We start from the raw sequence: 57,671 nt of genomic DNA, 5'->3' as shown, positions 1-57,671 counted from the left end.
GGAAGAATGCCGTGCGGATGATGTCGGCATTCTGGAACGAGTCGGCCAGCGGGGCGTTGCCCGAGGCGGCACCGGTCGCGTCGCGCCTGAAACGCCAGCGGTTTCCGCTGACGTCGATTTGCGACGCCAGATTTTTCTGGAAGAAGCTGTCCATCAAGCCGCCTGGCGCGAACAGTTTCGAAAAATCGTCGAGCGCGACTTCGCGGGTGGCGTTGCGCGCGAACGGATAGCGCCCGGCGATCATGTGCCGGCACAGCCGGCCTATGCCGCCTTGGGCGTCTTGTGCGAGATTGGCGCGCAGCGCGCCGCCGATCTGCGCCGAACCGTTTTGCGACAGGTCGCCGAACATCTTGCGCAACGGCATCGGCATGCGCCCGGCGTCGGCCTGCAGTTTGTCGAAGACGTCGGTTGGCGGCGGCGCATTGCCGCTGTTGAGCGCCGCGCTCGCCGACGTCAGATAGCCGTACAACTCATCGACTACGTGCAGGTTGCCGTCGAACGGTACTGTGCCGGCTGCGTCTCCGGCGGACGCGGTGACGAGGCGGCGCAGTGGTTCGAAATGCGCATCGACCACGGCTTCGGGGCGGTCGTTGCTGGCCGCTTGCGACGCCTCGGGCGCAGCGTTGCCGAACATCGCCGCGAGCGATTGCCGGGCGTCGCCGAGGTGTTGTTGCAGGCGATCCGCCGCGGGCCGCTGCTCGGTCGAGGAGGCGTTTCGCGACAGATTCGTCTCACGCGCGGCGGCTTGCAGGAATTGTCTGAGCGGCGAATCCGGCGCCGACAGCGTGCGTGCGATTCGCGTGCTTTGTGCTATCGACTTGCTATCCACCAGCGTCAAGTCGTTGAGATAGGCATCCCAGACTTCGATGTAGTCGTTGAAGTACGCGCGCCGGACTTCGAGCGCGAGGCGCGGGTTGTCGACGGTGGGCGCGGCGTCGATACCGAGCACCCAGGGCTCTTCGCTGCGCAGTTGCGCGGTGGCGCCAGCGACGCGTTTGTCGAAGACGTCCCAATAGCCTCGATACGTATACAGACTGTCGATGCCGTCGCTGAGCGGTTTGCCGCTGATGCGCCGGAACACGAGCGCGGCTTGCGGGCCACCCGCGCTGACGACCGTGACCGGTGCGGCGCGCGGCGTGTGCAACAGCTCGCGGCGCAACTGATGGTAAGCGCGCTGAGCGAACGAATCGTGCGCGAGCCGTTCGCGCACGCGGCTCACCAGGGCCGCGTCGAGCGCAAACGGCGACGCGACCGCGCGCGCTTCGAAGAGCCGCTTGAGGTGCGCTTCCAGGCGTGCGCGTTCATCGAGTGTGGTGCCGGCAGGCAAAGACGTTTGCGTGTCGAGGATCAACCATGCGGCGACAAAGCCGCCGTCGTAGTGAGCGGCGTCGTGAAGCATCAGATAGGCCTTGAGCGCGTCGTACGCATATTCCGCATCGTCGGGCGGGGCGTTGGACAGCAGCGCTTCGAGACGCGCTGCCGCTTGCGGCAGCAGCTTGTCGTCGAGCGCGCGGCGATAGATCGTCTCGCTGGCTTCGCCGATTTTTGCGCCGGAGTAAAGACCGAGTCCGTAGCGCAAGGCCGGCGGTGCATCGATGTCGAAGCGCTCACTGCGGGGCAGGTTTCGAACCGTGTCGAGCATCGGCGCGAGCGGCACCCACGCACCGGCCGGCAACGTGATCGGCTGGCGGGCCTGCTGATTGAACGCGGCGACGTGCGCGCCGACTTCGTCGAGATAGGCACGGTTGTTCGAATAGCTGATCGTCCAGCCAACTAGCAGTGCCAGCAGCAGGACCACGCTCGTCACCGCAAGCGCCGTATGGGCGATCAGACGTTGCCGCAGCGTTGCGCGGCTCGCGTCGGCGAAACCGGCATCGGCAAAGACGGCTTCGTGCAGCAGTTGCTTCAGGAAGTAGCTCTGACTGCTGCGACGGGTGGCGGACGCGGGTGACGTCATTGCCGTGCCCAAGTGTTGTCCGACCGGCGCCAGAATCCGGTCGATCGCCGGCCCGCTCTGCAAGGCGCTGGTGAAGTAGATGCCGCGCGCGACCAGGTTGGCTTCCAGGTGCGAAGTCTGGAACAGCGTCGAGCAGAAACCGCCGAGCACGTCGCGCAGACTCGCGAACTGCTGCGGGAATAGATAGGCAAGCGCCCGGCTATCGAGATCGGGGTCGGCGCTCACGACGTCGCGCAAGCCTTCGGTCAGACGCTGTGCGAGTTTGTCGAATGCGTCGGTGAATCGAGTGATGACGCTGTTGGACGCTGTGGCGGTTTCATCGAGTGGGAAGGTCGCGCCCCAGACCTGCTCGCGGCCCTCGCGATTCAGCGCGGAAAAGTACTCGATGAAACCGCTCAGGCGATCCATTCGGGTGAAACACAAGTAGATCGGGACCTGCATGTCGAGCAACGCCCGCATGGATTGCAGCGGCTTGCGCAGACGCGTCGCGTAGGCCATGCGTTCGGCCTCGCTCAGCGCGAGCAGCGTGTCTATTGCGACGGTCAGTAGCACGCCGTTGAGCGGTTGGCGCGGCCGATGTTTGCGAAGCAACGCGAGCAGGGTGCGCCACTCGGCGTCGCGCCGCTGGGTATCGTCGGCGGTTTCCAGATAGTGGCCCGGTGTATCGACGAGCACCGCGTGGTTGCTGAACCACCAGTCGCATTGCTGGGTCGGTTCGACGCGGCCGGCGGCGGCGCGCCCCGCTTGCTCGGCGGTCGACAGATCGAGTCCGCCGTGGACCAGTACAGCGGTCTTGCCCGAGTCGTGGCTGCCGACCGCGAGATACCATGGCAATCGATACGCGTACTGACCGGTGACGGTATCGAGCCATGACGTGAGCTTGCCAGTCGTTGGGTTTGCGTGGCGCAGCAGGTACAGCGCTTCGAGAAAACGGGCGCGCAATTCGACAACCGGGGCACCGTCCTGTGTGCCGATACTTGCACCCGCACCCGCACCCGCACCCGCACCCGCACCCGCACCCGCACCCGCATCGTTCACGTTTGCGCGCATCCGCCAAACCAGCCGTGCACACCCGGCCAACAGCACGAATGCAATCAGCCACACCCTTGCGGCCGCACTCTCCAGCGGACGCGTCGCGCCGATCGCCAGCAGCGGCCCCACGCTCCAGATCAGCGCGACAACCAGCGCAATTTCGACGCATAGCCACACACACAGCCACCACGCCCGCGACACCATCAGCTTCACAACCCGTGTTACGAACATCATTTGTCGGTCGCCTGCGAAATACCTTGTCGATCTGCGGAAAGTGGAAACAGCACGATCTCCACGCGGCGGTTTTGCGCGCGACCATCGGCCGTCTGGTTGGTGGCCACCGGCTCTTCGTCGCCGCGCCCGGTCACGGCGACGTTGCGGCCAGCTTCGAGGCCGGCCGTCAGCAGCCATTGCCTGACCGCGTCGGCGCGGGCTTGCGACAACGCGAGGTTCGACTCGAAGCGCCGATCGCGGATCGGCTGGTTGTCCGTATGGCCGGTAATCACGATGTCGCCGTCGACCCGGTTCAGCACACCGGCGAGATGCGCGAGCACAGGCAGATACGCCGGATTTGCGGAGGCCGAACCAGAGTTGAACAGGCCGTCGCCGCGCATCGCGATCACACTGCGGTCCGCCTCTTCGCGCAGCGCGAGCAGGCCGCTTTGCAGATCCGCGTTGAGCGCTTGCCGCAGCCTGTTCGACGGCGGCGCGTCGCTTGCGTGAGTATTTAGCTCGGGCAGATGAAGTGTGTCGATCGCCGAATAGACTCGATCGGCATGCGCGGTGGTGGCCAACAAAAAAGCGGCGAAACTCGCGCTGCCGCTCACGCTGACGAACAGCAACCACGCCCACAACGGCAGCCCGCGGCGCACTCGCCGCACCGACGTACGGTCGGCGGCGCGCCACTCGGGCGACAACGGCAATGCGTATCCGCCGCCGGTTTCATGCAGCAATTTGTGCAGTCGGCGCATCAGCGTCTCGCGTTGCGCGCCGCCGTTGTCGACCACGCGGTAGCGGCCCTGGAAACCGAGCATCAGGCAGAAGTACTGCAACTCGATCATGTCGCGATGCTCGTGCGCGTTCACCGATAAGCGCGCCAGCAACTGGAAGAACTTCTCGCCGCCCCATGTCTCGTTGTGAAAAGCCACCAGCAGACTGTGCGTCGACCACGCGCCGCCGCCGCCCCACGGCGCGAGCGCGGCCGCTTCGTCGAGCGCGGTGCACAGGCAATAGCGCGCGGCGACGATCGTCTCGACGGGAATCGCCGAACGTTGCGCGCGCGTCTGGAACTGTCATGATCTGATCGAGCAGATATTCGCGCAGCTGCTGCGGCGCGAGGTCCGTGCTGGTGCGGATCGGCGCGAGCAGGTCGAGCAGCGGGTCGGCCGCAACGACGAGCGCATTTCGGACGCTGGATCGATGCGGCATCACCCGCGAATCGCCCAACATGCCATCGTCAGACCCGGCAGATCGCCCGCGACGTGCAGCGCGAGCCCACTCGACTTTTCCAGCTGTTTCCAAAGCGCGGCACCGGTATCCAGTTCGAAGTAATGATGGCTCGCGTGATACGGAATCTGCCGGGGCGCGACCGGCAGCATGCGTAACGCGATGCCGGGCAGATGCAGATTCACCAGATCGGCGAGCCGCTCGGCCGGCCCGATCTTGACCTGTGCGGGAAAGCGCGCGCGCACGGTCTCGGCGGGCAGATCGGCGTGCACGGCGAGCACGAAGCCGGCGCTATGCAGTAACTCGGGGCTGGGAATCCGCGCCACCCACACGCGGTGCGCGCGCTCCTGCAACTCGATCGCGACCGCGTTCTGTTCGAGTACCGTCGACAAGGCGCGCCGCAGCTCGACCATCAACGGCGAGAAGCTGCCTTGCAGATCGTCGTGCCGATACGCGGGACGAACCGTCGGTCGGCGTTCCTGGCTCGTGTAGGTAGCGAGGTCGAACGCGAGCCGCAACCACTGCTGAAACAGCGGCTCGGGATGCACTTCCCCGAGTTCGTGTTCGTGCGCCGTGTCCGCCTGCGCGCGATTGATCAGCGCGAGCAGCAGAAAATCCGCGACTTCCGCGACGCCGCCGCGTCCCGGCCGCGACAGCCGGTTCGCCAATGCGTCGCCGCGTTGTTCGAGCAGACCGTGCAGCTCGCGGATATGGCCGGCGAGCAGCGGATGCTGGCCGGCGATCAGCATCGGCGGAATGTAGTGTTTGTCCAACACTAGATGATTGTCGCTGCGCCGCTCCGCCACGCGCAGTAGGCCGATGGCCTGCCATTCGCTGCCCAGATCGGACGCCGTCACCAGACGCAGTCGCGCGTGGGCGAGCTGCACGCTGGCTGGTCCCAGGGCGACCGCGTTGCCATCGGCGATTTCGCGGACGTAGGCGCTGTAGCGCGCGAGCGAATCGGCGCGTTCCTCGAAAATCGTGTCTTCGCCGCCGGGCCGCTTAAGCGGCAACGCGAGCAGCACGAGCTGATCTTTTGCGTCGGCGGGAATGTCGAGCGGGGCGGGCAGGTCGTCGGGACCGGTCAGCAGAAAGGGGGTGCCGTCCGGAAACACGCCTTGCGCCATGGTCAGCGACACTTTCCCCAACGCGAGCGCGTCATGATCGATCTCGACGCTCGAGAAACCCCAGAAGGCGCGCTGCAAGCCGCGACAACGTAATTGAACGTAGCTCTCGATATAACGTTCGAACTGCTGGAAATGCTGCGGTCGCAGATACATGCCTTCGGACCAGACGACCTTGCTGCGGGACGCGCCCGAGTCTTTCAACGGTAAATTCAACGGCTCGGTGGACGGCTTCATCACGGGTTCCGATTCAGGGTTCGGACGACGATGCCGCTGTCATCCAGTTTCACTTGTACTCGCACGACGCGGCGCTGAGCTTCGAATGGCCAGAACGACAGGACGCTGGATTCGTCAGTGACGGGTAACGCGATTGCGACGCGCCAGACGTGCCGATTCAATTCCCTGTAACCGGCGACGATGCCCAGCGAGCGGGTCCGCGCATCGCCGGACCGTTCGATCGACCGTTCGATGGTTCGCTGTTCACCCGGCCGCAGGATGAGCTGGTCGAACGCGACAAGGTCGTCACCCAGGCTCGCCTTCGCGTGGTCCTGCAACGGTGCGAAGCCGCTCGCGGTGAAAGCAGCGGTCGATTTCAGGTCGTAGATGCCGACGAGAATCGGCGCGGGTCGCCCGAGGCCGTCTGGGTTGACGGTTGGGCTGACGTCGAGAGAGAGCGTAAAAGGCGTGTCAGTGGGTGGGTGCGTTGTCGTGCAGCCCGTCAGGAGGAGCGGGGTCAACCGGGTCAGCAGAGCCAGTCGCATCAGCAGCGTTAGAGGCGACGCCGTTGCCGGAAATTGCGCGCGCCATTGCATCGGAATCATGGGCGGCTCAACCCGCCAGATTAAGAATGTGCGTCTGACTGGGCGAGGTGCCCGTGCCCACTGCATTGGTCGCGTTTTGCTGCGTGGGGTCGGTCATTCGGGTAGTCGGCAGGCCGTGCAGCAGCACCGTGTTGGCGCCGTTGATATGGCGTGAGCTTGCGCAGACGGTGCCGGAACTGACGCCGCCCATCGAGCCCGGCGCGTCGCCAGTGGTGACCGGAATGAGGGTCGCAAGGTTGTGAGCGGGTGCGCAGGCGACCAGAATATTGCTGACGTTCGGAATCGCCTGCACCCGTTGCGCGTTGTTGTCGTAAGCGACCGGCACGCCCAGCGGTGGCGTCTTGTTGACGCTGATGGCGTCGTTGGCGCCGGCCGCGCTTGAATTGACCATGACCATGAGGTGCTCCTAGCCGAGATGGATTTGTTGAGCGTCGAGCTTCGCCAGACGCTCGGCGGTCAGCACCGTGTGCTTGCCGTGCAGGCGCGCGGCTTCCGATGCGGCATAGTCGAGATGGGCGCAACGCAGATGATCGACCGTCTCGACCGTACGAAAACTGGCCTTCGCGATCTGTACGACACGCTCGAAGACGCTCTCCAGGCTTTTGCCGATCAACCGTAGCGCACCGGCTCGACCTTCGAGCTCGACGCAGTCGATTGATGCTTTCCGCGCGATGAACGTCGCTTCGTCCGAATCGAGTGCGAGGCGCTTTCCGCGCAACCCGAGATCGTCGCTTGTGTGCAGTTGAAGGCCTTGTTCGGCGCGAATATGGATATGACCCGAGGATTCGAGCAGTAGATCGCCGTCGACGCGAATGCATGCGTTGCGGCCATGAGGCCGGTTGAGAATCGCCAGTACATGAGGGCGCTGCGGCTCGACGTGGCTTACCACGACGCGGTCGCCGATCTCCGGCGCGATCAGGCAACTGAATGCGCGTCGGCAAGTTAGCCGGGTGCTGGAGCAGGCCACGAGCAGCATGTCGTCGTTCAGCAATGCGAGCACGGTGCCGGCGGTTTCACGGGTTTCATCCGCCATGGCCAGCGGCGGTTTTCTTAATTCGGCGACGGTTGATGTCATGGAGATTCCGAGGTGGAGGGCGATGCTGCGCGATCGTTCCGACGTGCCGACCAGGCACGCGCGGCTTCCAGTGCGGTGTCGTTGGCGGCTACGCCGGGTTGGTTTTGCCAGGGGAGGGGTGGGCGCTCGCGGTCGGGGTGGACGGAGGTGCGGTCGGCATGGGGGCATGCGCTGTTAGCGTGGACGTGTGCGCCTTCAGCGTGATCGTGCTCAGCATGGACGCGAGCACCATCAAAGCGGGTTCGCGCAAACGACGCCTCGTGAAAATCCGCGCCCCGCAGCAGCGCCGACGAAAAATCCGCCCTTTCCAGTCGCGTCTGCACGAAGCGCGCGCCGCTCGCCTCAGCGCGATGAAACACCGCGCCGGACAAATCCGCACCGCTGAAGTCGGCGCTTGCCGCGTGAGCATCGACCCAGATACTGTTCGGAAATCGCGCTCCGCGGCACTGCGCGTGGTTTACGCGCGCCTCGAAGAAATTGGCGTAGGACGCGTCCACATCGTTCAGCACCGCGTGGCCAAGTTCGGCGCCCTGAAAATTGCAGTACGGCAGCCGCGCCGAGGTGAAGTCCACGCCACCCAGTTCGGCACGAATGAACTGGCACCGGTCGAATGTCTGCCCGCGAAACGTTTGTCCCGTCAGATTCGATTCGCTAAAAACAACGCGGTCGAAGCGACTCTGCGCGAAACGCACGTCGCGCAAATCCAGTCGATAGAAAAGGCTCCGGCAAATCACGGCGGCCGACCAGTCCGCACGATCCATGGGTGTTTCGTCGAAACAGGCGAAGTCGAGTTGCACCGAGTCGAACAGGCAGCCGCTCAGGTCGCATTTGAGAAATGCCAGGCGCGCGGCACGCGCTCGCGTGAAGCGTATGCCGCTTGCGCGCGTGCCGGTGAAGCGGCAGTCGTCGAGCGTGCTGTTCGAGAGGTCGGAGCGCACTAACTTGCCTGTCAGGAAGACGCTCTTCGACAGGTCGGCGCACGTCAGATCGACATCCGTCAAGCCACACTCGTTGAACACGCATTCGCTGAGCCGCGCGTGGGCGAGTTGCGTGCCGTTGAACATGACGTTTGTGAAGATGCCGCCCGACAGATCGCATTGCGTCAGGTCGAGTGGACCCAATGACTGCCGTTCGATGATTTCGCCTCGGTGGATCATCTGTTGAAGCTGTTCGCGCGTGAGGCTCATGCCGGATTCGCCAACGGGTGGAACACGGCCTGTTCCAGATAGGCGCCGTTGAATTGCGTGCTTTCGCCGCGCCGTGAGACGTCGTCCAGCAAGACTTCAGTGAGATTGGCGCGAAACAGATTCGCTTCGTGCAGGTCTGCGCCGCGCAGATCGGCACCTCGCAGATAGCCGCCGATCAGGTCGGCGCCTGTCAGCCTGGCGCCGCGCAAATCGGTGCGCACCAGGTAGCCGTTCTCGATTCGCGCGCCTTGCAGGTTGGCGTCGTGCAGGCAGGCGTCGGAGACATCGCACTGATCGATTTGCGCATCGCTGAAATTAGCGCCCCTGGCGCTGGCCTGACGCAAGTTCACTTCGCTGAGTGTGGCCTGTGAGAAGTCGGCGCGATCCAGCACGCTGTCTTTCACGAAGCAGGCCTGGCGCAACGTGGCGCGATCGAAGCGAATGCCGACCGCCGACGTATCGATGCATGCGAAGCCTCGAATGTCGGCCTCGGAAAAACCGACGTGGTCGGCCGTGCACTGGATCAACGCGAGTTTTCGGATTCGCGCGCGGGTGAAGTCGACGTGCTGAAAAGCCTGTTCGATGAACGCCAGATCGCTCAGCGTCGCGTCGCTGAAATCGACGGAATCGAAACGACACTGGCTGAAGCGGGCCCGCTCGATCGATGCGCGGTGCAGCTTGCATCGGTGAAATTGAGTGCGTTCGAACAGCGCGCCGTGGATCGTTGATTGGCTGAAGTCGGTGTTGTCGCAGTGCGCCAGTGAGAGGTTGGCGCGACTCAGATCTGCGCCGCGTAACGTGGCGCGGCTGAGCGTGGTACGGACCAGCACGGCGTCGCTCAAGGTGGCGTCGGTGAGATCGGTGCCGGTCAGGTCGGCGTTTTCGAGCAACGCACCGGACAGCAGCGCGCCGCGCAAACACAGGCCGCTTAGATCGGCACCGGTCAAGTCGAGACAGGTTAGCGACTCGCCGTTGGCATGCAGGGCCATGACGCGTTCACGTATCGCATTTGCCGCTACCGTATTCGCGTTCAGGCGCGGGGCGGCCTCCTGATAGTGCGCGGTATGGCGGTAGGCTTCACGTAGTTTGAGGGTCGCCTCGTGTTCCATGTCGGCCATTCCGGCTGCCTCGGGATGGGTGGGCGGCGCGTTGTCGTGAGGCAGCGTGGGTGGCCCGCGTCTTGGCGCTGCGGGTGGAAAGTGAGTGGCGTGGTCGTGCTCGATACGCTGCCGCGTCTGGTCGAGTGCGGCGCGCTGTTCGCTCGCCAGTTGTTCCTGACGCTGCACGAACTCGGCCAGATCGTCGAGCTGATGTGTGTGCGTCGGGTTAGACGAGGTTGCGAAAGCCTCGGTGGGGAATGGGATGCCTGCGTGCCGCGCGGATAACGCAGCTTCGTCGGCGAGTGATTGCGCGCGGTTCAGCAGGGCGCGCTGCCATGCGCTTTGCGATGGATCGTCAGGCGGGGGGACGTTGGTGCCAGTGCCAATATCGCCGCGCGCCGGGTCGGAGGGGCGCGACGTGGCTGCCAATCCGGGCATAAGGTCGCTATCGCGCAACGCATGCAGCGCACCGTGCTGACCGTCCATGCGCAATTCGAAAACACGCTGATAGTGCTCGGCCGATCGGGCTTGGCTGCTTACCTCCGCCGCGATCAGTAGACAGGCGATGTCATGGGCGTCGAACGCTTCGATTTCCACGACGCCGTGAAAAATCATCACCACGCGCTCGCGATGGGGAATGAACCATGCGGTCGTCAGACGCATCGCGATCTCGACCAGCGCGTTTGCCTGACGACGCTGGATAAAGCTGCGAGCCCGCAACGCGGGTAGGACGCCCGCGAGCACTTCGCGCTCGGGATGCAGGCGCGTGATTTCATAGGCCGCGCCGTCCGGCAACGCCGTGTGTGTCGGCAATTGCTGATCCAGCGGCGCGACGTTGAAATAGCGGCGGTCCATCGTGCGGGGAAAGCCGGGGCGATCCTGGTCATGCCAGACCTCGTCTAGCTGACCAAAGAGCGCACTGCGTTGCGGCCAACTCGGCGCGATTGGCGTAAAGGCGGCGGGTGCGGCGTGTTGCCCACGCTGCATGAGCGTGTTTGCCGCGTATTCGATATTGGGCAGTGGAGCCGGTGTGTCGTGGTCGTCGCCGATCGCGCTGCTGAAGCCCTTGCCGACGGGATTGTCCGCATAGCCGGCACCGCCGTACGCATGCGGCCAGTCGATTCGTAGCGACTCGAATGGTTTGGCCGGCGTGGCCGTGTCGCCGGTCCAGTTGCGCTCGCCCGACACACGCAACCGCTTCTCCGCGCCCGCGAAGCGGATGCTGACCTGGCAAGCATTCGCGCGATCGCCGCGATGACCTCGATCACAATACTTGCCGTAGGCATTCGCGGACACCAGAAATTCGGCATGCGATTTGGGCAGTGCCGCGTCGAGCGTATAGCCTCCCAGTTCATCACCGACCGTATTCCACAACTCAGATTCGCTGACGATATGGGGTGTCGCGCCAAGCGTCGCCATGACCGGGATCGCGATGCCGAGGTGTTCGCGCCCGTGCGCGCGGTAGGGACGCGTCAGAATGCCGAGCGGCGTGGGCTTGATGATTTTCATGGCGGATGGAGTTAGATGGCCGCTGTCAGAACGTGACCGACAGGCCCACGGTGCTGTACGACACGCCGGTCGCACTGACGCTCGAACCGGTGCTGCTGACCGACGAGCCGGTCGCGGAAACGGACGAGCCGGTGGAGGAAACCGACGTCCCGGTCGTGGTGACGCTCGAGCCGTTCGCGCCGACCCACGAACCGTTTGCGGACATGGCCGAGCCGGTCACGCCCGCGCTCGCGCCCGTCATGCTGAGGCCGGTGCCGAGCACGCTGATCTGATGCGCTGTAAACGAGCGTGATGTGCCAAGCGTGATCGAGGTCGAATCGCCTTTGACCGAGACGGATGAACTACCGCCGACGGTGGTCGACGTGTTGTTCGCGACCGATTCGGTTTTGTCGCCGCCGACGTCGTGCGTCGCGTCGTTTTCCACCGATAGCGCGTAGTCGCGCTCCGCATGCAGGCTGATCTTTTCCACACCGCGCTTGTCTTCGAAACTCAGCAAATTGGCGTTCGCGCGCGTGCCGCCGGGTGTGCGCGTGACGAAACCGCTTTGGGTCGCGGCTTCCGGCAGGCTGAAGGGCGGCATCTGGTCGGCGTTGTAGACGCGGCCCGTGACGAGCGGCCGGTCGAGTTCGCCGTTCAGAAAATCGACCACGACCTCCTGGCCGATTCGCGGCACATGAATGCCACCGAACTGGGCGCCGGCCCATGCGCTCGACACGCGTACCCAGCACGAACTGTTTTCGTCGCGCGCGCCGTAGCGGTCCCAACGAAACTGCAATTTCACGCGGCCGTATTGATCGGTCCAGAGCTCGTGGCCGGCGGGTCCGACAACCACGGCGGTTTGCGGACCGGTCGCCCTCGGCACGGCGGTCACGCTCGGCGCGCGATAGGGCAGCGATGCGGGTTGCGCGATGAAATCGAATTCGTAGCGGGCTTTGCCGCTGCCGGTTGCGTAGCCGCCTTCCTGCAGTCGATAGCTCACGCCGACTATCAGGCAGGCGCGGTTTTCCACTTGTCGCGGACAGTTTTGCAGTGTGAACAGGTAACCCGGCGCGATCGCGCGCAAACGCGTATGCGCCTGAACGCGCGCGTGCGCGGCCTGTTCCGCTTCGAGGCGCACGCGTGCATAGTGTTCGCCCTGCTCGGCTTCGATATAGCCGCCTCGCCATTGGTATTTCGTGTATCCGCCGTGCTCGGCGCTCAACGGCCTGGCGCGCACTTGCGACAGATCGGCTTGCGGTTTGCGGAAGTCGTAGTCGTCGACGCTATATGCGCCGGGGCGTAGTTCGACCGCCGGATGCCAGACGTCGACGCCTTCTTCGGTGGGCAGCGCGAGGCGGTCGGCGGCGAGCCAGGACAGCGTCGCATGGCCTGGCAGCGGGTCGTGCGCGCTGAGGTCGTCGGCCAGCACCAGCACCTGCTGGTCCGCTTCATGACGGAAAAAGTAGTAGATGCCTTCCTGCTCCATCAACCGGCTGACGAACGCGAAATCGCTTTCCTCGTACTGCACGCAGTAGTCCCAATTGCGATACGCGGTCAGCAGACGCTCGTCGACCTGGAAACTGTATTTGCCGAACACCTGACGCAGAATCTCCACGACCGACAGGTTCTGGAAGATCCGGCAATCGGTGCTCTGCGTGAGATACCAAAGCCACGGACGCAGCGTGATCGTGTAGACGTAGCTGCGCACCGTGCTGGTTTCGCGGCCGCTGAAGGCGCAGCGCGCGATCTGGCCGCCGAGATGGCGCAGCGCGCCGGAGCTCGTGACGATGTCGAGCGAGAGCAGCTTGCCGAGCAGCGTATTCATATCGAGCGACGCGGAAGGGCTGACCAGTTCCACCTGAAACTCATACAGCGACGACAGCATTTCCGCGCCGGTCAGCGAACGGAACGCGAGCATGGCGGGTTCGAGCGGCGTGCGGGCGGTGACGATGTGGTTCATGACGAGTTTCTTGAGCGACGGGTGTGGGATGGGAGTGCGGTTTCGAGGCCGGCCTAGGCAGTGGCGGTTTCCTGTTCGTAGAGTTCGGGTTGGTAGACGAAATCGTCGGTGGTGGTGTTGGTGTTGGCGCTGGTGCTGGTGTTGGTGCTTGCGTGGGCGCCGAGCCAGCTGCCCCAGCCCAATGGCGAACTGTTCGGGCTATCACCGCCTAATGTGACGCCGCGGACCTGGTCGGCGGCCAGAACCAGCCGCAGGTCCCACGCCCATTCGACGCCGCCGTACAGACGCACCCACTGCACCACCTGACGCGCGCGCGGCGTGCGTGGCAAGAGTGCTAAAAACCGTGCGCGCGATAACGGGCCCAGCCTGAGCTCGAACTTCGACTGCACGTCGCGCACGGCGACGCCGAGCAACGCACCGCTGCCGAGACCGCGGTTCGCCGCGCTGCCGTGGAGTCGGGTGCGTTGCGACGCGTCGACCGGTATCCAGTGCGGTACAAATTCGACGATCGCCACCGGCACGCCGAGATACGCTTGCAGGATCTGCTGAAGTCCCGCCGGGTTGCGGGTCTGCCGCACCAGATGCCCAGCCATGAAGTGACAGGCGTGAGCGGGCAGGCCGCCGCGCGGCGTCTGCGACGGCAACCCCAGATGGATCAGGCTCGCGATATAGGTATCGAAGCGCGCGCCCGCGCCACGGTCGAGGCTCACGGTAGCTTGTGCGTCGGCCCATGCGCGGTAAAACAGCAGCACCAACCGGTGATGAAACAGATCGGCGAATGCCGTCAACGCGGCGTCGCCATGATTGCGTGCTCGGTCGCGTGCGTATTCGGTCAAATGAAGCGGCAACGGACCGTTCGGCCCGAACAGGCCGAAGCCATAGATCGACATGCGCGGCGGCGCGCCTTCACTCGCCGGCGTTGCGGTCGCCAGCGCGGCGGGCGCGAACACGAGCGTCGGCTGCTGGCCGATGCGCAGCGGCTCATCGGCCGGATGCGCAGCGTATCCGAGCCGCGCCGGCTTGCCGGCGCGGGCGTCGAGCCAGCGCAACAGCGCGTACAGGTCGTACGCGTGCGGCGCGTTTGCGACCTGCTGCCAGAAGCGCGGCAGCGACGGATGAGCGGCGCCGGTCATGCGATCGGGCGGCAGCCGACACGCGGCGCCCATCGGTTGATTTCACCGCGCTGCAGCGTTGCCACGGCGAGTTCGCTGAAGCTGTTTAGCGACACATGACGAGCGAAAAATTGCTCCAGCACCGCACCGAACAAATAGGGACTGGCGCCGGCAAACGCCAACTCGTCGAGCATCAGCGAAACGGCCACGCCGCGGCCGAATATCAGCGGACCCGGTTGCGGCAACTGGCGGTACACGGGTTGAACCTGAACGCCACGCAGCCCCCGGATCTGCTGCATCGCGTCGGCTTGCGCGGCGCCCGCATAGAGTTCGAGCAACTCGCGCAGCACTTGTGCGCCTTCCCGGTTGTCGAGATCGGTTAGCGTCAGATAGTTGAGACCGAGATGGCTGATCAGGCGCCAGGTGATATCGCTATCGGCGAGCGCCGGACGCGGCGGTGTGGGTCCGCGCAGCACTTTGACGGCGCTGACGGGGGCGGAAATCCGCAAGCTGAAATCGCTGGTGCCGGCGAGCGGAATCAGCGGTGCGAGGTCGCGGTTGGTGCAGAGCGCTTCGACCGACAACTGGCGCAGATCGTCGGAAAACGGCGCGTCGTGCTGGTCGACCAGTGACAGGAACACTTCGCTGCCGCTGTAAGCGGCCGGCGCGTTGCTGTGGCCTTGTCCGCGCGCGGCGTTACCGAGGCGAGGCTCGCGACGGACCGAGAAATAGCGACCGTGGCCGCCGGGCGCGTCGCCGGAAAACGTGCCGTAGAACGGCCGGAATTCGCAGTGACCGCCGGCGGACTGCAGATGCCCGGTCACTTTCTCGACGGTGTGGATCTCGTGGTCGAGCGGCCTCGTACGGTCCACCACCAGATGATGTTCGTGCCGCTGCAGCGAAACCGCGATGCGATCCGTGCGTTTCGGAAACAGATTGATAACCGGCGTGCAGAACAGCGCGAGACTGCGGGTGTCGACCGAGCGCTCAAGCTCAGGCACCGCCTTGTCGAGCAGGATGGTCAGCGAAAACGTCGTGCCTTCGATCTTGCGCAACGCGGCGCGCAGATGCCTGATGCTGAAAAACAGGAAGCGCGCCGGGAACGCGAAGTACTCGTGCAGCAGCCGATAGCCCTGGAACGAGCGCATGCCACAGGGCAGCAGCGCCTGGGCCGCATCGAATCCTTCGTGGTGGAGCGCTTCACTGTCGAGCAGCGAGCAACGGTTGGCGGTCTGCGCGCCGTCGTCGCAGACTACGCCGACACAGTGCGCGAGCACCAGTTCCAACAAGGGCAACGCCTGGTTTTCCGCGCCGCCGAGGAAAAACGTCAACGTGTCGAGCGGCAATTGGCTCACACTGTCGGCGCCGCAGACTTCAAACCGCACGTGCAACGCGGCGTGTACTTCGCCTTGAACATTGAGGCGGGCCAGCGGTAACTCCGTGGGCACACCACGCAACCTGACCTCCGCCACGCGTAACGGCCACAGCGTCAGCGCGTGCGCCGTGCGAAAGTCGCAGGCGGTCTGCTCTCCTTGAGCGAGATGCGCGCGTAGCGGTGTCCCGGCTGGCAACTTGTAGCCCTCGTGCAGGCTGCCTTCACGCAGATTGGGCTGCACGTTGACGATCGCCATCGACGGCAACGGCGCCAGGTAGTTCGGGTAGACGACGTCCAGCAGCCGCTGCGAAAAGCGCGGAAATTCGGCGTCCATCTTCAAGTGGATGCGTGCCGTCAAGAAGCTGAAACCTTCCAGCAGCCGCTCGACATACGGATCCTGAACGCGCGTGCTGTCCATGCCGAGATGGCCGGCGGTGTTCGGAAACGCTTCGGCGAACTCGGCGCCGAGCTCCCGCAGGTAGGCAAGTTCACGGTTGTAGTAGTCGAGCAGGCGTGCGTCCATTACGCGATACCCGGAGAGCGCAACGTGACTCGGCCATTTTCGAGGTCGATCTGTGAGCGCAACACAAACGCCTGCGACGAGTCGCCGACCCACAACTCTCCGCTGATCTCCAGCGGTAGCGTGTGGCCGGGTCGAACCGCGGTTGATCCGGCAACGCATCGCACCTCGATGCTGTCGGCCAGAATACGCGGCTCGAACTGCGTGATCGCTTCGCGAATCGCGCTTTCGATAGGTGTCCAACCGTTGACCGGAGTACACGAGCCGACCACCGCGTTCATGCCGAAGTTGATCACCGAGCGGTGTACGTGTGGATAGGCGTTGAGATTGTCGGTGGCGTCTAGCGGGACACTATTCATGAGCCAGCCAAGATCGCGCAGAATCGATTCGCGCAATGCCGTGCGCAGCGCCGTATGCGACGGCGCGTAGCGTCCGCCCAGTTCGTTCGATGCGGGCGAACGGTGGGCCGTCAGGCGATCCAGCAGCATGGGCTGAACGTCGAAGCACGGTCTACGGCGCGGCGCCGCGGAATCCCGCGTCTCGCGCAAAAAAGAAGGCTCGTTCACAGATAGTCTCGCTCGCGGGCGAGCCATGCGGGCAGTCGCGTTTGTTTGCCCGTACGACTCGCGGAAAAGAGAAGGGCTCAAACCTCGCGGTTCTGCTTGACGTCCCAGGCGAGTACGCTTTCGCCGCCCCGATTGCCTTGGTCGGTCTGCTCCCAATACTGTTTTCTCACCTTGGCTGCCTGGAATGCGTAAGTGACCTGCACCGCCTCGGACGTTCTCGCGGCGCCCTGCGAGACGGACGTGACCAGCACCTCCGACAACGTGATTCGCAGATATTCGATCTGCGAACCGCCCGCTTTGCACACCGAGACTTCGACTTGTGGCAAGTGCCTGCCGTTGGCGCAGTACTTGAGGATCGCCGGCGCGGCCTTATCCATGAAGGTTTCGACCTCCAGGTCGTGGAAACTAACCTTGCCGATGCCGCCACCGCTTCCGGTCGCCATATTGCCGGGCTGCGCCGCGCCCCACGAATAGGACTGGATGTCGATCCACCCTTTATGGTTGGCGTCTTTTGATTCGCCGGTGACGCCGTCTACCCGCAGATACATATCTACTGACATTTTTTCGTTCCTATTCGATGAAGCGAGGCTGAGGATCTGATGTCTAGAATCGACACGTTGATGTCGCGCTGTCTTTCAGCGCCGGCAGCTTCGACACTAGCCGCAATGAGACGGTGAGACCTTCCAGCTGATAGTGCGGGCGCAGGAAGAATTTGGCGCTGTAGTAGCCGGGGTTGTTTTCCATGTCTTCAACCACGATTTGAGCCGCCGCCAGCGGTTTTTTCGCCTTGGTGTCATGCGACGAGTTGACTGGGTCGCCGTCGACGTAATTCATGATCCAGTTGTTCAACCACGTCTCCATGTCGCTGCGTTCCCTGAACGAGCCGATCTTGTCGCGCACAATGCACTTCAGGTAATGAGCAAAGCGGCAACACGCGAACAGATAAGGCAGACGCGCGGCCAGTTGCGCGTTGTCGGCGGCGGTGGCATCGTGGTATTCGGCGGGCCGTTGCAGCGATTGCGCACCGATAAACGTTGCGCAGTTGGAGTTCTTGCGATGCACGAACGGCATGAAGCCGTTCTTGGCGAGTTCCGCCTCGCGCCGGTCGCTGATGGCTATTTCAGTTGGACACTTGATGTCGACGCCGCCGTCGTCGGTGGGAAACGTGTGGGTGGGCAAATCCTGCACCGTGCCGCCCGATTCGACGCCGCGAATCGACGTACACCAGCCGTAATATTTGAACGAGCGATTGACGTTGGTCGCCATCGCGTACGCGGAGTTGATCCACGCGTAGCGTTCATGATTGGCGCCCTCGGTGTCTTCCTCGAAGTCGAAGGCGTCGACCGGATTCTCGCGTGCGCCATAGGGCAGGCGCGCGAGAAAACGCGGCATGGTCAGGCCGAGATAACGTGAATCGTCAGACTCACGCAGGTGGCGCCACGCGGCGTATTCGCTGTTCTGAAAAATCTTGCTGAGGTCGCGGGGATTCGACAGTTCTTGCCACGACGCCATTTGCATGACGGCAGGCGAGGCGCCCGTGATGAACGGGCAGTGCGCGGCGGCGGCAATCCTGGCAATTTCGCCGAGCGTTTCGACGTCCGGCGGGCTGTGGTCGAAGTAGTAGTCACCGACCAGGCAGCCGAGCGGTTCGCCGCCGAACTGGCCGTATTCTTCCTCGTAGACCTTTTTAAATAACGGGCTTTGATCCCATGCGACGCCCTTGTGCCGTTTCAGCATGCGGCTCAGTTCCGTCTTGCTGATCGGCATGCAGCGGATCTTCAGCAATTCGTCCGTTTCGCTGTGGTTGACCAGATAGTGCAATCCGCGCCACGCCGATTCGAGTTGCTGGAAATCGGGGTGATGAATGATTGTGTTGATCTGCTGCGACAGCTTGCGATCGATTTCAGCAATCACAGCCTGGATCGTCTGATAGGCGTCGTCGGACATGACGATGGCGTTTTCCAGCGCCTGCAGCGCAAGCGTTCTGACCGCGCCGTCGATGGCCTGTTGCGTTTGCTCGGTGCGCGGATTGAATTCCCTCATCAGTACGGCTGAAAAATGTTCGGCCGTGAACGTCGGGCTGACCGATTGCTGGGTGATGGACTGTGCGAGGGTCATGGTGATCTCCGAAAACGATCCTGAGTCGATGTCATGCACGCTGGTCGCGCGTATCCGTGTTAGCCGTCTCGTTAGGGGGCTATGTCGATTTTTTTGTTTCGGCAGGGACCGATGGGTCGGCAAGCGCTTTTAGCAACGCGGGGTTTTTCAACGCCTCGGTGAGCAACGCTTCCGCACCGCTTTTGCCGTCCATATAGGAAAGCAGGTTCGACAATTGCGCACGCGCCTGCAGTAGCTGGTCGAGCGCGGGTACCTGGCGCGCGATTCTGGCGGGTGAGAAATCTGCCATGCACTCGAAGGTGAGTTCGGCGGCAAGCGTGCCGTGACCGGCAATATCGTTCGGCACGTGAAGCGCTACGCGCGGTTGGATCGACTTGAGCCGTTCGTCGAAGTTGTCGACGTCGATTTCCATGAATTTGCGCTCTTCGAAGCTGGGCAGAGGCCGGGTGGAGTTGCCTGCGAGATCGGCGATGACACCCATCACGAAGGGAATTTCCACCTTGTGCTCGCTGCCATACACCTCGACGTCGTATTCGATCTGCACGCGGGGCGCCCGATTTCGCGCGATGAATTTCTGCCCTGTTGCTTTTGCTTTCAAAGCGTTCGAATGGATCATGTTGATTTACGCTCCCTGTTAGTTTTTGCCAGTTATAACGTGTGGATTGGGTCAGTTGCCGGAGTTAGGCGCGGGTTGCAGGGCCTCGCCCGCGAGCGCGTCGAGTTGCGGCAATGCGGCAGGCGCCATGTCACGCACGATTTCGCGGAAGTTCATGTGCATCAGACGTTGCGCGCGGCGTAGCAGCAAAGGCGCGGGATGGCTGAGCTCTGTGCGCTCCAGATAGCGGCATACGCTTTCGAGCGCGAGCAGGGCGTCGTGGCGTGAACGAAGCGCGATCGGACCGGTGGATGGCTCGGGGACGCTGGCAAGGTGTTGTGCGGATGCGGATGTCGATACCGGGTCGAGTTGCTGAGTCTGACGGGTAATACTGGACGGCTGAGTGGACTGCTCGTCCCGGACGGGCTCCTGCTGCAAGTGGGTTTCGTCACCCTGTTCGGATCGGGCATTCGGCGAGGGTTGGAACGCAAGACGGTCGTCGACCGGCGACAGGTTCGCGCCCGCGGATTTCTCGGCCGCCCGCAGGACCACGCCCAGTGGATGTTCAACGGAGCTCAAATCCGGCATCCACGCGTAGTCCAGATTCACCGAGACGTGCCCCGATATGCGTTCAATGGCATCGACCACTTGCCGCACGACGGCAAGTTCGCTGTGCGCGCCGTCCAGCACCGAGCGCAATTCCGCTTGCAGGTCAGCGTTGAGCTGTGAACCCAGGTTCGCGGCTGACGCCGGTTTTCCCTCGAGGATGGCTGCCGCGTCCCGCAGGGATAGCGGACCCAGCCGCCAGTGCAGCAACGTGGCGCTGCGGGCCGCATGTCCGAGCGTCTCGCGATCCGTGAATGCGGCCAATGCGTTGAGCCTTGGAAGCGGATCGAATTCACCGGCCACCTGAAGCTGAGGATGAATAGGCTCCCAGAATTGATCGAGCGTGTCTGCCGTGAGTGAGATGCCCTTTGCGTAGCCTTCGAGACCGTCGGTCAGGGTCCAGGCCAGCGTTAACAGTGCGAAGACGCGCAGGTCGATCGATCTGCCGAGCAACGCAATTGCCAGTGCCGCCACTTGCCGCCAGTCCGGTGCGACGGCTGGAATCAGCGTGTCGCCGAATTGTTGTTCGCGACGGCCGGAGGCAACCTGCTGCAACGCGATGAATTCGGCGTCGTATTCCAGATCGGCGCCACAGGGGTGCTCGAAACTGATCGGGCTAATCGGATTGACGGGGGCGAGATCGATGGAATGCATTGGGTGAATAAAACGCAGATTTTCTTCCGATAAGATGAATTGAGCGCGAGTCTTAATTCGCGTGGTTGTTAATAAGAATTTCCTAGGTGATCACGTGATTTTCTCAAATAAATCTTAAATCTAATGGTGCTGGAGTAGGATTGATCCCGCTAATCTCCATTTGCTTATAGCCAAGGCCCGCGCGGCAGTGCAGGCGCGTCGATCCGACGGCGGGATGTGCCCTCCGTGCCTAAGCTGCTAATTGGATTTGTTTGGCATGCCGAAATATATCGGGCAGACGTTTAGTTCGAGTCAATAGTATTCCGGGTTTATTCATATTGCAAGCTTGTTCTCCTATCTTTTAATGACTTGCATTTATTCTTATTATTAAGATGGGATGAAGAAGTGAGGCCGGGATTAATAATCACGCGGTACAAATATTGATCTGATTACGTTTGCTTATCACGGTGGCGAGCGCCGTCATTTCGTGCGGGGACGGCACAGAAGCAGGCTGCAGGGATTGATCTTGGTGGGGGAGTTGCGTGGCGACAGAGCACGACGGCATATCGTCGCGCGCTAGATATTGAGATTCGGCGGTATCCGGCGGGCGTCGACCGGACGATCTGACAAACCGATGACCCAAAACAAAAAACCGCCAAGCTAGCTGGGCGGTTTTTTTGAGCCTTCAACATCAAGGAAAATCTGGTCGGGGTGAGAGGATTCGAACCTCTCTGTATCGACCGTGGAATAAGGCCTTCCGGGCAATCCGTCAACGTCAAACGCGCATCGAATTGACAAGGTAACTGGCCCTCAGCTTACCACGGAAGGCGCTGGTTTTCTCCGGGATTTTCGAGCACGCACGGTGTAAGTGTTCCTCGAAACAACAAAAAAACCCTCGGTCATCCCGAGGGTGTGCAGAAGCTCGGCCGCGTGATTTGCCGCAGCACAGGGAGCACTCAGTCCATCGGCCACCACCCGGCCGGCACCAGTTCCTCACCGAAGAACTGGATGACGTGCTGCAGGCGCGTGGGGCCATCGTCCCTTGCGCGCTTCAGCGCGTGGACAATCCACTCGCCCGGTCCCGACGCCCTGGCCACCCGCAGAAAAAAATCCGGCATGGCTTCGGCCTCGCGTTTAGAGATACCCCGCTTGCGGCCTTGCGCCTCGATGCCGCTGGCACTGTCCCACCATCCAGGAGCACCGTCTCCGGCCTCTGTGACCAGCTCGCTTGCGTCGGGAGGGACGCCATCCAGCCAGCGCCGTCCCGTCAGGTAAGTTTTTGGGGACGGCTCCCAGCCGTCACGCCAGGCCGTCGATTTCTTCATCGCCTCCGTGTGCGCGGTGATCTGGTCGGTGATCGCGTCCAGCTCATTTTCTTTCCAGAGTTTTTGGCACTCGCTCCATGCGACCTTGCGCGGTGTGCTGGGCCAAATTTTCCACCAGCGATCAAACGCCGAGGTTTTTTCCTGTTTGCCTTCCTGGCTTCCTTCCAGGTTTGTCGCTCCCTGTGCGCCCACCGGATTGCCGTTTTGCATCTCCCCTCCGGGCGCTGCGCCACCCGGGTCCGTGCGCTGTGCCTCGACCCGGGTCTCGGTGACCCCGGCCTTCGACGCGTGATCGAAAGACGAGTTGCCCAGATGCAGGTCATACTGGTTGGACAGCCGCGCTGCGCCGACCGACCGCGGCACGATCGTGATGAGGCGGTGCTCCTCCAGCTGAATGAGCGCGCGCTTGACGGACGCTTCACTCAGACCGCATTTTTCCGCAATCGTCGCGTGTGACGGGAAGCAGCGCCCAGTCTTGCGGTTCATGTGGTCAGCGAGACCGACCAGGACGATTTTTTCCCGGCAGGGAAGGGTCTTCTTGAGGGCCCAACTCAGATGCCTGAAACTCATTTAGGCCCCCGTCTTGCTGCTGATCGGCGCATGGGCAGTGCCGCGCGTTTTGGCGATCTGCCGCTCGATGTACTCATCGAGCTCCGACTCGATCCAGATGGTCGTATTGGCCCCGATTTTGATCGGAAGGGGGAAGTCGGGCTCGGTTTTGGCGCGATGCCAGACGCTACTGATGCCGATGCCGAGTTTTGCGGCGGTGCAGCCCACGCGCAGACCTTTGTGCTGTTTTGATGCGGACATAGACATTTCCTTGATTGTCCCATCGCGTTCCACGGCAGGGATTGCCGTGTCGTGCGATGTGCACGCATCAAAAAATGCAATCGCTCGTGATCCGTAAGCGCTTCATTTGGAGCCTTGTGGGACAAAGCTCTCCGGGGTGCGCGCTGCATTAAGGCTGCATTGCCCAGCAGCATTTAGATTGCGAACGGCTGCCCGGCATGGGAGGCATCTTTCACATCAAAACCACATACATGCCGGGTAAATATAGATCCGACTCCGTGTCCGGGACGGGCGGCCTCGCGCATGCGGCATGGGGTCGATCTATGCAACGGTTGACGTCGCTGCTCCGCTCAACGCAGCGGACAGACCGGTTCAGGCTGGTGCATCGAGATAGGACCTCGCGTTTTCCCACTCGGACATCCAGTCAGCCAGCGGCGGCGAGCGGAAGATCTTGTCGATGGCGGTGAGCGGAACCTTTTTTTCGGTGCGCAGGCCGGTGGCAAGTTTGACCGGGTCCCACCGCGCCGCGCCGCCTTTTCCCTTGCGGCCACGCATGACGAGTGCGTGCTCCAGCCACTGCGGAGGATTTTTCAGGGCCGTGCGCCATCCAGCAGCGCTCCATCCACAACTGTCGAACAGGCCCGCAATGGTAGGCGTATCGATTCCACGCGGGCTGACCCTGTCCGTAGCGGCGGGGCGGTTCTCTGCCGGAGCGAACTCCGTGATGGAACCGCCTCCCGTGCACATGGCGTGCGCAGCGATATCGACGGTCACGGTTCCTGCATGATTGATTTCTACGAGGGGAAGGGTGGTGCTGGATTCCATATTTGCGTTCACGAAACGGGGATGAATGGCATCCCAATGTAGTTGTCGAATACCCGCGCATTGAATCTGCAGCGTATCGGGCTGAGATTCAGCGGGGTATTCCCAGGGGCGGGCCAATTCCAGACTGGTGTTTGCCTTCCGGGGAATAGCCCTCTGGCAATCTCAGGTCTGCGAGTTTTCGAGCTGGTCGAGCACCTCCATCCAGACATCGGCCACGGCGTCGACTTCATCCCTGGTGACGCCGGAGCTCAACATTTCCGTACGCAACGCCGTCGCGATTTCAGCCACCCATGCCGGATTGGCCATTTCCCTCTCAAATTCAGTTTCGTCCGCGTCGGAATCATCGGTTGCGTGCAACTGCATGCTCTCCAGATCGAGATCGCGATGGGATTCAGGAATAACCGCTGCCCGGCCACCGATGACGGCCGGACCATACCGATCGGTCCAGCCGGAACCCACATGATGATTCCAGCGACCGCCTCCCCATTCGGGCGAGAAAAACGCTTTGCCGACCTCGGGAAAGTACGCGATGCCTGCATTGCCTGCGGCAAGTTGAACGATCTCGGGATCGGACAGGCCCTTGATCAACTTGCAACGGGCCTCAATGACGGTCTTCCTGATCTCATTCATGACGATATCCTTTTTAATACTATGTATTCCTAATCAATAGATTATCAAGCGTGATTGAAAGATCATGGGATTTGGCCCGCGGTCTTGTAGTGTGCCGCCACAGCACCCGTCCCCGCAGTGCTCAACAGGGAACTCCGTGCTAACACACGCGATGAACAGAAGGCATCCTGTGCACATGAAGATGGGGATGCCTATCTTGCGGGTCCAGTGTAGCGCCATCCTAGGTGATATCGCAAGCGGATTTGTCATGTAACACTATGATTTGGTTGGAATATTTGGCTTGTCGGATTGAGAAATTCCAGTGGAACTTGTGAGTGCAGAAACTGAAAGTCCCAATGGATTTTTGGCAGCGAAGCTAAAAATTTCAGTGGAATATTCAGGCTGTGGATGGGTCTGAACTGGCCAGTCAATACAGGAGGGCGATTGGCCCTCCTGCATCCTTCAGTTCAACGGAAAGTCGCTCTCTGCTTCCGGACGAGGCAGAACGGTTGGTGCATGGTTCGGCACAGAACCGACTGCCGTGATGGTGAGTTCGCCGGTTTTCATACACCGCCATGCCCAGCTGGACGGCGTGTCCAGATCGGGCACCCTGCGCCAGCCATTGGATTTGTAAGGGCGGAACTGCCACCGTTCACCATGCTGTGTGTGGAACAACGCCAGACGCCCGAATTCGCCAACCTGCGCTTCACTGTTGTCCAGTTGGACGACACGAACTTCTTCGCCGAAATCGAAAACAGCTTTGTCGCGTACGACGCAGAGCAACTCGACGTCAAGGAAGAAGTCGCAAGCAACGTGCTTTGAAGATTGAGGGATGTTTTCCATAGGTAACTCTCCTGTTATGCCTGACCCATGAAGGGATTGGTGTTGGTCCAGACGGGAGAGAGATGGCGAACACGAACTGATAAAACGAATCGGTCGGGTATATGCGTACCTGTTACCTTGCCGATCGATGAATATCCCTATAACAGGCGCGCGTATAGTGATTTTCAGGATTACTGATAGGATGGCTATGCGATCTGTGAAAGGGTCGGTAGTCCACACACTCTCTTGAATGTGCCGGGGCTGCCAACCCCAGACACGTTCGTACACTTCAGTTCCAGTGGATCGCCAATCAACTGGAATTAGCCGCTGAAGCGTGGTGCCTGTAATTGGGCTCGCCACGTTACGCAGGGCGCTGGGGGCTGCAACGCTCCCTTCGACCCAATCCAGTTTGTGGAGTGAGAAGTCGGGCGACACGGAAACGGGTTTCCAGGTGACTGGCGTAACCCTGCCATGCGCGAACGGGTGAAAATCCCAACAACGGGCGGCCCGAGAGGGTCGGACGGTGTCCTGGGTGGTGGGCTTCTGAGGCGTCGGTAACGGCGCAGGGACGTGAGGAGAAGTCTGGATCGTCTGGTACTCGTTGGCGCAAGCCGAAGAGATCGATGCATAGCTCAAGCCATTTATTGCATCCGCAGAGGATGCATCCAGGTAAGTCGTGACAAGCCGCTGGCTGGTTTGCCGGGAGGTGGATCAGCTAGTCAGGGCGTGATGAAGCGTCGATGAAGTAAGGGAGGGGCTCTGGAACCTCGCCCCCCTGAAACCCGTCGCGAGGCGGGGTAGGCCCATCGGGCTAATCATCGATAGCAGAGCGCGGCGGCGTGTCATGTCGACGTGCATGGCTAACGTGGGAATCACCAACGGCCGATTGAACCCGGGTGGCACCGGGCAAGGTACGGGTGAGGGAGACTGGCTGATTAGCAGCGATGCGAGGGCAGACCTGACGGTTGTCCAGGCGGAGCGAAAGGCCGGAGCGGTATCTTGAAGTGTACGAGTGTGTTCTGAATCATGGCAGGGCCTGGCCGCCCTGCCCATTTTCACGGAGAAACGACGAAGTAAAAACATCAGACCAACGGCCATAGGGCCAAAGTCGTCACATGATGTGGCGCAACCGCTGCCGGGGTAGTTCGACCCGGCAGCTTTCTTTTGCGCGGCCGGTGCCATTTGTGCGTCGACGTATGCCCGGCACTAGCTACGTTCCGGGTACCTACATCTCCCGCGCCGCTGCCAGTAGCCGGCCCCGCGCCCGCTTTGACGCCTGCCCGTAGAGCAGGATCAACTCGGCAAGGTCATCGTCTTCGGTAAAGAAATAGGCAGTCGGGACCGAAAGCTCGGCAGCCAGCCGGCAGGCAAACGGGTAATCCACCTTGTGGATGCCCAGCTCGTAACGGTTGATACGGGTGCTGGCGACGAAAGGGTCGAGGCCTGAGGCAATGCCCAGCGATTTTTGAGACAGGCCTGCACGAAGGCGGGCTTCCTTCAGCCGCCCCCCGAAGACGGTATTGCCTGTTGCGGACATTGCGTAACCCTGTATTTTCAGAGCTACGAATGTCGTAGTTAATCGAAATTCCAGATACTACGAAGATCGTAGTAGTGGTAACCGCCAGGAGGGCGATAGTCCCGTGTCAGGACGAGAATCGATCGAGGGGAAGCCCGGTTTGAACAGATCCAGGACGGTGTTTATTCGTGTCGCTCCTCGCCGCGTGCCTTCTTCGCCTTCTCCGCTTCGAGCTGTTTCGAAGCCATCCAGAATGCGCCGATCACGATCGGGACGCCGACGACAATAATATAAAGGATCAGTGCCATGGCTCGTATCAGACCGTGGAGGCCGGTATAGGGCGCGGTCCGCGCCCGGTGATTCCCGGTCAGCGCCGATCCTGGGCGCCGTCATGGGAGCGGGCATTGGCTGGTTCGTTCGGGTGCCGATTACATCGACTGTCCTCCATCTCCCGACGAACCGCTTCAATTGCCCCCGTGACCGGCAAGAAGAATAGCCTCGGGGCCTCCTTGGCTGCCTTGATGAATTCGCGCATGACGGTATTCATAGGAGATGCTCCTTCGATACGTGCAAAACCTGCCGGTAACAGTCAGCCCATATGCTTCCACGACTGATGTGGATCGTCGTAGAAAATGTTTCCCGAAAACCATGAATAGCTGGGATCGGTATGCCAGTCGGCTCCCGAGCCAAGACGTCCGGACCAATCCCGTGAGTCGTCATCGTGAAGGCTTCGGAACTCGAAGTCGTCGTGACGCAGGGCATGGGAGGTAACTTCGTTCCCCCGGTCGAATGGGTCATCGCCATCAAATCGCCGCGCTCTGCCCGACGGCGCTCCACGAAACAGCGAGGCGAGGAAAGACAGAATGGGGGCAATCAGTATGACGACGATCGGAGCGAACGCCGTCTGCACAATGATGTCGGCGACAAACAGGTTGATGTAGAAATGGGCCCAGACAATATCTAGCAGATCCTTGATCTGGATGAGTGCCGTCAGCGCAAGCAGGCCGACCGGCGCACGCATCCAGAACGGCGCCTTGGTAAAACGACGGTAGGACAGGATTAGCGGTTTCATTTCAGCCCCCTTGCATCGCACTTCCGTGTTGTGCTACTGGATATTCATCTTCCACGGACATCGCCCAGTCCGGACGACCCTCCCGGAGGGCATCTCGTCGTAAGTTGACATGCTACGAATATCGTAGCAATCTCTCGCCCGGATAGCTACGAATATCGTAGCTATCCGGTGGAAATGCAAACCTGAAAAACAAGTGCTGGACCTCGGGACCTGAGAAATTGAAAAGCCGGAATCAAAATACCTCGCCGTGACGCACGGCCTACGCGCCTGACCTGAATCGCTGCGTCAGGTTTCTGCGTGCCCATCTGTTTTCATCCGTGCTGCGGACGGGTGCTGTCCGCCGCTGCGCGTCACTTTTTTCAATTCGGGGATTCACAATGAAGAAGATTCTGGTTGCCGTATCGATTGCGGCTTCGGCTGTGCTGGCTGGTTGTGCTGTGAGCGCGGGCAATGAGGCGCTGAAGGATCAGAGCCAGACTTCGGTCGGCAGCTCGATCGTCGAGGGCAAATCGACCAAGGCCGATGTGCAGGCGGCATTTGGCTCGGCGAACAAGGTGTCATTTACCGATGCCGGCCTGGAAATCTGGAGCTACGAATTTGACCACGCCACGCCTCAGGCCATCAACTATGTGCCTGTCCTGAACCTTCTGGCGCATGGCGCGAACGTCGAGAAGAAGACGCTGACGGTGCTGTTCGACGAAAAGGGCATCGTCAAGAAATACACGTTCGCCGAAAGCAGTAACGTGGTACGTGGCGGCATCGCCCAGTAAGGCTTCCGGCTGCCCGGGACGGCAGCCTCACATCCAGTCATCCGGCAGGGCGATATCGATATGAAGAAACTGTTTCTGGTCTGCGCGCTGATCACCTCGATCTGCGGCTGTGCAGTCAATACGGCCACGCTCACGCGGGATCAGGTTGCGGCGAAGGTTGCGGTCAAGGTGGGTTATGCCGGTTGTAACGGCTGCAACATGGTCAGGACGTACGTCGCACCGCGTCTGTACAAGCAGCAGTTCGTCAACGATCCGGATTTCCATGGCTGGCTGGATCTGAACCTGCAACTGGCCTCCACGAACTACAACACCGCTGGCCACGCCCAGGCGTACCGGATTGTCGCCGGGGTGATCGCAAACGGCGGTTTTATGGATGCCTGGATGACGCACGTTCCGGGCGACTCGCAAGATCGCTGCCCCAGTGATGCGGAGGTCGAGCACGGTTATCACGGATTCCATACGGGCAACGGCATCGAGTTCTGGCTCGTGAAGGACGACGGGACCTACGTGCCGCTGGGTCATGTGGCCGACAGCAATGGCGAGACGATCAAGGATCTGGAATGCTTCAGCAATGTCGGCAGCGGGGCATCATGGACGCAGATGATCGCTGTGCCCGCAAAGGTGGTCGAGGAGGCCTGGCGCCAGAATCGGGGTATCCGGATTTTTGCTGGTCGTGCATTGACGAGGTACGAGTCGACGAGCGACGGGTACAACCCGGTCGCGGTCGCGCATACGGTTCGCAAAGGGTTGATGCTGGAGTTCAGTCCGGATTATCTCGGCGGCTTTGAGGATGGCCTGAAGCGGCTGGGTGCCGGAACGCCTGCCGCGCAATAACGCGTGAGCCCCAAAAATGACCAATAGCCCGCTGACTGAAAAGCTTCTCTCTGAAGCAAAAAGCCTGGGCATCGATGTATCGCAAGTGGCGGAGGCTGGACTTGCCAGGGCCGTGGCCGACAGGCGTGCCGAGCGACGGCTGAAGGAAAACGCGGAAGCCATCGAGAGCTACAACGCCTATGTTGAACAACACGGGTTGCCGCTAGAAAAGTACCGGATGTTCTGACAGCGCGGTTCCGTGCCCTGGCTCTCTCCCCGTGACGTTGCCACGGGGAGAACCGCTTCGGTTAGTCAGTCGAGTCGATGAAGCCCCAGTCGATGGCCAGTTGCTCAAAGCGTTTTATGCCGTGAGCAAAGTAGTGAGCGACGTTATGCGAGCAGGCGCGTGTATCCATTTGCAGGACACGCAGGACATCGTCGAAGCATTCACGGTCCAGCATACGCAGATCCGCGAGCGGGAATGGGAAACGCTTCTGGTCATAGAGGCCGAGCAGGAACTCGGCCGCGACGTAGCTCGAACCGCCATCTTCGTGTGCGATGGCAAAGAGCCGACGGAGTGCAGGCAGTCCGGCATCAGTCAGATCCTGGTTGGGGTTGCCGTGCAGGACCTTGTTGAGAAAGGCAGAAAAAGGATCATGTGTCGACATAGGGTGACTCGATCGGGTTGTTATGACCTATGGCTATGTCGAACGCCGGCGTATAAACAATCTGTCAACGGTGGTCGGGGACGGCGCCTGTTCCGGGCTGGTCGGAAAAGGCAATCCGGAAAGCCTCCCGTCGCTCGGCTTGCGTGAGACCATTGATGACCGGCTGGTTCGGCAGAAACCGCACGTAGCCGAGGAAAGAGCGTTCCGACAGTTGCGGCCCACTGGCCGGCCTCAGCCGTTTCCAGTCGCGCCGAAGCTCGGCGGCAAGCTTGCCGACCTGGCGCCGCATGAGACGAAAACCGGGCTCAGCGTAGAGCCGGTCAAGCAGGATTTCAGCGTCGGCGTCCCGCGAGACGCCGTTGATTTCGATCTGCCGGCGCCGATCAGGGGGCAATGAAGCGATCCGGTGAAGTCGCTCAAGATATTGGTTGTAGCTGCGATGAGTCAGCCGCCACGACCAGGTCTTACCGTCGTGGACCAGTTCGTGCCGTTGATCAGGCGATTTCAGCCGCGAGTTTGGATCGCGCAGATCCTGAAGCTGCTCGCGGTGGGTCACGAGGCCAAAACCCGCGCTGACCAGCAACACCCAGTCGACAGAGCGCTGGCCATTCTCGCTTCGGGCAGTCAGTCGTATGCCATGAAGGCAACTGCTGGCCTCACCGGCCAACCGGCGTTTGTGCTTTGTCTGGCGACTGAGGTCGGTACCGTACGCATCGGCGAATTTTTTCGTCAGCCGATCGAAACCTGAGAGATCGGTCCGTCCCGTAGCGTAGAAGACGTGTTGATGAACGGCAGCCTGCTGAAGGCGCTGCATGAAACGTATCTTGTCGGGGTGGAGCACGATGTTACTCCGCGGGTGATTCCCATTATTATAAATTAGGATAACTGATAAATTGAGATATTAATTTGTTTTTACAATTATCAATACGTGTTATGGGCGATATGCGATATCGCGTGAATCGAGGTTTCGCTGCGCTAATGTGCAATGCGATATGCGCACTGCGATATGCGCACTGCGATATGTGATATGCGCATTGCACATAGGCCGCACGGGGCGTCGTTCAGGCAGAAATCTGCGGGGACAGCATAAAGAGACAGCATCTACATTGCGAGGGTTCGCAGGCATAAAAATGAGTCGCCGCAGGCGACATGATTAATAGAGGTTCCGATTTTTCGCTCTCACTCGCTTTCTGAAGCATTTTTAGATGGCTTACAGGCTGATAATTGCGCGTCTTCCAGCCAGTATTTCAGCAAAGCACGCGCCAAGTGCGTAGCAGCAGCTGCCCGCAGGCGCAGCCGAGAACACAGCCTGGCGCGCCTTGACGGCCCACGAGAGCAGGCTAGATTCAAGGCCCGCTATTGGGAAGGGTGGCGGATATGGCTACAGCACTCGGCGAATCAAGGAGGGTCCGCGAATTGCCGGATATATCCTGTCGGCGATGATATGTCGCGATAGGACTCGCTATAGCAGTTGCAGCACACCCCGAGCATCGGGACCCGTTAGATGGTTGGTCCTGGTTCGAACACTGCATTCGAGGAGATATCCTGATCGGGTTGGGTCGAATTATGCTTTTTGCATAAACCGCATGCCCCAGAAGATCGTCGCACTCGGTCAGCGGGCGCTGGTCGGCCAGTTTCGGTCGTTCGTCCGAGACTCGTTGCCGACGTTTGTGCGTCACTTTCACTCAAAAAAAGGGTCCCTCGCCAGTCGCCTAACGGCGTCACCTTTTCGGCCTAAATGCGCTCTCGGCCCGCTACGGTGTCCGGGCGCCTCTTCGCCAATTTGGGCAGCCGGCAAGGAGAGGCGGAGACCCGAGTTCCGCGTCATGTATGGAGTGTTGTCCGGATAGTTGCTGCCGTTATGAAAGCTGCCTATGGCGCGCAAATACCGTAGACTGTCGCGAATGCATGCTACCCAAACGTCAGCACATATTCGGCCATGGCAAAAAACGACAGATTGCTTATCGACGGGATCATTGACGACCGTGTTAGTCAGAAACTACCGTCCGAAAAGCGCGATGAAGCGTTTGAATATTTCTGCATTGAAGAGATATTGAAAGATTGGGATCTGTCGCAAGACGAATTAAAGAGCGGGTGGATCGATGGGCGAGGTGACGGCGGCATTGATGCATTTTACGTTTTCGTCAACGGCCATCCGCTGCTGGAGGCAGAGCAATTCATGTGGCCTAAAACTGGCGCAGAATTGGTGGTATGCCTAATAACTTGCAAACATCACGACTCGTTCAAGCAGGTCACAATTGACGCGTTGGCAGCGACCCTTCCGGAATTTTTTGATTTTTCGATTGAATCGAAAGACCTCAAGGGCGCCTATTCACCCGATTTAATCAGCCAGAGAACAAAGCTTTTCTTTGCGTATAGGCGGTTAGCGCCTCGTTTGAACAAAATGAGAATCGAGGTTACATATGCATCGCGCGGGGATTCAAATGACATAGGCACTGAGGTCCGAGCTCGATCCGATCAAATCAAAAAAATAATCACGGATTCTTTTGCGAAATGTGAGGCCTCATTCAATTTCGTCGGCGCTGCTGAACTCATTGACCTAAATCGAAAAAAGCCCAATTACTCCCTAGAGCTGCCATACGTCGAAGTGTTTTCGCAGGGAGAAACGTATGTTCTTCTTGCCAATCTCAGTGCCTATTTTCGCTTTATTTCCGACGACGAAGGGAAACTAAGGCGCTATCTTTTTGACTCAAATGTTCGCGACTTCATGGGTTTAAATCGTGTAAACGAGGACATTAGAGAGACCTTGAATAATGCGGCTTCACCAGATTTCTGGTGGCTCAATAACGGCGTCACAATTCTCGCGACCGCAGCCAGCGTTATAGGCAATTCAATTCACATGGATGAGATACAGATCGTCAACGGGTTGCAGACAACCGAATCGATTTTCCGCCATTTTAATAGTTCGTCTTTCATCGATGATAATCGTGCCGTTCTTGTGAAAGTGATAGTATCTCGCGACGATTCAGTCCGTGATGCCATTATTCGCGCAACAAATAATCAGACTGATGTCGAGCAGGTGTCATTACATGCTACAGATCGAATTCAGCGTGATATTGAAGAGGTTTTACACCGTAGCGGAATTTTTTACGAAAGAAGAAAAAACTTTTATGCTAACCAAGGTCATTCTGCAGGAGAGATTGTAACGCCGCTGTATATTGCGGCCGGATACGCGGCTCTCGTCCTGAAGCTGCCGCATCTTGCAGCGGGTTTTCGATCGAAATATATTCGCTCGCCTGAAGCTTATAGCGCAATATTCTCAGATCGTTCGCCTCTGGATGTTTGGCCTAATATAGTGAAATTGCTTAAGCATGCAGATCAAATTTTGGAAACTGTTCGCCCTCGGGGGGGCGGGTCCGCGGAGCGATTTCTCAAAAGTAACAGATATTTACTCTGCCTCGCATCGGTCGCGAAACACCTCGGAACGTTTGATTTCTCTGCTCAGGACATTGCAAAGCTCGATGCTGATGCAATCACAGACGACGCGATGCTGGTAAATTGGTCGCGCATGGCTGCGGTGGGATCGACGCGAGCGCAGTGGTCGAGCAAGCAAAACGTCGCATCGTTCTGTCTGAAAATGGAGGCTGAACTCGGCATTAAAAATGCGAGACGCATCGAAAATGCCCCGAACCTAGTAAGCGCTGCGCAAGTCCCCTACGACAAACGAACTCAGCGCGTGGACAAGGATTTTGCGATTAAGGTTCACGCCTTGTTGCCCGATCAACCGTGGAAGCCTGGCATTCACAAGTCGATCTGCGACAAACTAGGATGTACTGTTTCAGAATACTTTGGGGCGGTGGAACAGCTTATCGAGGAAGGCCTTGTTAATCGCCAACGGGATGGCGTCGTGTACGATGCGGAAGGCAATGTGCTCATGTTTGATCCCGAGCGCGTCGACCCCCACACGCTTCAGTTGAAAGAACGGTAGCAATTGCTTGCCGCGTGCAAAGCAAAGCGGCTCGTGCTATCTTGCTCCCTCGCGCCATCAGTGATCGCGCACCGACTAAGGGGTCAGGGCTAGCTGGTCTTTGGACTTGTTTCCGCGGCTTTCACCGCCCCGCCTCTTCAAAGGCTCGCCATGTTGGCGGGCCTTTTTTGTATTCACCGGCGTGTAAATCGGCAACTGCACCACCGCTTTCCGGCCCGAAGGACTTGCGCGGCGGACTCGGCCAATTCTTACCAGTCTATTGTTCAGCGAGACAGGCCGTTGCGCTCTGGCAGCCGGACATTGATCAACCGCAGCGTCGGGTGACCGATTGGGGTCGGTCGGGCCGGTCGCACAGGCAGAGGTCGGCCAATCAGGGACGCCTGGCGCCCGTTATCCTACGGCCGCTTTCGAAGTGTTAGCTGACATCCCTGCGGTGCGACCCCGCAAGTCTCCAGGCTTCCCCCGCCATTCGCTGCGGAATTGCTGCATCATGTGCAGCAATTAACTGCACGTATCCCGCTTGATGCACGAGTCCGACTTTCCCATAATTTGACGCAACGAAAGGTCATCGGGAGACGGTCGGACGCGTCGATCACGAAATCACCGCAATCGATCTTGTTCAACCTTTCGGACGGACCAATGGAATACGCCAATATTTTCGATAACCGTCACTCTGACGAAATCGCAGCCTTCCTTGCGGTGGCAAAGCAAGGCAGCTTCGTTGCAGCCGGGCAGCTTTTGAACCGCCACCCGACCGTGCTTTCGAAGCGGATAGCCGCGATGGAAGCACGACTTGGCGTCCGATTGATGGAGCGATCGACGCGACATGTTCGATTGACCCAGGTTGGACTAGATATGGCGTCGCGTCTTCAAATGGCGATGGCGATGATCAGTGATGCAGAGCGGCAGGCAGCGAGCGAATCTGCCGACGTCCGAGGTATTTTGAGACTGGCGCTCCCTGCGTCGATGGGGCGTCGATGGATTGCACCGATACTGCCAGAGTTTATGGAGACGTATCCGGCAGTAAAAGTGGTTGCTGAGTTTGATGAGCGATTTGTGGATCTGATACGCGAAGGGTTCGACGCAGCTATACGTATCGGTGAGCTTGCAGACAGCCGACTGGTAGCAAAAAAACTAAGCACGCATCGCCGGATTCTGGGCGCTGCACCGTCCTATGTCAAAAGGCGAGGCCACCCCGTAGGACCGGCCGATTTGATAAATCACAATTGCCTTCGATTTAGCGGATTCACATCATTCCCGGAATGGAAGCTGGTTCGTGGAGAGGAGCGATACACCTGTCCTGTCGACGGAAGTTTAACGACTAACGATAGCGATACGTTGCTAGCAGCCGCCGTTTCGGGAACAGGAATTGTCGGCGCGGGGGAGTGGCTTATGAATCAGGACATATCGCAAGGGCGACTGGTCCGCGTACTGCCGGATTGGGAACTGGATTCAGCGGGAGACATATCTTTTGTCCGGCCTTCCGCCAAATATGAAGCAGCACCGGTGTCTGCCTTCAAAAGCTGGATCGAAAGCCGATTCAGGCACGGAGCACCGTGGGATTTTCCCCTGCGATGACGAGCCTTAAATAGGAGAACGACGTGTTGAAAGGTGTAGGTTTGTCCATCACAGCCACAAGCCTCTTTGCGGGTTTGTACTATTACGCTACGTTGCTGCACCCGCTTACGGGCGAAATGATATTTGGCTGGCGGATGGTTCTCATGATGCCTTGCATAACCGTTTTCTTGATTGCAACTGGCGAATGGAGAAAGGTCAAGGCGTTGTGTTTGCGGATCAGAAAAAGTCCTCAGCTATTCCTTTACCTTGTGCTGAGCAGCGCGCTTCTCGGAAGCCAGCAATGGCTGTTCATGTGGGCTCCCCTTAATGGCCAAGCGCTTAATGTCTCCATGGGCTACTTCCTGCTTCCATTGGTGATGCTGCTTGTTGGCCGCTACTTCTACAAAGAGAGACTGAGCGGTATGCAGAAGCTCGCGGCCGCATCCGCAGCCATCGGCGTCGCTAATGAATTTTATCAAGTTTGCGGTGTATCCTGGACATCGCTCTTTGTCTGTCTCGGGTTCCCTGCGTATTTCGCTCTGCGGCGCAGGCTGAATACGGCTCATCTTGGCGGTCTCTGGTTTGACGTCGCGCTAACCTTGCCCGCTGCGTTCTGCTTTGTCTCCCGCACGCCACACGATGCTTTCTCTACCGCCCCGCACCTGAGCGTTTTGCTTTGCTTGCTCGCTATCATCAGTGCTGCCGCTTTTATGGCCTATACGGTTGCGAACCGGCTGCTTCCATTCGGACTGTTCGGATTGCTGGGGTATGTTGAGCCAGTTCTGATGGTGATGGTCTCCTTGATGCTTGGTGAGCGAATCTATGCGGAACAGTGGCTAACGTATATTCCGATCTGGATCGTGGTCTTGCTTCTCGCTGCCGAAGGTGGGATCAACCTGGCTGGCTTCAAACTGAAACGCCGTGCCCTTGCAGGATCGCCGTGCGACTGTAACTAAGGTGAAGCGCTCAACCAGCGGTCCAAATCTAGCCCGCGAACGGCCGCTTCCTAATGAGCATTCGACACTCCAAAAGCGTGGCGAGTGGCCGTTCGGGGTCGCGTGTCGCCGATCGCAGGCTCGCGAGTTTCAGGCGGCGTATGCCGACCGCATCGGACAGCCATCGGCCAGGTGCGGACGTTCGACGACGGCGTGAAACTTCGCAACAATCAGGACATCGTCTGCCTCCGCATATAGAGGATGACTATCATCCGCATACGACGCCTGTTCGGTACAACAAGCGACAGCAATGTTTTGCGACGCGACCGCTAAGGCCCGATCGCCGCTCAGTGCGCCGCCGAGGCGGCGTCACTGGCACCACCGGCCTTGCCTGGCTTCGTTATCCAGATCAGCGGAATGATGATGATCATAATGATCGCCGCGCCGTAGAACACGTCATTCAGCCCGAGCATCGCTGACTGGGTCTGCACCATATGATCGAACAGCGCATAGGACGCGTTGGCGCCGAGTCCAAGCAGCGAATGGTAGGCATCCATCTGCTGGTTGAACTGCGGGTTGGTCAGGCTCGACTGCTGCGTCAGGATCTCATGGTGCATGATGGTGCGGTCGTTCCACACCACGCCCGCAAGCGAGGTGCCGATGCCGCCGAAGAACATGCGGGCGAACGTCGACAGGCCGGCCGCGGCCGGCACCTTCTCCGGCGGCTGCCCCGACAAGATGATCACCGTGAGCGGCGCGAAGAAGAGCGCCATTGGGACGCCTTGCAACAGGGTCGGCAGTATGATGTAGCCCTCGCTTAGATCTGTGTAGAAGAAGCTGCGCATGTAGTAAACGATCGCGAAGCCGATGAACGCGAGCGTGCCGATGATGCGAGCATCCGAGCGTGGCAGGATCTTGCCCATGATTGGCGCGCCGATCACCGCGAAGATGCCGAGCGGCGCAGTTGCGAGACCCACATCCACCGCGCGGTAGCCAAGATACTCCTGCATCCACTGCGGCAATAACACTAGCGTGCCGAAGAAAATTGCGTACGCGACAGCGATCGAAACCGTGCCACCCAGGAAGTTGCGCTGCCTGAAAAGCGTCAGGTCGACCACTGGATTCTTCTCTGTCAACTCCCAGACAATGAAAAACGCGAGCCCCACCACTGCGACGATGGTGAGAATGACGATCGTCTTCGACGAGAACCAGTCAAGATCCTTGCCCTTGTCGAGCATCACCTGCAGCGACGCGACCCAGACGATCAGCAGCGCGAGCCCGACGACATCAATGGGGATCGTCCTCGTAGGTGTATCGCGGTGCCGGTAGAGCATCCAGACCATCGCCGCCGCGAACAGTCCGACCGGAATGTTCAGGTAAAAGATCCAAGACCAGCTATAGCTGTCGGTCACCCAGCCGCCGAGCGCGGGCCCGACGATCGGTCCGGTCACCACAATCATCGAGAAGATCGAGAGCGCCAGCGACGACTTCGCCTTGGGCCACGAACTGAGCAGAAGCGCCTGAGACATTGGAATCAGTGGTCCGGCCACGGTCCCTTGGAGTATGCGCGCTGCCAGCAGGATGGGCAGCGACGGCGCGATGCCGCACAGCCAGGAAGCGAGCGTAAATAGCAGGATCGAACCCACGAACAGACGGACCTGCCCCAGCCGCTGCGTGAGCCAGCCCGTCAGCGGTATTGCGACGGAGTTGGCCGCCGCGAACACGGTGATGACCCAGGTGCCTTCATCGACCGATACGCCCAGGTTGCCTGAGATGGTCGGAATCGCGACGTTGGCGATCGACGAGTCGAGCACGGTCATGAAACCCGCCAGGCCCACACTCAGCGAGCCTAGCGCGAGCGTCGCCCCGCTGAGCGGGGGATGTTGAGGTTGAGTAGTGGTAGACATGATGGCGGACGCTCATTCGTTGGTGACGATGATTCCGAGGATCGCAGCATCCGCATCGCCGCCGTACCTCGTGCACATCTCAGTCCTGTTGGTTGACGTCGGCGTTGCCGACGAATCAGGCCCGTCACCGCTGAGGTGTTTCGAGTTCACGTCCACGTTCATCAAAAGGCCCACGCGCAGCGGCTTCTGTTGCAGTTCGGCGGGTGGAATGGCAACGTTTCACCGGTCTGACGTAAGGAGCCGCCCCGGGTCACAGAAATCAATCGTGGATGTCACCTGCGCTCTTCGTTCCCCACCCGGGGGCGTGGCTGCTGTCGTAGATAACTAGCACCCTAGTCGGCGAATACTGCAGCATGTTTTCGGATGTACGTTTCGACGGTCATCGGCGGTTCACCGGTTATATCGGCGACGACGTCATTGGTCCCCGCGAAAACACCGTTCTGATAGTCGAGAGCGACGGACAAAAGATGCTGCGCGAACGTATCGCTGAACCTGCTATCGCTATCGAGACGCTTTTTGAAAAGCTCAAGGTCGATTGGCTCATATTTCACATCGCGGCCCAGCGCGCGTGTCATCTCAGCAGCAATTTCGTGGTGATTCATTTCGACCGGTCCATAGAGCGGATAAACCTTACCCGCATGGGGGCCAGGCTCCCTGAGAATCGCCGCGATGACCCGTCCCTGGTCTTCAGCCGCGATAGGCGCATGACGGCCTTCGCCAAACGGGAGCCGAAGCACACCATCTTTCTTGACGTTGGCAACTTGCCCTGGATATGTCAGCCATTGTGCAAAAAAGGTTGGACGGATATGCGTCACTGGGGTACTGAAGCCGTCGAAGACACGCTCCGAAATCCAGTGGTCGCGAGCGGCACGACTTTTTGCCATCCGTCGCGCGGAGATTTGCGACATGTTCACGATGGCGGTCAGGCCTGCCTCTTCGGCGGCCTGCGCAAAATAGGCGCTTGCCTGAATACCGCCTGCTTCGATGGGAAACACAAAGTACGCAGAAAAAACTCCCTGCAGAGCGCCCGCTACATCGTCGAGGTCGCCAAGGTCACCGACGATGACCTCGACACCTTGTGACTTGAGTCGCTCGCTTTTTTCGCTCTCCTTGCGCACCAGGGTTCGCACTTTTTCGCCTGCGCGTAAGAGTGCGTCAGCCGTAGCACCGCCTGTATCGCCAGTCGCGCCTGCGACGAATAATATCCGGTCAGTCATTTCAGGTACCCTCACATGTCGAGACGGGATTGGCAGCACCGTCCATTCAAGGAATTGATGAAACTTCGTATCCTGTGGCTCGCCCGCCAGACGCAACGCAGCGAGAAAAGTTTCGTACGCTTGCCGCTAAGGCGCCCGAGCCGCGAGGCGGCGCCTCGCGGAATCGTCGTATCCGTTCGTTCCTGGCGCGCGAGGTCATGGCATCTAGCGGCCTGTTCGCGCCAATCGCGTATGACGCTACGGAGCCCACGACACTGTTCGTGAGCATGGCTGTCGCGCAAACGCCACCACTTGAAACTTCGCAAATGGAAGCGCCGCGATTTGCTCAAGACTGAAGTCCGAACGCCCGCCTCAAGCTTTTGTCGACCTGCCCGAACGGCGCAAAGCGACGCAAGAGGCTGAGCACCCTCGCCCTGCCGTCCGCAGGCTGTCTCAGCCGATACGTGCCGCGAACTATCGAAAGGATCTTTCCCGCCACCTCCTCGGGCGGTGCCCCGTCGTTGATCTGCTGCCGCACGGCGTTGACGCTTTGGGCGCAAGCGGCGGCGTAATCTTCGATCACCGCCTGGGTCCGCGTTGCGTTTATGTCCAGATTCGTTCGACTGAAGCTTGGCTCAACGAGCACGACTCGCACGCCAAACGCCCGCACCTCGTGATCGAGCGATTCCGAGAGACCCTCCAAAGCGTGCTTGCTGCTCGCGTACAGCCCCATGTAAGGAGCAGGCAGAAAGCCCAGTACCGAACTGATATTAAGGACGAGGCCGCTTCGATTTCTGCGCATGGACGGCAAAACGGCCCTCATGACCCGCAGCACACCGAATACATTCACATCGAACAGTGCCTTCGCCTCGGCATCGCTGGTGGCTTCGACAGGGCCAACCAGCGAAACGCCAGCGTTGTTAATCACAATGTCGATTCGCCCGGCTTTTTCAATCACCTTGCTCACGGCTGCCACGACGGATGCATCGTCTTGCACGTCCATTCCGACGTACTCAACGCCGGGTGCCGTTGCAGCGGCTTCGGGTCTGCGAACGCCGCCAAACACGCGGTAGCCAGCGCCCGCCAGCGTTCGTGCGGTCGCGCCACCGATACCAGAGGACGCCCCTGTAATCAACACCACTGAATCTTCAGCCTTCATATTCTCTCCAAGACGTCTCGGGGCACCTCAGAACCTCTGCCGGTCGCTCGCAGTGAACAGCAAAGATGGGGTCAGCGCACGCCGAGCATGATTTGCGCAACTTCGTCGGCGGCGTCGATCTGAGGCCAGTGCCCCGCATCCAGTGCGTGGAGTGAGGCGTTCTTCGCCTGCGACTGAATGTGTTGCGCGACGCTCAGGTGAAGGTAAGGGTCGGCATTACCCCAGACCAGATGAAGCGGAACCGCAGAGCGCCTGAAATCGACGATCCGAGCCGTGTTCGCCGCCACCTCTTCATGCAACTGCGACGTCATTTGCGCGAACGCGATGGCTGCGCTCGGCTGTTGGCGAAAGTTGTTGTCAATGACAGGGCCGAGGAACTCAAAGTAGTTCACTTTCTGTTCGTCGGTCAGGCCGTGCTGAAGCAGGTTGCGCTGGAAATCAATCAGCCAGGCAAACTGCTGCGGACTTTGCAGGAAGTGCATGGCCAACGTCCGCAATTCCCTGTTCGAAAAAAGCTCGATCAGTTCGGGCACCCGCAGGCCTGGTGCATCTCCGTAGAAGGCGTTCATCACCACGACCGCGCTTGTACGGTCGGGGTGCTTCAGCGAGAAGTTGATGGCTGCGGGTCCACCGGCGTCGTGGCCGACAGGAATGATCTGCTCGAGGGCGAGCGCGTCGACGACCGCTTCGAGATCTCCCAGTTGTTGCGGGAAACTATATTGCGCCCCGACCGGCTTATCGGACCCGCCAAAGCCGAGGAAGTCGACGGCGACCACTCGTCGACCCGCCGAGACGAGGCGAGGAATGAGCAGGTCGTAGATGTGCGAGTCGTCCGGAAAGCCGTGCAGCACGACGAATGCGGGACCAGTGCCGGCGAAGTCGCGGACGTAGACACTCCCGCTGTCACGCTTGACGCGGTGCTCGACGAATTGCGGCAGGGGGGGATTGGTGGTTGCCATTTCGAACTTCTCCTTTCTAGTCGGGGTTGGGCACACAGTGAATTGCGCGGCGCAACGCTATCCGCGTTTGCCAGCATCTGGTTCGCCGCCTGGCTGATCGCTTCTGTAAAGTGCTTCAAGTCGAGGGCGTAGCCCGCTCAGGTCGTAGCCAGCGGCGGTGATCCGTTGCAAGATTTCTTCCGGCTCGATCGACGCGCCGACCGATAGCGCCCACAGCGTGGCGGCCCGTACACCGGTGCGGCAATATGCGATCACGGGGCCATCCAACGTTTCGAGCGCGGACGAAAACTTCGCGGCGTCGTCAGCCGTGGCTTTTCCAGGTAAAACGGGAATCGCTGCGAAACCAAGCCCGACCATGCGGGCGGCCTCACGCATTTCGGCGATGGTGGGCTGCCCCGGTTCCTCGGCGTCGGGACGGTTGACGACGACGGAGAGAAAACCGCGCGCCTTTGCCTCGCCGATATCGGCAATGCTCAGCTGCGGACTGACCGAGAGGTTCGGCGCAAGCTCTTTGGGGTTCATCAGAATCCTTCCTGGAGGGGCGTTCATGGGAACAAGTGGACGGGGCGAGAGAGGCTCCGCGCATTCGCTTTGAGCGATTGAACCGGGACGCTTCGCTATCGGACCGCAAACGGCTCCTGCGCGCGCGTCCAACCAATCAGATCGTATCGAGCGGAATCCTGAGGTAGCGCCGGCCGTTGCTTTCCACGCGCGGTAGTGCACCGCCGCGCATGTTCACCTGGATGGCGGGAAGGATCAGCTTCGGAACGGCCAATGTTGCATCGCGCGCGTTACGTGCGGCGACGAACTCGCCTTCCGTCACGCCTTCACGAGCATGCACATTCGCCATACGTTCTGCGCCAATCGTCGTTTGCCAGGCATAGGTGTCACGTCCCGGAGCCTTGTAGTCGTGACAGAGAAAGAGCCGCGCTTCGTCGGGCAAGCTGAGAAGCCTCCGAATCGAGCGATAGAGCTGGCCTGCATCGCCGCCCGGAAAATCTGCTCGTGCGGTTCCGTAGTCCGGCATGAAGAGCGTGTCACCGCAAAACACGGCGTCGCCGATCACATAAGCCACATCCGCCGGCGTGTGGCCTGGAACGTTTAGCACGGTGCATTCAAGCGTCCCGATCGTGAACGATTCGCCGTCATCGAAAAGATGATCGAACTGCGATCCGTCTCGCTTGAATTCCGGCTCCGCGTTGAAAATGTCGCCGAAGAGTTTCTGTACGGCTATGATGGCACGCCCGATGGCGATCTTGCCGCCCACCTGCGCCTGCAGAAAAGGCGCAGCGGTGAGATGGTCCGCATGAGCATGGGTTTCAAGCAGCCATTCTATCGATAGCCCCTCCGACTCGACGTAGGCAACGATAGCTTGTGCCGACCGCGTTGAGGTGCGGCCCGCGGGTGCATCGAAGTCCAGCACGGAGTCAATAATAGCTGCTGTAAGTGTGACCGGATCGTGCACGACATAGCTTGCCGTGCACGTGCCCTCGTCGAAGAACGAACGTACGATCGGTGCTTTGCGTTTGCCAATTCGCGTCTCGACAATGCCGGCCGACGCGTGTTCAAGCAACTGATCCAAGATTCTTCTCCCCAGCTCGATGTAGTTGCAGCGTAGCTGGGTGAGGCGGCCCGGTCTTGGATAAAGCGACGGCGCGATGGACAAAACGCGGATAGGCGCCTGGAATCAAGGCGGGCAGGCTGGGGACGCGACGCGTCAACGCATGCGTCAGCGGGCGCGGTTGTGTAGCCGCCAATCCTTCGGCCTGCAACCCACGAGGCGGACGAACACCCGAGAAAAATGGCTCTGATCAAAAAAGCCACAGTCGGCTGCAATGGCGGCAAGGCTCGCGTCCGTGCCGCTGAGTAGCGATTTCGCGCGATCAATCCTGCGCCTCAGTAGCCATTGATGCGGCGAGAGCCCGGCTGTCTGTTTGAATGCTTCCGCAAAGTAGCTCGCGGAAAGATCGCATTGGCTTGCGAGATCCAGAATGGACGGGTTGCCATTCAGGTTCGCCTCGAAGAAATCGATAATGCGTTGCATCTGCCAGGGAGCCAGCTTGGGCCGCTGGACAGGTTCTGAAGTGACGCTTGCACCATATCGGGCTATCACGTGCTCGCAAAACGCGACGGCGAGGGCATCGACCAAAAGCGTATTTACCTCGCAGGGCCGCTCCAGGACCGACATTAATGTCTGCGAGAAGTGAAATAGCACGGCGTCCCACTCACCGAAGCCCTGCTGCACGAGCCCGTGGATGCGGCGCCGGCCCTTCTGATACACAAATTCGTCGATCGTGCGCTGCGAGATGTAGAGTCGCATGTTATCGAACGGCGTGTCGAGCCGGCGTGTGGGGCCATCGCGCAAGTCCAGCAGACAAGACCAGCCAGGCTTGCCAGCGTCTGCTGAACGGGCGGTCGGCTTGCCGGAGTAGCGAATATCCGGGTCAGGGTTAGCAATGAGCGGTACCTGAAAGATGAACGCTTCTTCCGGTTTTGGCGCGAGTGAGCGACCTGGCTGAGGGCGATTGTTGGTCAACCTCGAAAATATGACAGGAGGTGCCAGCGTCGCCACACCGGCCCGGAGCGTCGGTACATCCCTTAGGGAAAAGCTTTTCGCAAGGCTCGCTTCAAAAGTAAGCGGCCCGTGGTCAGCTCGACTTGTTTCATTCATATCCATTTCCCGTGATACCGGAGTGTCGGCGCTGGTACTGCGGTTTCACCGGTGTTTCCGCCGTAGTCTCCCGGCCAGGTTGAATGACAGGGGAGTAGCTTAGCTTAATCCGATTTATTTTCCGGACCAGCACCAGCCTCGAATCCCGCAATCCGGCGCGGGCAACTGCTGCTCCGATCGCGGATGACCGTTTTGGAGCGATCCGAGCGGCGGCGATGGGTCCGATTTCGGCCAAATGTCGTGGTGCAGCAAAGGATGGGCGCGTCAACCGCGAACGTAACGCCGAGGTGTTGCCGAGATCCTAGGCCATTCAAGACTATCTAGTGCCTCACGCATGGTCTTGGGGCTTGCTGCCTTCGTGTAGTCCACGCGACCGCTAGAACCCTGCGCCGCATGGCCCGTGATTGAGTCCGACGTTTCGGTGCCGATTCCCTTATCGGCCAGCGCCCCGCGTATCCAATGGCGGAACTTGTGCGATCCGTGAAGGCGGCCAGTTGGCAGCCCGAGGGAGCGCCTAAGCTCTAGGAACCATCTACCCAAGGTGTCGCCCGGTGCGGTTGCTCGGCCGCTCAATGACGGGAACGCACCGTCAGTACCGCCCGCGACCCTCTCATGCCACGCGGAGAACCATGGGTCTGCCAGCAGGTGAGAAGCTAAAGCGACAATACGCTCCGATTCGTCGGTCTTGACCGTGCCGGCCTCAGCGGTAATTCGAACGGTTTTGATGCCGTGGCGGGTTTGGAAGTCCTCGCGGCGTAACTGTGCTATCTCGCCTATTCGGGCTCCGGTGTGCAGAAGCAGCAGAGCGGCTCGGCCATCTTCGGGGGTTACATTTTCCCAGTGGCGTAGCTGCTCCATCCGGTCGGAGAACAGAAGCGCCCCGAACAATATCTCTAGCTCGTTGTCAGTCCATCCTTCGCGTTTCTTCGCGCCCTTGGTCTTATCGAATGAAACCGTGAACTGGTTGCGGTCGAGGATGCCATCCTTTACCGCTGTGTTCACTAAAGCATTTACAGCGGTGTAGTGATTGTGAGCGGTCTTGGCTCCGAAGCCCCGTGCTTTGCTGTCCAGCAAAAACTTGACGAAGGCCGCTCCGGCCGCTCGCGTCAGATCGCTTAAGAGAACTGTGCCGCACGCTTCCTCGAATAACTCTAGCGCCTTCCCGGTGCGCTTTACGGGGTTGTCTATCTCGGCATACCCGTTCCACTGCTGCCAGGACGGCACCATGTCCCGAAGGGTCTTGGGTGCTTCCCGAGTTTTCTTTTCAGGTTCGGCGTCCGGAGTGGGTCCCCTAGGGATGATAGGCTCAGGCGGCGTATCTACGGGTTCACCTTTGCTTCTTTGCGCTACTGCTTCCATGGCCCTAACCAGCGTTCGCGTGATGCGCTGAAGGGCTAAGCGTCCCTCGGTCGTGTCCCATTCCACACGAATAGACAGAGGGTCACAAACGAAGTCTACGTATTCACGGGTGGACGAGAAGTCGCCCCGCGCTAATGCTGTCTTCCAAGCTTGGACCTGTTCTTGGTCAAACCGTTGGACTGCTGCGGCCTGCTCGTGGGTCAGGAAATCTCCCGTTTGCTCCCATGTGGCCTGATCGGTATTGGGGAGGGGGCTCCTGTAGGCGCCAACCAGTAGAGGTGTGGCGCGAGTTTGTTCATCCAGCGTCAAGACTAGGTTTTGTACAGCCTGAGCGATGTAGGCCTCTAGCTCTTCTGACAGTGGGACCAATGGTGCGGGGCGCGCACTGTCCTCCAGCACCTGAAACCGCACTCGGTGTTCGGCTATCAGCCGGTGTGCGATGGTGATCGCTTCAGCGCGGTTGCGGGTCTTAAGGCTGGCTCTGTACGCATCCGTCGCCAGCTTGCCGCCGCTCGTGCGAGGGAATAGGTGTTGAAGGTGCTTGGGGATGCCGATACGGAGTTGATAGATACCGCTTTTGGGGTGCGGTTCCAGTCCGGGAGGCAGTGTCGTCATGTCGTCCATCCACGCATTTTGACACGCGAATTGACAAGGTAGATTGACGATGCCGGAAAAGACAAAGGCTCGTAAGTCCTTGACTGGCTTGGTTTCCCAATTCAATCAGTTACTTACGAGCCTTAAATTCTGGTCGGGGTGAGAGGATTCGAACCTCCGGCCTCTACGTCCCGAACGTAGCGCTCTACCAGGCTAAGCTACACCCCGATTTTATACTGCTGGACTCTTACGGTGTTTCAGTCTCGTTCAAGACTGTCTTGCCGTCGAGTAAGAACATAATTCTAGCAGGCTATCTTTGAAAATGGAATCGGGAAATGAAGAAATTGCTGCTGCGGCCGCCTGAGCTTCCTGTTTCGCGCATTCCAATGTGTGGTCCAGCGCGCCCGAACGCGTGATGGCTTCGAAAATCGTGTCGAAGCGGGCCGTGCCGCCTTGCTCGATTGCTTCCCGGGCGAGCGCCGATTGTTCGGGTGTGCCGCGTTCGATCAGATAGATCAGCGGGAGGGTCGGTTTGCCCTCGCGCAGATCGTCGCCGGCATTCTTGCCCATCGATTCGGCCGTGCCCGTGTAGTCGAGCCAGTCGTCCATGATCTGGAACGCGGTGCCGATGCGCCGGCCGAATTCGGCCGCGGCGGCCTCAGTCTTCGCATCCGAGCCGGCGAGCACGGCGCCCAACTGGGCGGCGGCCTCGAACAGCTTGGCCGTCTTGTAGCGAATCACCTGCATGTAACGGGCTTCGTCCACGTCCGCGTCGTGCATGTTCAGCAACTGCAGCACTTCACCTTCGGAGATGATGTTGGTCGCTTCAGACAGAATCTCCATGACCCGCATCTTGCCGACGCCGACCATCATCTGGAACGAGCGCGAATACAGGAAATCGCCGACCAGCACGCTCGCGGCATTGCCGAACAGCGCATTGGCGGTTTGGCGGCCGCGCCGCAGATCGGATTCGTCCACGACGTCGTCGTGCAGCAGCGTGGCGGTGTGGATGAACTCGACGACCGCCGCCAGTTCGTGCCGGTGCCCCGTGGTTTCACCCAGCGCGCCGGCCACCAGCAACAGCAGCGCGGGCCGCAGCCGCTTGCCGCCGGCACTGATGATGTACTCGGAGATCTGGTTGATCAGCATCACGTCCGACGCTAGACGGTGCCTGATGACGCGATTGACCTGCTGCATGTCTTCGGCGATCGGAGCGAGCAGGCTGGCGGCGTTGGAGGAGGGGGTGGCAGTCGACGACATGATGGCTGAATTGGGTAGTGCCGCGAATTATAAGGCGAATCGCGGCAGTTCCGTGTCGCGGGCTGCCGTGCGGCGCGTTCGGCGGCGGCGGGGCCGTGCGCCGGGGCGTGGCCGCGAGGCGCCGGCCGCCTTGCGCGGTATCTCTCAATGAGTTTTGACCGCGTAGCTAACTCTATGTATAATCACGGGTTTCCGCGCGCGGTGCGTGGAAAAAATGAACACAGAGTGAGGTTCTCAATGTACGCGGTCATAAAAACCGGTGGCAAGCAGTATAAAGTTGCCGTCGGCGAAAAACTTAAAGTAGAACAGATACCGGCAGACATTGACGCTGAAATCACGCTCGACCAGGTTCTCGCAGTGGGCGAAGGCGAATCGATTAAGTTCGGTACGCCGCTGGTCAGTGGGGCTTCCGTCAAGGCTACCGTCGTGTCGCAAGGTCGTCACAAGAAAGTGACCATCTTCAAGATGCGTCGCCGGAAGCACTACCAGAAGCATGGCGGCCACCGCCAGAACTATACCGAACTGCGCATCGACGCGATCAACGCGTAAGCGCAACGGTTAAGGAGCAAATCAAATGGCACACAAAAAGGCAGGCGGATCATCCCGCAACGGCCGCGACTCCGAATCGAAGCGCCTCGGCGTGAAGGTTTATGGCGGTCAGGCTATCAACGCTGGCGGCATCATTGTTCGTCAACGTGGCACGCGCATGCACCCGGGCGAAAACGTCGGCATTGGCAAGGATCACACCTTGTTCGCGCTGACGGACGGCCACGTCAATTTTTCGACGAAAGGCGCTGCGAAGAAGCACATGGTCAACGTCGTCCCGGCAGCAGTCTGAGCTTACTCAGGCACGGGCTTCAGGACCGGTAAAAGGCCCCGCGAAGTTAGCGGGGCTTTTTTTATTCCGGCCGCTTTCGCCGGACGAATGAGCGTGAACGCGCCGCTCGTGTCGACAGTCCTATGCTGTTCGGCCGATTGATCGGCACACGGCTGGCGCGGCAAAATAGCAGCATCGAATACATCTAGTAGCATTAAATCTGGCAGCACCATCTGGCAGCACACCACGGGACGGAGTTACGCATGAAGTTCATTGACGAAGCGAGGATTGAAGTCATCGCCGGCGACGGAGGGGATGGCAGCGCGTCGATGCGCCGCGAGAAATTCGTTCCGTTCGGCGGCCCAGATGGCGGCGACGGCGGCCGGGGCGGCAGCGTGATCGCGGTCGCGGACCGCAACATCAACACGCTGATCGACTATCGCTACGCGAAAAAACACCTGGCGCGCAACGGCGAAAATGGCCGTGGCGCCGACTGCTACGGCAAGGGCGGCGACGACATCACGCTGCGCATGCCGGTCGGCACGACCATTTCCGACATGGAAACCGGTGAGCTGATCGCCGATCTGACCGAGCACAATCAGAGCGTGCAAATTGCCCAAGGCGGTGCGGGCGGTCTCGGTAACCTGCATTTCAAATCGAGTACGAACCGCGCGCCGCGTCAGAAGACCGACGGCAAGCCGGGCGAGCGTCGCATGGTGCGCCTCGAGCTGAAGGTGCTGGCCGACGTCGGTCTGCTCGGCATGCCGAATGCCGGCAAGTCGACCTTCATTTCGTCGGTGTCGAACGCGCGGCCGAAGATTGCCGACTACCCGTTCACCACGCTCGCGCCGAACCTTGGCGTGGTGCGCGTGGGGCCGAGCCGCAGCTTCGTGATCGCTGACATTCCGGGCCTGATCGAAGGCGCTGCGGAAGGCGCCGGCCTCGGTCACCAGTTCCTGCGTCATCTGCAGCGTACCGGATTGTTGCTGCATATCGTCGACCTCGCACCGTTCGACGAAGCGGTCGACCCGGTGGCGGAAGCCAAGGCGATCGTCAACGAACTGCGCAAATACGACGAGCTGCTCTATGAGAAGAAGCGCTGGCTAGTCCTCAACAAGCTCGACATGGTGCCCGAAGACGAACGCGAAGCGCGCGTTTCGGCGTTCCTCGAAGGCTTCGGCTGGGACGGCCCGGTGTTCGAAATCTCGGCGCTGACCGGTCAAGGCTGCGAGAACCTTTGCTACGCGGTGTTCGACCACATCGCCTCGCACTCTGACGCGCAGCGTGCAGCCGAAGCCGAAGATCTCGCCGCCGACGTGCGCTTCCGCGAAAAGCCGGCAGCGCCGGCCGCCGCGGGCGAATCCAGCGTCGATCCGCAAGAATAAGAAAGCACGAGCGCCGGCGCGCCTGGGCGGGTGCCGGCTTGCATCACGCGTCAACTTGGAGGCTGCGCACAATGCGTTCCGTCATCGCAGATTCGCGGCGATTGGTAGTGAAAGTCGGTTCGAGCCTCGTCACGAATGACGGGCGCGGCCTCGACCATGCCGCGATCGGCCGCTGGGCAGCGCAGATCGCGGCGCTGCGCGCGCAAGGCAAAGAGGTCGTGCTGGTCAGTTCCGGCGCGATTGCCGAGGGCATGCAGCGACTCGGCTGGACCAAACGTCCGCGCGAGATCGACGAATTGCAGGCGGCCGCTGCCGTCGGTCAGATGGGGCTCGCGCAGGTCTACGAAAGTCGCTTTGCCGAGCATTCAATTCAGACCGCGCAGATTCTACTGACACACGCCGACCTGGCCGATCGCGAGCGCTATCTGAATGCGCGCTCCACGCTGCTGACGCTGTTGCGTCTTGGCGTGGTGCCTATCATCAACGAGAACGACACGGTCGTCACCGACGAAATCAAGTTCGGCGACAACGACACGCTCGGCGCGCTGGTTGCGAATCTGATCGAAGGCGACGCGCTCATCATTCTCACCGATCAGCAAGGGCTGTTCACCGCGGATCCGCGTAAGGACCCGAACGCCACGCTGGTTCAGCAGGCCGATGCCGGTGCGCTGGAACTCGAGGCGATGGCGGGCGGCGCCGGTTCGAGCCTGGGGCGCGGCGGCATGCTCACCAAGATTCTCGCCGCCAAACGCGCGGCTCACAGCGGCGCTGATACCGTGATCGCGAGCGGCCGCGAGGCGGACGTGCTGTCACGGCTCGCGTCGGGCGAAGCGATCGGCACGCAGTTGATCGCGCGCACGGCACGTATGGCAGCCCGCAAGCAATGGATGGCGGACCACCTGCAAGTGCGCGGCCATGTGGTGATTGACGACGGCGCGGTCGAAAAGCTGACCGAAGGCGGCAAGAGCCTGCTGCCGATTGGCATTGTCGGCGTACAGGGCGCGTTTGCGCGCGGCGAGGTGATTGCTTGCCTGAACGCCGCGGGGCGTGAAGTGGCGCGCGGGTTGACGAACTACAGTAGCGCGGAAACGAAGCTGATTCAGCGTCGCCCGAGTGGTGAGATCGAATCCGTGCTGGGCTACATGCTCGAGCCTGAGTTGATTCATCGGGACAATCTGGTCCTGGTCTGAACCTGACGCCAGCGCTTGGCGCAAACAAAAAAGCCGTTTCAGCTTGTGCTGAAACGGCTTTTTTCACATCTATGACGCGTTACGACTTCGACCAACGCGCTCAGGCGCAACGCCCCCTCATCGGATCATCGAGGCCGCGGTCCGTTTGTAGCGGATATTATCGAGAATCCGCTGAGCGTTGCCCGTAGGCATTTTGCTCGCGCACAGATAATCCTGATACAGCGCCGACTGATAGGCGTTCAGCGCACCGTCTTCGATACGCGTGAAACCGTTCGCGACGGTGGTGTCCCAACCGTCGTGATCCGCGTTCAGGCCTGCGTACTGGCGCCATTCATAAGTGTCGCAGCGAATCCCTTCGTAAATCACGTTACGAGCACCGCTCGGGCTTGTCACGACGACCGTCAGGCGAACCACGCCGTCAGTGCCGACGGTGAGCGAATTCTTGTCGACGGCGAACTGCAGCGGGGTATTGCCGGAAACGGCGAACGGCAGCAGATTCGCGTCTTGCGGCAGCGGCGGCAACGTGTCCACCTTGTTTTCGACCCAGCTACCCTGGCGATCCAGCAGGTAGACGAACGCGCTGTCGTCTTTATTGGTGGGTTTGCCGGCGCTCGAGCAACCAGCCAGCAGGGCGCCGGTGGCGACGCACGCCACGACGAGAGCAAGTGCTTTCAATATGATTTCCTCGAAACACCGACGCGGCTCAGTGAGCCGCGCCGGTTGAGGCGGCCAAGACAGCCGCACAGCGTTGTTAATTGCGCGCGCCCGGGCGGAATAGCGAGCCGGCGGTTTCGCGAGCGGATTCGCCCTCGTCCTCCTGCTCCGGCGCGGCGCCCAACTCGGGCTCCGATCCGGAAGCCGAACCGCAATCGGACGCGATCGTGGTGTGAACCGATGTTTCGATGCTGACGGAGGTCACCGTGGTCACGGAGGTCACCGTCATTATCGTGGAATCCGGCGGACTTTCCATTGACGACGCTATCCGGGGATAGCGCGGCACGTGGTGCCCGACAGGTTTTTCCGCACGCGGCACAGCCCGGCGCATGAAGCGGGATAGCTCCGTCAGCGCCAACTGATACACATCCCGCTTGAACTCGATCACACAGTCGAGGGGCACCCAGTACTCGTTCCAGCGCCACGCATCGAACTCAGGGTGGTCGGTGGCGCGCAAGCAGATGTCGCAATCGCGTCCAACCATCCGGAGCAAAAACCAGATTTGCTTCTGGCCGCGGTAATGACCGCGTACTTCGCGCTTGATGAACTTGTCAGGCACCTCGTAACGCAACCAGTCGCGCGTGCGACCGATCACCTTGACGTGCTCAGGAAGCAGCCCGGTTTCTTCGTGTAACTCCCGATACATCGCTTGCACGGGGGTCTCTCCGTACTTGATGCCCCCTTGCGGAAACTGCCAGGAATGTTCACGGAGCCGTTTGCCCCAAAACACCTCGTTGTGCGCGTTCAAGAGGATGATGCCGACGTTCGGGCGAAAGCCTTCACGATCCAGCATACAACCACCTTCGAATCCTTTAAAATTGCTTTGATTATAAACAGATAACGGACCCGACGCACCGATTCGCACCAGATTGGAACGATTCGCGGCAAAAGGCCCCGCGTTTGCGGTAGCCTGTCAGTCTTTCCGTGCCTTCTCCCGTGTGTAAAGGCTTTGCGCGGCAGCTTCGGCGGCGCGCAAAAGCATGCCGAAGCGCGCAAAAGTGCGCTGAAGGGGGAGCGTGCAGCGCTGTGCCAGGCGTCGGGCGAACCGGGCTGACAAAGCGCCGGGTCTGTGTCGATGTCGATTCCCTACCGTTTTCACCTTTCGGGCGGTCCTTCCGGAGCCGCCGCTTTTGGAAAATCTGAATGAAAGCTTCCCGTTTCTTTATCGGCACGCTGAAAGAAGCGCCCGCCGACGCCGAGATCGTCAGCCACAAGCTCATGGTGCGCGCCGGCATGATCCGTCGCGTGGCCGGCGGTATTTATAACTACCTGCCGGTCGGCCTGCGTTCGATCCGCAAGGTGGAAGCCATCGTGCGTGAAGAAATGAACCGGGCCGGCGGGATCGAACTGCTGATGCCGGCCGTGCAGCCGGCCGAGTTGTGGCAGGAGTCGGGCCGCTGGGAAAAGTACGGCCCCGAGCTGCTCCGCTTCAAGGACCGCAAGCAAACCGATTTCGTGATCGGACCGACTCACGAAGAAGTGGTCACGGACATCGCGCGTAATCAGATCAAGAGCTACCGTCAGTTGCCGGTGAATTTCTACCAGATCCAGACGAAGTTCCGCGACGAGATCCGTCCGCGTTTCGGCGTGATGCGCGGCCGCGAATTCATCATGAAAGACGCGTACTCGTTCGACAAAGACGCGGAAGGTCTGCGCGAGTCGTATCGCAAGATGTACGACGCGTACGTGCGCATCTTCACGCGCCTCGGTCTCGATTTCCGCGCGGTGGCGGCGGACAACGGTTCGATCGGCGGCAGCGGCTCGCACGAATTTCACGTGATCGCCGAGACGGGCGAAGACGCGATCGCTTACTGCCCGACCTCCGAGTTCGCGGCGAACGTCGAAGCGGCGGAAGCGCTGCCGCTGTACGCGGAACGCGCGGCGCCCGCCGAAGCGCTGACGAAAACCGCCACGCCGGGCAAGGCGAAGTGCGAGGCCGTCGCCGAACTGCTGAACATTCCGCTCGAGCGCACCATCAAGTCGATCATCCTCGCGACCGAAAACGAAGGCGCCGAGCCGACCATCTGGTTGCTGATGCTGCGTGGCGATCACGACCTGAACGAAATCAAGGCGAGCAAGCTGCCGGGCCTGGCCGAATTCCGCATGGCAACCGAGGCCGAGATCGTCGAGACCTTCGGCACGCCGCCGGGTTACCTCGGTCCGATCAATACGAAGAAGCCGGCCAAGGTCGTCGCGGATCGCACGGTCGCGAACATGAGCGACTTCGTGGTCGGTGCGAACGAGGTGGATTACCACATCGCCGGCGTGAACTGGGGCCGCGATCTACCGGAGCCGGTCGTCGCGGATATTCGTAACGTAAAGAAGGGCGATCCGTCGCCGGATGGCAAAGGCGTGATCGACATCTGCCGCGGGATCGAAGTGGGCCACGTGTTCCAGCTCGGCAAGAAGTATTCCGAAGCCATGAACGCGACCTGCCTCGACGAAAACGGCAAGCCGCAGCCGATGGAAATGGGCTGCTACGGGATCGGCGTCACGCGTATCCTGGGCGCCGCGATCGAACAGAATTTCGACGACAAGGGCATCATCTGGCCGGAATCGATCGCGCCGTTCGAAGTCGTGCTGTGCCCGATGGGCTATGACCGCAGCGACGCCGTGCGCGAGCAGGCCGACAAGCTTTACACGGTACTGGTCGAAGCGGGCATCGACGTGATCCTCGACGACCGTGGCGAGCGCCCCGGCGTGATGTTCGCCGACTGGGAACTGATCGGCGTGCCGCATCGTCTGGTGATCGGCGACCGTGGCCTGAAAGAAGGCAAGCTCGAATACCAGGGCCGCCGCGACGCCGAAGCGACGCTGCTGCCGGTCGAAGACGCCGCGCAAACGGTGATCGGGAAAATTCGCGCCGCCCTGGCGAGCTAAGCGGAGCGGGCGTGGAATACACCTTCCTGTCCGCGACCATCCTGCTGATTCTGATCACCGATCCGCTCGGCAACATTCCGCTCTTCATTAGTTGTCTGCGCGGAGTGTCGCCGCAGCGGCGCACGGTCGTGATTCTCCGTGAAGTGGCAATCGCGTTTGCGATCCTGCTGGTCTTCATGGTGGTCGGGCAGGGTTTTCTGCGCATGATGAGCCTGACCGATCAGTCGTTGCGGATCGGCGGCGGCATCGTGTTATTCCTGATCGCGCTCAGAATGGTGTTTCCGCATCCGGACGGACCGTTCGGTGGCGACACGCGAGGCGGCGAGCCGCTGATCGTGCCGCTCGCGATTCCGGCGCTGGCGGGGCCATCGGCGTTGGCCACGGTGATGTTGTTGACGTCGCAGGCGCCGGGCAAGATGTTCGAATGGATCGGCGCGCTGACTGTCACGATGATCGTCTGCGCGATCGTGCTGATGCTGGCGGAGCGCATTCAGGCGTGGCTCGGCGAGCGCGCGATGATGGCGTTCGAGCGCTTGATGGGTTTGGTGCTGGTAGCGATCTCGGTCGAAATGATGCTCGGTGGGATCCGCTCATTCGTGCATCAGCTTTAACGCGCGGTTCGACGCTGCGATAGCCTGCAACGTTGCTTTCAGAAAGAAAGCGCAAACAAAAAAGCGACCCACACAGGTCGCTTTTTTTATCCCGATCCGCCGCGCTCCATGAGCGCGCCGGCCTTACCGCAAGGAACCCTCAGGCCCCTTCGGTCAGCGCGCGAATGGTCGGCAGGTTGCGCCAGTAACCCTTCGCGTCCATCCCGCAGCCGAACACATAGCGATCCGGCACTTCGAACCCACAGTAATCCGGGCGCAGCGGTTTGGCTTTCGGAATGATTTTTTCGCACAGCACCGCGCTCAGGAAACGCTTCGCGCCCATCGCAAGAATGCGGTCGCGGATCGCGGCCATCGTTTCGCCTTCGTCGAGAATATCGTCGAGCACCAGCACCACGCGATCCTTCACCGACTCGGCCGGCGCCACGCGCCATTGCATCTCGTTGCCGCCCTTGGTGGTGTTGCGGTAGCGGGTCAGGTGGATGTAGTCGAACTCGAGCGGGAAATCGAGGTGCGGCAGCAGCATGCCGGTGAAGACCGCCGCGCCGCCCATGACCGACAGCACGAGCGGGAAGTCCTCGCTCATCTCGCTGCGGATGGCGTCCGCCATGCCGCTGATCGACGCGTTGACGTCGTTGGCCGAAACGATTTCTTCGGAGTGGCTAAAAATATGCAGGGCTTCTTCGCGGTTCATGACGTCTGACGGGCAATAACTGTATACATAGTGTGGGTGAGATCGGCGGCGCGCGGTACAGAATAAACCCGCACAAATCGGAAGTCAGCGCTTTCCGACGTTCGCGCGCGAAAAGCACGCGCCCGCCATCTTGAACAAGCTTAGCGCATGCCGGGCAACATGCCCTTCATGCCGCGCATCATCTTCTGCAGATTGCCGCCCTTGAGCTTCTTCATCATGGTGCGCATCTGGTCGTACTGATTCAGCATGCGGTTGACTTCCTGCACCTGCACACCCGCGCCCGCGGCAATGCGCCGCTTGCGGGTGGCCTTGATGAGTTCCGGCTTGGCGCGCTCGAGCGGCGTCATCGAATTGATGATGCCTTCCATGCGGCGCATCTGCGATTCGGCCATGCCCATGTTGGCGCCGGCCGCGGCTTGCTGGAACTGCGCGGGCAGCTTGTCCATCAGCGACGACAGGCCGCCCATGCTCTTCATTTGCGTGAGCTGCGCGCGGAAATCGTTGAGGTCGAAGTCGCCGCCTTTCTTGACCTTGTCGGCGAGTTTCTGCGCGGCCTGAACATCCACGCCTTTTTGCGCTTCTTCGACGAGGGCGAGAATGTCGCCCATGCCGAGAATCCGGTTCGCCATGCGATCCGGGTAGAACACTTCGAGGCCGTCGAGCTTTTCGGCGACGCCGACGAACTTGATCGGCTTGCCGGTCACGTGACGCACGGACAGCGCCGCGCCACCGCGCGAGTCGCCGTCGAGCTTGGTGAGCACCACGCCGGTGAGCGGCAACGCGTCGCTAAAGGCCTTGGCGATGTTGACCGCGTCCTGGCCCAGCATCGCGTCGACCACGAACAGCGTTTCCGCCGGCTTGAGTTCGGTGTGCAGCGCGGTGATTTCCGCCATCATCGCTTCGTCGATACCGAGACGGCCGGCCGTGTCGACGAGCAGCACGTCATGGTAGTGACGCTTGGCCCAGTCCACCGCGGCGCGCGCGATATCCACCGGTTTCTGATCCGGCTCCGACGGGAAGAAGTCCGCGCCGACCTGTTCGGTCACCATCTTCAACTGCGCGATAGCAGCGGGACGGTAGACGTCGCACGAAACGGTGAGAACTTTCTTCTTGTACTTTTCGCGCAGCAGCTTGGCGAGCTTACCGACCGTGGTGGTCTTACCCGCGCCCTGCAGACCCGCCATCAGGATGATGGCCGGCGGCGTGACGGCGAGGTTGAGCTCGACCGCCTTGCCTTCGTAATCGCCGCCAATGATCGCGGTCAGCTCGCGCTGCACCACGCCGACGAGTGCCTGACCCGGCGACAGACTGCTGATGACTTCTTCGCCGAGCGCCTTCTCTTTCACCTTGGCGATGAACTCGCGCACGACGGGCAGCGCCACGTCGGCCTCGAGCAGCGCCAAGCGCACTTCGCGCAGCATTTCCTGGGTGTTCGCCTCGGTGAGCCGGGCTTCGCCGCGCAGCGTCTTGACGACGCGCGCCATCCGTTGAGTCAGATTGTCGAGCATGGGGAGCGATGAACAGTGCGGCCCGGGCAGCGCGCGAAGTGGAAGACGTCGCGGAGTAGGGGCCTAGTGTAAACTTCGAATATGGATATTGTACTGTATGCCCTCACTGCGCTCCTCTACGGCGGTTTAGCCGTGGCAGGCTGGCGCTCGCACCGGCACGCCGCCGTGCGCCCCATGCTCGAGAGCGTGCCGCCGGTGCCCGCCGCGGCAAGCGTGCCGGCCGCCTCGGGCATGAGCTCGGCTGGCCGCGCACTGCTCGGCGTGGCACTGGCCGCGCACGGCGTGCTGCTGCACACCACCATCTTTCCGCAGAACGCGATGGTGTTCGGCTTCGCGTTCGCGCTGTCGGCCATGTTCTGGCTCGGCGCCGGCATCTATTGGATAGAGAGCTTTTTCTTTCCGCTC

General features: G+C 60.5%; 53 protein-coding genes and 1 tRNA gene (2 of these 54 only partly in view). 13 read left to right on the top strand and 41 right to left on the bottom strand.

What is annotated here, in order from left to right; genetic code table 11:
- The 25 genes from tssM to B0G83_RS22075 all read right to left on the bottom strand — a co-directional run.
- Positions 1-3,223: the 5' portion of a type VI secretion system membrane subunit TssM gene (gene tssM / locus B0G83_RS22185; RefSeq protein ID WP_105509532.1), read on the bottom strand. It extends 398 nt beyond the left edge of the window; the window shows 3,223 of its 3,621 coding nt (coding positions 1-3,223); it begins with the start codon at positions 3,221-3,223; its stop codon lies beyond the left edge, outside the window.
- A complete protein-coding gene (tssL, locus tag B0G83_RS39590) occupies positions 3,220-4,236 on the bottom strand; it encodes a type VI secretion system protein TssL, long form (RefSeq protein ID WP_258168121.1) in 1,017 nt (338 codons plus the stop codon). Before tssL ends, tssM begins: the two co-directional genes overlap by 4 nt.
- 180 nt (positions 4,237-4,416) lie before the next feature.
- Complete coding sequence (gene tssK, locus B0G83_RS22175; RefSeq protein WP_105509530.1) at positions 4,417-5,796, bottom strand: type VI secretion system baseplate subunit TssK; 1,380 nt, start codon at positions 5,794-5,796, stop codon at positions 4,417-4,419.
- Positions 5,796-6,380 (bottom strand): type VI secretion system lipoprotein TssJ, encoded by a 585-nt coding sequence (gene tssJ / locus B0G83_RS22170; protein WP_181157015.1) that lies wholly within the window; start codon positions 6,378-6,380, stop codon positions 5,796-5,798. The genes tssK and tssJ overlap by 1 nt, the downstream gene beginning before the upstream one ends.
- Positions 6,381-6,387: 7 nt before the next feature.
- Positions 6,388-6,777: a DUF4150 domain-containing protein gene (locus tag B0G83_RS22165; protein WP_105509529.1), complete on the bottom strand. Its 390-nt coding sequence runs from the start codon at positions 6,775-6,777 to the stop codon at positions 6,388-6,390.
- A 9-nt stretch (positions 6,778-6,786) separates the two neighbouring features.
- The gene (locus B0G83_RS22160) at positions 6,787-7,455 is read right to left on the bottom strand and encodes a DUF3540 domain-containing protein (protein ID WP_181157013.1); all 669 of its coding nucleotides are present in this window, start codon (positions 7,453-7,455) and stop codon (positions 6,787-6,789) included.
- Positions 7,452-8,642 carry a pentapeptide repeat-containing protein gene (locus B0G83_RS22155; protein ID WP_105509528.1) on the bottom strand — a complete coding sequence of 397 codons (1,191 nt, stop codon included), beginning with the start codon at positions 8,640-8,642 and terminating at the stop codon, positions 7,452-7,454. Before B0G83_RS22155 ends, B0G83_RS22160 begins: the two co-directional genes overlap by 4 nt.
- Positions 8,639-11,251: a DUF2169 domain-containing protein gene (locus tag B0G83_RS22150; protein ID WP_105509527.1), complete on the bottom strand. Its 2,613-nt coding sequence runs from the start codon at positions 11,249-11,251 to the stop codon at positions 8,639-8,641. The genes B0G83_RS22155 and B0G83_RS22150 overlap by 4 nt, the downstream gene beginning before the upstream one ends.
- A 25-nt stretch (positions 11,252-11,276) precedes the next feature.
- Positions 11,277-13,190 carry a type VI secretion system Vgr family protein gene (locus B0G83_RS22145; protein ID WP_105509526.1) on the bottom strand — a complete coding sequence of 638 codons (1,914 nt, stop codon included), beginning with the start codon at positions 13,188-13,190 and terminating at the stop codon, positions 11,277-11,279.
- 53 nt (positions 13,191-13,243) lie between these two features.
- Positions 13,244-14,323 (bottom strand): type VI secretion system baseplate subunit TssG, encoded by a 1,080-nt coding sequence (tssG, locus tag B0G83_RS22140; RefSeq protein ID WP_258168091.1) that lies wholly within the window; start codon positions 14,321-14,323, stop codon positions 13,244-13,246.
- Positions 14,320-16,200: a type VI secretion system baseplate subunit TssF gene (gene tssF / locus B0G83_RS22135; protein ID WP_105509524.1), complete on the bottom strand. Its 1,881-nt coding sequence runs from the start codon at positions 16,198-16,200 to the stop codon at positions 14,320-14,322. Before tssF ends, tssG begins: the two co-directional genes overlap by 4 nt.
- On the bottom strand, positions 16,200-16,685 hold the full coding sequence (locus tag B0G83_RS22130) for a type VI secretion system baseplate subunit TssE (protein WP_181157011.1): 486 nt from the start codon (positions 16,683-16,685) through the stop codon (positions 16,200-16,202). The genes tssF and B0G83_RS22130 overlap by 1 nt, the downstream gene beginning before the upstream one ends.
- Positions 16,686-16,840: 155 nt before the next feature.
- Entirely contained in the window at positions 16,841-17,323 is a 483-nt protein-coding gene (locus B0G83_RS22125; RefSeq protein ID WP_105509522.1) for a type VI secretion system tube protein Hcp, read from the bottom strand.
- 43 nt (positions 17,324-17,366) lie between these two features.
- Complete coding sequence (tssC, locus tag B0G83_RS22120; RefSeq protein ID WP_105509521.1) at positions 17,367-18,881, bottom strand: type VI secretion system contractile sheath large subunit; 1,515 nt, start codon at positions 18,879-18,881, stop codon at positions 17,367-17,369.
- 79 nt (positions 18,882-18,960) lie between these two features.
- A complete protein-coding gene (gene tssB, locus B0G83_RS22115; protein WP_105509520.1) occupies positions 18,961-19,497 on the bottom strand; it encodes a type VI secretion system contractile sheath small subunit in 537 nt (178 codons plus the stop codon).
- Between the two features lie 51 nt (positions 19,498-19,548).
- A complete protein-coding gene (tssA, locus tag B0G83_RS22110; protein WP_105509519.1) occupies positions 19,549-20,736 on the bottom strand; it encodes a type VI secretion system protein TssA in 1,188 nt (395 codons plus the stop codon).
- Between the two features lie 935 nt (positions 20,737-21,671).
- A complete protein-coding gene (locus B0G83_RS22105) occupies positions 21,672-22,610 on the bottom strand; it encodes a helix-turn-helix domain-containing protein (RefSeq protein ID WP_105509518.1) in 939 nt (312 codons plus the stop codon).
- Positions 22,611-22,850, bottom strand: coding sequence for an AlpA family transcriptional regulator (locus tag B0G83_RS22100; protein ID WP_219849041.1), 240 nt, complete (start codon positions 22,848-22,850; stop codon positions 22,611-22,613).
- Between the two features lie 351 nt (positions 22,851-23,201).
- Positions 23,202-23,771 carry a hypothetical protein gene (locus B0G83_RS22095; protein ID WP_146120278.1) on the bottom strand — a complete coding sequence of 190 codons (570 nt, stop codon included), beginning with the start codon at positions 23,769-23,771 and terminating at the stop codon, positions 23,202-23,204.
- Between the two features lie 45 nt (positions 23,772-23,816).
- On the bottom strand, positions 23,817-24,284 hold the full coding sequence (locus tag B0G83_RS22090; protein ID WP_105509516.1) for a hypothetical protein: 468 nt from the start codon (positions 24,282-24,284) through the stop codon (positions 23,817-23,819).
- 441 nt (positions 24,285-24,725) lie between these two features.
- Positions 24,726-25,106 (bottom strand): hypothetical protein, encoded by a 381-nt coding sequence (locus tag B0G83_RS38240; RefSeq protein ID WP_146120277.1) that lies wholly within the window; start codon positions 25,104-25,106, stop codon positions 24,726-24,728.
- Between the two features lie 1,204 nt (positions 25,107-26,310).
- The gene (locus B0G83_RS22085) at positions 26,311-26,622 is read right to left on the bottom strand and encodes a helix-turn-helix domain-containing protein (RefSeq protein WP_105509515.1); all 312 of its coding nucleotides are present in this window, start codon (positions 26,620-26,622) and stop codon (positions 26,311-26,313) included.
- Positions 26,623-26,783: 161 nt separating this feature from the next.
- The gene (locus B0G83_RS39215; protein ID WP_258168089.1) at positions 26,784-26,909 is read right to left on the bottom strand and encodes a hypothetical protein; all 126 of its coding nucleotides are present in this window, start codon (positions 26,907-26,909) and stop codon (positions 26,784-26,786) included.
- Between the two features lie 59 nt (positions 26,910-26,968).
- Positions 26,969-27,148: a hypothetical protein gene (locus B0G83_RS22080; RefSeq protein ID WP_105509514.1), complete on the bottom strand. Its 180-nt coding sequence runs from the start codon at positions 27,146-27,148 to the stop codon at positions 26,969-26,971.
- A 42-nt stretch (positions 27,149-27,190) separates the two neighbouring features.
- Positions 27,191-27,673, bottom strand: coding sequence for a hypothetical protein (locus B0G83_RS22075; protein WP_146120276.1), 483 nt, complete (start codon positions 27,671-27,673; stop codon positions 27,191-27,193).
- Between the two features lie 377 nt (positions 27,674-28,050).
- On the opposite strand from B0G83_RS22075, the gene B0G83_RS22070 reads away from it, so the two are divergent.
- From B0G83_RS22070 to B0G83_RS22060, 3 genes are read left to right on the top strand one after another with little or no spacing between them, the layout of a single operon-like run.
- Positions 28,051-28,443, top strand: coding sequence for a hypothetical protein (locus B0G83_RS22070; protein WP_105509512.1), 393 nt, complete (start codon positions 28,051-28,053; stop codon positions 28,441-28,443).
- Positions 28,444-28,503: 60 nt separating this feature from the next.
- Complete coding sequence (locus tag B0G83_RS22065) at positions 28,504-29,277, top strand: hypothetical protein (RefSeq protein WP_105509511.1); 774 nt, start codon at positions 28,504-28,506, stop codon at positions 29,275-29,277.
- A gap of 16 nt (positions 29,278-29,293) precedes the next feature.
- Positions 29,294-29,503 (top strand): type II toxin-antitoxin system CcdA family antitoxin, encoded by a 210-nt coding sequence (locus B0G83_RS22060; RefSeq protein ID WP_105509510.1) that lies wholly within the window; start codon positions 29,294-29,296, stop codon positions 29,501-29,503.
- A 61-nt stretch (positions 29,504-29,564) separates the two neighbouring features.
- Here the strand turns inward: B0G83_RS22060 and B0G83_RS22055 are convergent, their stop codons facing one another.
- Complete coding sequence (locus tag B0G83_RS22055) at positions 29,565-29,924, bottom strand: hypothetical protein (RefSeq protein WP_105509509.1); 360 nt, start codon at positions 29,922-29,924, stop codon at positions 29,565-29,567.
- Positions 29,925-29,988: 64 nt separating this feature from the next.
- Positions 29,989-30,765, bottom strand: a complete 777-nt coding sequence (locus B0G83_RS22050) for a hypothetical protein (protein ID WP_105509508.1) — start codon at positions 30,763-30,765, stop codon at positions 29,989-29,991.
- A 1,098-nt stretch (positions 30,766-31,863) separates the two neighbouring features.
- Here B0G83_RS22050 and B0G83_RS22040 point away from each other — a divergent pair.
- The 3 genes from B0G83_RS22040 to rarD all read left to right on the top strand — a co-directional run bounded on the left by B0G83_RS22040 (position 31,864) and on the right by rarD (position 36,386).
- The gene (locus tag B0G83_RS22040; protein WP_105509507.1) at positions 31,864-33,873 is read left to right on the top strand and encodes an AIPR family protein; all 2,010 of its coding nucleotides are present in this window, start codon (positions 31,864-31,866) and stop codon (positions 33,871-33,873) included.
- A 639-nt stretch (positions 33,874-34,512) separates the two neighbouring features.
- A complete protein-coding gene (locus B0G83_RS22035) occupies positions 34,513-35,451 on the top strand; it encodes a LysR family transcriptional regulator (protein WP_105509506.1) in 939 nt (312 codons plus the stop codon).
- Positions 35,452-35,474: 23 nt separating this feature from the next.
- On the top strand, positions 35,475-36,386 hold the full coding sequence (gene rarD / locus B0G83_RS22030; protein ID WP_105509505.1) for an EamA family transporter RarD: 912 nt from the start codon (positions 35,475-35,477) through the stop codon (positions 36,384-36,386).
- A 326-nt stretch (positions 36,387-36,712) separates the two neighbouring features.
- Here the strand turns inward: rarD and B0G83_RS22025 are convergent, their stop codons facing one another.
- From B0G83_RS22025 to B0G83_RS21980, 10 genes are all read right to left on the bottom strand, one after another.
- Positions 36,713-38,272 (bottom strand): DHA2 family efflux MFS transporter permease subunit, encoded by a 1,560-nt coding sequence (locus tag B0G83_RS22025; protein WP_105509504.1) that lies wholly within the window; start codon positions 38,270-38,272, stop codon positions 36,713-36,715.
- Between the two features lie 332 nt (positions 38,273-38,604).
- A complete protein-coding gene (locus B0G83_RS22020) occupies positions 38,605-39,489 on the bottom strand; it encodes an NmrA family NAD(P)-binding protein (RefSeq protein WP_105509503.1) in 885 nt (294 codons plus the stop codon).
- 325 nt (positions 39,490-39,814) lie between these two features.
- A complete protein-coding gene (locus B0G83_RS22015; protein ID WP_105509502.1) occupies positions 39,815-40,627 on the bottom strand; it encodes an oxidoreductase in 813 nt (270 codons plus the stop codon).
- Positions 40,628-40,698: 71 nt separating this feature from the next.
- The gene (locus tag B0G83_RS22010; RefSeq protein WP_105509501.1) at positions 40,699-41,586 is read right to left on the bottom strand and encodes an alpha/beta fold hydrolase; all 888 of its coding nucleotides are present in this window, start codon (positions 41,584-41,586) and stop codon (positions 40,699-40,701) included.
- Between the two features lie 57 nt (positions 41,587-41,643).
- Positions 41,644-42,108 (bottom strand): TIGR01244 family sulfur transferase, encoded by a 465-nt coding sequence (locus B0G83_RS22005; protein WP_181157008.1) that lies wholly within the window; start codon positions 42,106-42,108, stop codon positions 41,644-41,646.
- Positions 42,109-42,244: 136 nt separating this feature from the next.
- Positions 42,245-43,159, bottom strand: a complete 915-nt coding sequence (locus B0G83_RS22000) for an MBL fold metallo-hydrolase (protein WP_258168119.1) — start codon at positions 43,157-43,159, stop codon at positions 42,245-42,247.
- 156 nt (positions 43,160-43,315) lie between these two features.
- Positions 43,316-44,257, bottom strand: coding sequence for an AraC family transcriptional regulator (locus B0G83_RS21995; protein WP_181157003.1), 942 nt, complete (start codon positions 44,255-44,257; stop codon positions 43,316-43,318).
- 264 nt (positions 44,258-44,521) lie between these two features.
- Positions 44,522-46,336 carry a DUF6538 domain-containing protein gene (locus B0G83_RS21990; RefSeq protein ID WP_146120275.1) on the bottom strand — a complete coding sequence of 605 codons (1,815 nt, stop codon included), beginning with the start codon at positions 46,334-46,336 and terminating at the stop codon, positions 44,522-44,524.
- 25 nt (positions 46,337-46,361) lie between these two features.
- Positions 46,362-46,438, bottom strand: a tRNA-Pro gene (locus B0G83_RS21985).
- Between the two features lie 39 nt (positions 46,439-46,477).
- Complete coding sequence (locus tag B0G83_RS21980; protein WP_105509497.1) at positions 46,478-47,470, bottom strand: polyprenyl synthetase family protein; 993 nt, start codon at positions 47,468-47,470, stop codon at positions 46,478-46,480.
- Between the two features lie 237 nt (positions 47,471-47,707).
- Here B0G83_RS21980 and rplU point away from each other — a divergent pair, with 237 nt between their 5' ends.
- The 4 genes from rplU (at position 47,708) to proB (ending at position 50,862) form a co-directional block, all read left to right on the top strand.
- Positions 47,708-48,019, top strand: a complete 312-nt coding sequence (rplU, locus tag B0G83_RS21975; RefSeq protein WP_007747161.1) for a 50S ribosomal protein L21 — start codon at positions 47,708-47,710, stop codon at positions 48,017-48,019.
- Positions 48,020-48,044: 25 nt separating this feature from the next.
- The gene (rpmA, locus tag B0G83_RS21970) at positions 48,045-48,308 is read left to right on the top strand and encodes a 50S ribosomal protein L27 (RefSeq protein ID WP_007180330.1); all 264 of its coding nucleotides are present in this window, start codon (positions 48,045-48,047) and stop codon (positions 48,306-48,308) included.
- Between the two features lie 242 nt (positions 48,309-48,550).
- A complete protein-coding gene (gene cgtA, locus B0G83_RS21965; protein WP_105509496.1) occupies positions 48,551-49,672 on the top strand; it encodes an Obg family GTPase CgtA in 1,122 nt (373 codons plus the stop codon).
- 71 nt (positions 49,673-49,743) lie between these two features.
- Positions 49,744-50,862, top strand: coding sequence for a glutamate 5-kinase (gene proB, locus B0G83_RS21960; RefSeq protein WP_105509495.1), 1,119 nt, complete (start codon positions 49,744-49,746; stop codon positions 50,860-50,862).
- 117 nt (positions 50,863-50,979) lie between these two features.
- Here the strand turns inward: proB and B0G83_RS21955 are convergent, their stop codons facing one another.
- Entirely contained in the window at positions 50,980-51,537 is a 558-nt protein-coding gene (locus B0G83_RS21955) for a CNP1-like family protein (protein WP_105509494.1), read from the bottom strand.
- A gap of 76 nt (positions 51,538-51,613) precedes the next feature.
- Entirely contained in the window at positions 51,614-52,369 is a 756-nt protein-coding gene (locus B0G83_RS21950) for an RNA pyrophosphohydrolase (RefSeq protein WP_105509493.1), read from the bottom strand.
- Between the two features lie 350 nt (positions 52,370-52,719).
- Here B0G83_RS21950 and B0G83_RS21945 point away from each other — a divergent pair, with 350 nt between their 5' ends.
- The gene (locus B0G83_RS21945; protein ID WP_105509492.1) at positions 52,720-54,456 is read left to right on the top strand and encodes a proline--tRNA ligase; all 1,737 of its coding nucleotides are present in this window, start codon (positions 52,720-52,722) and stop codon (positions 54,454-54,456) included.
- An 11-nt stretch (positions 54,457-54,467) separates the two neighbouring features.
- Entirely contained in the window at positions 54,468-55,067 is a 600-nt protein-coding gene (locus tag B0G83_RS21940) for a MarC family protein (RefSeq protein ID WP_035548754.1), read from the top strand.
- 139 nt (positions 55,068-55,206) lie between these two features.
- Here B0G83_RS21940 and B0G83_RS21935 read toward each other — a convergent pair whose 3' ends face one another.
- Together B0G83_RS21935 and ffh are read right to left on the bottom strand one after the other, a co-directional pair.
- The gene (locus tag B0G83_RS21935) at positions 55,207-55,758 is read right to left on the bottom strand and encodes a hypoxanthine-guanine phosphoribosyltransferase (protein WP_035548752.1); all 552 of its coding nucleotides are present in this window, start codon (positions 55,756-55,758) and stop codon (positions 55,207-55,209) included.
- 140 nt (positions 55,759-55,898) lie between these two features.
- Complete coding sequence (gene ffh / locus B0G83_RS21930) at positions 55,899-57,266, bottom strand: signal recognition particle protein (protein WP_105509491.1); 1,368 nt, start codon at positions 57,264-57,266, stop codon at positions 55,899-55,901.
- Positions 57,267-57,347: 81 nt separating this feature from the next.
- Between ffh and B0G83_RS21925 the strand changes: the two genes are divergently transcribed.
- Positions 57,348-57,671: the start of an inner membrane protein YpjD gene (locus tag B0G83_RS21925; protein WP_105509490.1), read on the top strand. It continues 594 nt past the right edge of the window; only the first 324 of its 918 coding nucleotides appear in the window; its start codon is at positions 57,348-57,350; the stop codon falls past the right edge of the window.

The organism is Paraburkholderia sp. BL21I4N1 (assembly GCF_002973525.1).
GTDB lineage: Bacteria > Pseudomonadota > Gammaproteobacteria > Burkholderiales > Burkholderiaceae > Paraburkholderia.
Note: the sequence above shows the minus strand (reverse complement) of the source record. Positions and strands in the feature narration are given on the sequence as shown.

Coding starts and splice junctions, on each gene's coding strand:
- tssK (WP_105509530.1), bottom strand. CDS start 5,796: ATGAAGCCGTCCACCGAGCCGTTGAATTTACCGTTGAAAGACTCGGGC.
- tssJ (WP_181157015.1), bottom strand. CDS start 6,380: ATGATTCCGATGCAATGGCGCGCGCAATTTCCGGCAACGGCGTCGCCT.
- B0G83_RS22165 (WP_105509529.1), bottom strand. CDS start 6,777: ATGGTCATGGTCAATTCAAGCGCGGCCGGCGCCAACGACGCCATCAGC.
- B0G83_RS22160 (WP_181157013.1), bottom strand. CDS start 7,455: ATGACATCAACCGTCGCCGAATTAAGAAAACCGCCGCTGGCCATGGCG.
- B0G83_RS22155 (WP_105509528.1), bottom strand. CDS start 8,642: ATGAGCCTCACGCGCGAACAGCTTCAACAGATGATCCACCGAGGCGAA.
- B0G83_RS22150 (WP_105509527.1), bottom strand. CDS start 11,251: ATGAAAATCATCAAGCCCACGCCGCTCGGCATTCTGACGCGTCCCTAC.
- B0G83_RS22145 (WP_105509526.1), bottom strand. CDS start 13,190: ATGAACCACATCGTCACCGCCCGCACGCCGCTCGAACCCGCCATGCTC.
- tssG (WP_258168091.1), bottom strand. CDS start 14,323: ATGACCGGCGCCGCTCATCCGTCGCTGCCGCGCTTCTGGCAGCAGGTC.
- tssF (WP_105509524.1), bottom strand. CDS start 16,200: ATGGACGCACGCCTGCTCGACTACTACAACCGTGAACTTGCCTACCTG.
- B0G83_RS22130 (WP_181157011.1), bottom strand. CDS start 16,685: ATGCTGCTGGATCGCCTGACGGCCCACCGTTCGCCCGCATCGAACGAA.
- B0G83_RS22125 (WP_105509522.1), bottom strand. CDS start 17,323: ATGTCAGTAGATATGTATCTGCGGGTAGACGGCGTCACCGGCGAATCA.
- tssC (WP_105509521.1), bottom strand. CDS start 18,881: ATGACCCTCGCACAGTCCATCACCCAGCAATCGGTCAGCCCGACGTTC.
- tssB (WP_105509520.1), bottom strand. CDS start 19,497: ATGATCCATTCGAACGCTTTGAAAGCAAAAGCAACAGGGCAGAAATTC.
- tssA (WP_105509519.1), bottom strand. CDS start 20,736: ATGCATTCCATCGATCTCGCCCCCGTCAATCCGATTAGCCCGATCAGT.
- B0G83_RS22105 (WP_105509518.1), bottom strand. CDS start 22,610: ATGAGTTTCAGGCATCTGAGTTGGGCCCTCAAGAAGACCCTTCCCTGC.
- B0G83_RS22100 (WP_219849041.1), bottom strand. CDS start 22,850: ATGTCCGCATCAAAACAGCACAAAGGTCTGCGCGTGGGCTGCACCGCC.
- B0G83_RS22090 (WP_105509516.1), bottom strand. CDS start 24,284: ATGAATGAGATCAGGAAGACCGTCATTGAGGCCCGTTGCAAGTTGATC.
- B0G83_RS38240 (WP_146120277.1), bottom strand. CDS start 25,106: ATGGAAAACATCCCTCAATCTTCAAAGCACGTTGCTTGCGACTTCTTC.
- B0G83_RS22085 (WP_105509515.1), bottom strand. CDS start 26,622: ATGTCCGCAACAGGCAATACCGTCTTCGGGGGGCGGCTGAAGGAAGCC.
- B0G83_RS39215 (WP_258168089.1), bottom strand. CDS start 26,909: ATGGCACTGATCCTTTATATTATTGTCGTCGGCGTCCCGATCGTGATC.
- B0G83_RS22080 (WP_105509514.1), bottom strand. CDS start 27,148: ATGAATACCGTCATGCGCGAATTCATCAAGGCAGCCAAGGAGGCCCCG.
- B0G83_RS22075 (WP_146120276.1), bottom strand. CDS start 27,673: ATGAAACCGCTAATCCTGTCCTACCGTCGTTTTACCAAGGCGCCGTTC.
- B0G83_RS22070 (WP_105509512.1), top strand. CDS start 28,051: ATGAAGAAGATTCTGGTTGCCGTATCGATTGCGGCTTCGGCTGTGCTG.
- B0G83_RS22065 (WP_105509511.1), top strand. CDS start 28,504: ATGAAGAAACTGTTTCTGGTCTGCGCGCTGATCACCTCGATCTGCGGC.
- B0G83_RS22060 (WP_105509510.1), top strand. CDS start 29,294: ATGACCAATAGCCCGCTGACTGAAAAGCTTCTCTCTGAAGCAAAAAGC.
- B0G83_RS22055 (WP_105509509.1), bottom strand. CDS start 29,924: ATGTCGACACATGATCCTTTTTCTGCCTTTCTCAACAAGGTCCTGCAC.
- B0G83_RS22040 (WP_105509507.1), top strand. CDS start 31,864: ATGGCAAAAAACGACAGATTGCTTATCGACGGGATCATTGACGACCGT.
- B0G83_RS22035 (WP_105509506.1), top strand. CDS start 34,513: ATGGAATACGCCAATATTTTCGATAACCGTCACTCTGACGAAATCGCA.
- B0G83_RS22025 (WP_105509504.1), bottom strand. CDS start 38,272: ATGTCTACCACTACTCAACCTCAACATCCCCCGCTCAGCGGGGCGACG.
- B0G83_RS22020 (WP_105509503.1), bottom strand. CDS start 39,489: ATGACTGACCGGATATTATTCGTCGCAGGCGCGACTGGCGATACAGGC.
- B0G83_RS22015 (WP_105509502.1), bottom strand. CDS start 40,627: ATGAAGGCTGAAGATTCAGTGGTGTTGATTACAGGGGCGTCCTCTGGT.
- B0G83_RS22010 (WP_105509501.1), bottom strand. CDS start 41,586: ATGGCAACCACCAATCCCCCCCTGCCGCAATTCGTCGAGCACCGCGTC.
- B0G83_RS22005 (WP_181157008.1), bottom strand. CDS start 42,108: ATGAACCCCAAAGAGCTTGCGCCGAACCTCTCGGTCAGTCCGCAGCTG.
- B0G83_RS21995 (WP_181157003.1), bottom strand. CDS start 44,257: ATGAATGAAACAAGTCGAGCTGACCACGGGCCGCTTACTTTTGAAGCG.
- B0G83_RS21980 (WP_105509497.1), bottom strand. CDS start 47,470: ATGTCGTCGACTGCCACCCCCTCCTCCAACGCCGCCAGCCTGCTCGCT.
- rplU (WP_007747161.1), top strand. CDS start 47,708: ATGTACGCGGTCATAAAAACCGGTGGCAAGCAGTATAAAGTTGCCGTC.
- rpmA (WP_007180330.1), top strand. CDS start 48,045: ATGGCACACAAAAAGGCAGGCGGATCATCCCGCAACGGCCGCGACTCC.
- cgtA (WP_105509496.1), top strand. CDS start 48,551: ATGAAGTTCATTGACGAAGCGAGGATTGAAGTCATCGCCGGCGACGGA.
- proB (WP_105509495.1), top strand. CDS start 49,744: ATGCGTTCCGTCATCGCAGATTCGCGGCGATTGGTAGTGAAAGTCGGT.
- B0G83_RS21950 (WP_105509493.1), bottom strand. CDS start 52,369: ATGCTGGATCGTGAAGGCTTTCGCCCGAACGTCGGCATCATCCTCTTG.
- B0G83_RS21945 (WP_105509492.1), top strand. CDS start 52,720: ATGAAAGCTTCCCGTTTCTTTATCGGCACGCTGAAAGAAGCGCCCGCC.
- B0G83_RS21935 (WP_035548752.1), bottom strand. CDS start 55,758: ATGAACCGCGAAGAAGCCCTGCATATTTTTAGCCACTCCGAAGAAATC.
- ffh (WP_105509491.1), bottom strand. CDS start 57,266: ATGCTCGACAATCTGACTCAACGGATGGCGCGCGTCGTCAAGACGCTG.